The sequence below is a fragment of the Sphingomonas sp. SFZ2018-12 genome, from assembly GCF_022496715.1.
Classification (GTDB): Bacteria; Pseudomonadota; Alphaproteobacteria; order Sphingomonadales; family Sphingomonadaceae; genus Sphingomonas.
In genome coordinates this window covers 562,825-619,636 of sequence record NZ_WTFM01000002.1, presented here as the reverse complement: position 1 = coordinate 619,636, position 56,812 = coordinate 562,825, and the positions used below count along the sequence as shown (strand labels likewise).

53 protein-coding genes and 1 riboswitch are annotated in these 56,812 nt (G+C 67.5%); of the genes, 17 read left to right on the top strand and 36 right to left on the bottom strand.

Going from position 1 to position 56,812, the window contains the following annotated elements:
• Positions 1–46 precede the first annotated feature (46 nt).
• Positions 47–1,012, top strand: a complete 966-nt coding sequence (locus GO308_RS11965) for a P-loop NTPase (protein WP_066480658.1) — start codon at positions 47–49, stop codon at positions 1,010–1,012.
• Between the two features lie 4 nt (positions 1,013–1,016).
• Here the strand turns inward: GO308_RS11965 and GO308_RS11960 are convergent, their stop codons facing one another.
• The 6 genes from GO308_RS11960 to GO308_RS11935 all read right to left on the bottom strand — a co-directional run bounded on the left by GO308_RS11960 (position 1,017) and on the right by GO308_RS11935 (position 11,971).
• Positions 1,017–1,946, bottom strand: coding sequence for an alpha/beta hydrolase-fold protein (locus GO308_RS11960; protein ID WP_240885590.1), 930 nt, complete (start codon positions 1,944–1,946; stop codon positions 1,017–1,019).
• A complete protein-coding gene (locus tag GO308_RS11955; protein ID WP_240885589.1) occupies positions 1,943–3,985 on the bottom strand; it encodes a glycoside hydrolase family 97 protein in 2,043 nt (680 codons plus the stop codon). Before GO308_RS11955 ends, GO308_RS11960 begins: the two co-directional genes overlap by 4 nt.
• Positions 3,986–4,026: 41 nt before the next feature.
• A complete protein-coding gene (locus GO308_RS11950; protein ID WP_240885820.1) occupies positions 4,027–5,649 on the bottom strand; it encodes an alpha-amylase family glycosyl hydrolase in 1,623 nt (540 codons plus the stop codon).
• Between the two features lie 5 nt (positions 5,650–5,654).
• The gene (locus GO308_RS11945; RefSeq protein WP_240885588.1) at positions 5,655–7,457 is read right to left on the bottom strand and encodes an alpha-amylase family glycosyl hydrolase; all 1,803 of its coding nucleotides are present in this window, start codon (positions 7,455–7,457) and stop codon (positions 5,655–5,657) included.
• Positions 7,454–8,995, bottom strand: a complete 1,542-nt coding sequence (locus GO308_RS11940) for a tryptophan halogenase family protein (RefSeq protein WP_240885587.1) — start codon at positions 8,993–8,995, stop codon at positions 7,454–7,456. The genes GO308_RS11945 and GO308_RS11940 overlap by 4 nt, the downstream gene beginning before the upstream one ends.
• Positions 8,996–9,061: 66 nt before the next feature.
• A complete protein-coding gene (locus GO308_RS11935) occupies positions 9,062–11,971 on the bottom strand; it encodes a TonB-dependent receptor (RefSeq protein WP_240885586.1) in 2,910 nt (969 codons plus the stop codon).
• Between the two features lie 300 nt (positions 11,972–12,271).
• Between GO308_RS11935 and GO308_RS11930 the strand changes: the two genes are divergently transcribed.
• From GO308_RS11930 to GO308_RS18635, 3 genes are all read left to right on the top strand, one after another.
• Positions 12,272–13,336, top strand: coding sequence for a LacI family DNA-binding transcriptional regulator (locus GO308_RS11930; RefSeq protein WP_231726093.1), 1,065 nt, complete (start codon positions 12,272–12,274; stop codon positions 13,334–13,336).
• Positions 13,337–13,443: 107 nt separating this feature from the next.
• Positions 13,444–14,979, top strand: a complete 1,536-nt coding sequence (locus GO308_RS11925; protein WP_066480646.1) for an MFS transporter — start codon at positions 13,444–13,446, stop codon at positions 14,977–14,979.
• A gap of 99 nt (positions 14,980–15,078) precedes the next feature.
• Positions 15,079–15,207, top strand: coding sequence for a hypothetical protein (locus GO308_RS18635; protein ID WP_276616525.1), 129 nt, complete (start codon positions 15,079–15,081; stop codon positions 15,205–15,207).
• 68 nt (positions 15,208–15,275) lie between these two features.
• Here GO308_RS18635 and GO308_RS11920 read toward each other — a convergent pair whose 3' ends face one another.
• The gene (locus GO308_RS11920; protein WP_240885585.1) at positions 15,276–16,187 is read right to left on the bottom strand and encodes a hypothetical protein; all 912 of its coding nucleotides are present in this window, start codon (positions 16,185–16,187) and stop codon (positions 15,276–15,278) included.
• A 137-nt stretch (positions 16,188–16,324) separates the two neighbouring features.
• Between GO308_RS11920 and GO308_RS11915 the strand changes: the two genes are divergently transcribed.
• The gene (locus GO308_RS11915; protein WP_240885584.1) at positions 16,325–16,588 is read left to right on the top strand and encodes a type II toxin-antitoxin system ParD family antitoxin; all 264 of its coding nucleotides are present in this window, start codon (positions 16,325–16,327) and stop codon (positions 16,586–16,588) included.
• A 143-nt stretch (positions 16,589–16,731) separates the two neighbouring features.
• Positions 16,732–16,971, top strand: coding sequence for a hypothetical protein (locus GO308_RS11910; RefSeq protein WP_240885583.1), 240 nt, complete (start codon positions 16,732–16,734; stop codon positions 16,969–16,971).
• A 41-nt stretch (positions 16,972–17,012) separates the two neighbouring features.
• On the opposite strand, the gene GO308_RS11905 is transcribed toward GO308_RS11910, so the two are convergent.
• From GO308_RS11905 to GO308_RS11860, 10 genes are all read right to left on the bottom strand, one after another.
• Entirely contained in the window at positions 17,013–18,176 is a 1,164-nt protein-coding gene (locus GO308_RS11905; RefSeq protein ID WP_240885582.1) for a hypothetical protein, read from the bottom strand.
• Positions 18,177–18,324: 148 nt separating this feature from the next.
• Complete coding sequence (locus tag GO308_RS11900; protein WP_240885581.1) at positions 18,325–18,975, bottom strand: hypothetical protein; 651 nt, start codon at positions 18,973–18,975, stop codon at positions 18,325–18,327.
• Positions 18,976–19,065: 90 nt separating this feature from the next.
• Positions 19,066–21,075 (bottom strand): phosphomethylpyrimidine synthase ThiC, encoded by a 2,010-nt coding sequence (thiC, locus tag GO308_RS11895; protein ID WP_240885580.1) that lies wholly within the window; start codon positions 21,073–21,075, stop codon positions 19,066–19,068.
• A 35-nt stretch (positions 21,076–21,110) separates the two neighbouring features.
• A riboswitch (TPP riboswitch) is annotated at positions 21,111–21,220 on the bottom strand.
• Between the two features lie 36 nt (positions 21,221–21,256).
• Complete coding sequence (locus tag GO308_RS11890; protein WP_066481020.1) at positions 21,257–21,757, bottom strand: hypothetical protein; 501 nt, start codon at positions 21,755–21,757, stop codon at positions 21,257–21,259.
• 26 nt (positions 21,758–21,783) lie between these two features.
• The gene (locus tag GO308_RS11885; RefSeq protein ID WP_240885579.1) at positions 21,784–22,629 is read right to left on the bottom strand and encodes a MipA/OmpV family protein; all 846 of its coding nucleotides are present in this window, start codon (positions 22,627–22,629) and stop codon (positions 21,784–21,786) included.
• 123 nt (positions 22,630–22,752) lie between these two features.
• Positions 22,753–23,157: a DUF2141 domain-containing protein gene (locus GO308_RS11880; RefSeq protein ID WP_066481017.1), complete on the bottom strand. Its 405-nt coding sequence runs from the start codon at positions 23,155–23,157 to the stop codon at positions 22,753–22,755.
• Complete coding sequence (locus GO308_RS11875; protein WP_240885578.1) at positions 23,114–23,920, bottom strand: sterol desaturase family protein; 807 nt, start codon at positions 23,918–23,920, stop codon at positions 23,114–23,116. The genes GO308_RS11880 and GO308_RS11875 overlap by 44 nt, the downstream gene beginning before the upstream one ends.
• A gap of 308 nt (positions 23,921–24,228) precedes the next feature.
• A complete protein-coding gene (locus tag GO308_RS11870) occupies positions 24,229–26,712 on the bottom strand; it encodes a S8 family peptidase (RefSeq protein WP_240885577.1) in 2,484 nt (827 codons plus the stop codon).
• A gap of 33 nt (positions 26,713–26,745) precedes the next feature.
• Positions 26,746–27,762: an ATP-binding protein gene (locus GO308_RS11865; protein WP_240885576.1), complete on the bottom strand. Its 1,017-nt coding sequence runs from the start codon at positions 27,760–27,762 to the stop codon at positions 26,746–26,748.
• A gap of 245 nt (positions 27,763–28,007) precedes the next feature.
• Positions 28,008–30,404, bottom strand: a complete 2,397-nt coding sequence (locus tag GO308_RS11860) for a TonB-dependent receptor (protein ID WP_240885575.1) — start codon at positions 30,402–30,404, stop codon at positions 28,008–28,010.
• A 228-nt stretch (positions 30,405–30,632) separates the two neighbouring features.
• Between GO308_RS11860 and crtY the strand changes: the two genes are divergently transcribed.
• From crtY to GO308_RS11835, 5 genes are all read left to right on the top strand, one after another.
• The gene (gene crtY, locus GO308_RS11855; RefSeq protein ID WP_240885574.1) at positions 30,633–31,817 is read left to right on the top strand and encodes a lycopene beta-cyclase CrtY; all 1,185 of its coding nucleotides are present in this window, start codon (positions 30,633–30,635) and stop codon (positions 31,815–31,817) included.
• Positions 31,814–33,292 carry a phytoene desaturase gene (locus tag GO308_RS11850; RefSeq protein ID WP_240885573.1) on the top strand — a complete coding sequence of 493 codons (1,479 nt, stop codon included), beginning with the start codon at positions 31,814–31,816 and terminating at the stop codon, positions 33,290–33,292. The genes crtY and GO308_RS11850 overlap by 4 nt, the downstream gene beginning before the upstream one ends.
• Before the next feature lie 193 nt (positions 33,293–33,485).
• A complete protein-coding gene (locus tag GO308_RS11845; protein WP_240885572.1) occupies positions 33,486–33,971 on the top strand; it encodes a hypothetical protein in 486 nt (161 codons plus the stop codon).
• 434 nt (positions 33,972–34,405) lie between these two features.
• Positions 34,406–34,987 (top strand): TIGR00730 family Rossman fold protein, encoded by a 582-nt coding sequence (locus tag GO308_RS11840; protein WP_240885571.1) that lies wholly within the window; start codon positions 34,406–34,408, stop codon positions 34,985–34,987.
• Entirely contained in the window at positions 34,984–35,943 is a 960-nt protein-coding gene (locus tag GO308_RS11835) for a phytoene/squalene synthase family protein (protein ID WP_240885570.1), read from the top strand. The genes GO308_RS11840 and GO308_RS11835 overlap by 4 nt, the downstream gene beginning before the upstream one ends.
• Before the next feature lie 107 nt (positions 35,944–36,050).
• Here GO308_RS11835 and GO308_RS11830 read toward each other — a convergent pair whose 3' ends face one another.
• Together GO308_RS11830 and GO308_RS11825 are read right to left on the bottom strand one after the other, a co-directional pair.
• The gene (locus GO308_RS11830; RefSeq protein WP_240885569.1) at positions 36,051–36,443 is read right to left on the bottom strand and encodes a hypothetical protein; all 393 of its coding nucleotides are present in this window, start codon (positions 36,441–36,443) and stop codon (positions 36,051–36,053) included.
• A 76-nt stretch (positions 36,444–36,519) separates the two neighbouring features.
• Entirely contained in the window at positions 36,520–36,753 is a 234-nt protein-coding gene (locus GO308_RS11825; RefSeq protein ID WP_240885568.1) for a hypothetical protein, read from the bottom strand.
• Positions 36,754–36,883: 130 nt separating this feature from the next.
• Between GO308_RS11825 and GO308_RS11820 the strand changes: the two genes are divergently transcribed.
• From GO308_RS11820 to GO308_RS11795, 6 genes are all read left to right on the top strand, one after another.
• Positions 36,884–38,710, top strand: a complete 1,827-nt coding sequence (locus tag GO308_RS11820; RefSeq protein WP_240885567.1) for an ABC transporter ATP-binding protein/permease — start codon at positions 36,884–36,886, stop codon at positions 38,708–38,710.
• Positions 38,711–38,732: 22 nt separating this feature from the next.
• On the top strand, positions 38,733–39,710 hold the full coding sequence (locus GO308_RS11815) for an alpha/beta hydrolase (RefSeq protein ID WP_240885566.1): 978 nt from the start codon (positions 38,733–38,735) through the stop codon (positions 39,708–39,710).
• Positions 39,711–39,802: 92 nt separating this feature from the next.
• Positions 39,803–41,572, top strand: coding sequence for a DNA helicase RecQ (recQ, locus tag GO308_RS11810; RefSeq protein ID WP_066549212.1), 1,770 nt, complete (start codon positions 39,803–39,805; stop codon positions 41,570–41,572).
• Complete coding sequence (locus GO308_RS11805; RefSeq protein WP_066482305.1) at positions 41,569–41,820, top strand: hypothetical protein; 252 nt, start codon at positions 41,569–41,571, stop codon at positions 41,818–41,820. Before recQ ends, GO308_RS11805 begins: the two co-directional genes overlap by 4 nt.
• The gene (locus GO308_RS11800; RefSeq protein WP_240885565.1) at positions 41,821–42,249 is read left to right on the top strand and encodes a TIGR01244 family sulfur transferase; all 429 of its coding nucleotides are present in this window, start codon (positions 41,821–41,823) and stop codon (positions 42,247–42,249) included.
• Complete coding sequence (locus GO308_RS11795) at positions 42,249–42,620, top strand: hypothetical protein (protein WP_240885564.1); 372 nt, start codon at positions 42,249–42,251, stop codon at positions 42,618–42,620. Before GO308_RS11800 ends, GO308_RS11795 begins: the two co-directional genes overlap by 1 nt.
• 320 nt (positions 42,621–42,940) lie before the next feature.
• On the opposite strand, the gene GO308_RS11790 is transcribed toward GO308_RS11795, so the two are convergent.
• The 17 genes from GO308_RS11790 to GO308_RS11710 form a co-directional block, all read right to left on the bottom strand.
• Positions 42,941–44,044, bottom strand: a complete 1,104-nt coding sequence (locus GO308_RS11790; RefSeq protein ID WP_240885563.1) for an OmpA family protein — start codon at positions 44,042–44,044, stop codon at positions 42,941–42,943.
• 106 nt (positions 44,045–44,150) lie between these two features.
• Positions 44,151–44,669, bottom strand: a complete 519-nt coding sequence (locus GO308_RS11785; protein WP_240885562.1) for a DUF2793 domain-containing protein — start codon at positions 44,667–44,669, stop codon at positions 44,151–44,153.
• 7 nt (positions 44,670–44,676) lie between these two features.
• Positions 44,677–46,854 (bottom strand): phage tail protein, encoded by a 2,178-nt coding sequence (locus tag GO308_RS11780; RefSeq protein ID WP_240885561.1) that lies wholly within the window; start codon positions 46,852–46,854, stop codon positions 44,677–44,679.
• Positions 46,855–47,262 (bottom strand): peptidoglycan endopeptidase, encoded by a 408-nt coding sequence (locus GO308_RS11775; protein WP_240885560.1) that lies wholly within the window; start codon positions 47,260–47,262, stop codon positions 46,855–46,857.
• The gene (locus GO308_RS11770; protein ID WP_240885559.1) at positions 47,259–48,074 is read right to left on the bottom strand and encodes a DUF2163 domain-containing protein; all 816 of its coding nucleotides are present in this window, start codon (positions 48,072–48,074) and stop codon (positions 47,259–47,261) included. The genes GO308_RS11775 and GO308_RS11770 overlap by 4 nt, the downstream gene beginning before the upstream one ends.
• Positions 48,071–50,359 (bottom strand): DUF2460 domain-containing protein, encoded by a 2,289-nt coding sequence (locus GO308_RS11765; RefSeq protein ID WP_240885819.1) that lies wholly within the window; start codon positions 50,357–50,359, stop codon positions 48,071–48,073. Before GO308_RS11765 ends, GO308_RS11770 begins: the two co-directional genes overlap by 4 nt.
• Before the next feature lie 117 nt (positions 50,360–50,476).
• On the bottom strand, positions 50,477–51,055 hold the full coding sequence (locus GO308_RS11760; RefSeq protein WP_240885558.1) for a tail tape measure protein: 579 nt from the start codon (positions 51,053–51,055) through the stop codon (positions 50,477–50,479).
• On the bottom strand, positions 51,048–51,203 hold the full coding sequence (locus GO308_RS11755; protein WP_082732672.1) for a phage tail assembly chaperone: 156 nt from the start codon (positions 51,201–51,203) through the stop codon (positions 51,048–51,050). Before GO308_RS11755 ends, GO308_RS11760 begins: the two co-directional genes overlap by 8 nt.
• A 107-nt stretch (positions 51,204–51,310) precedes the next feature.
• A complete protein-coding gene (locus tag GO308_RS11750; RefSeq protein ID WP_240885818.1) occupies positions 51,311–51,604 on the bottom strand; it encodes a gene transfer agent family protein in 294 nt (97 codons plus the stop codon).
• 107 nt (positions 51,605–51,711) lie between these two features.
• Positions 51,712–52,119 (bottom strand): phage major tail protein, TP901-1 family, encoded by a 408-nt coding sequence (locus GO308_RS11745; RefSeq protein ID WP_240885557.1) that lies wholly within the window; start codon positions 52,117–52,119, stop codon positions 51,712–51,714.
• A 235-nt stretch (positions 52,120–52,354) separates the two neighbouring features.
• Positions 52,355–52,747, bottom strand: a complete 393-nt coding sequence (locus GO308_RS11740) for a DUF3168 domain-containing protein (protein WP_082731856.1) — start codon at positions 52,745–52,747, stop codon at positions 52,355–52,357.
• Entirely contained in the window at positions 52,744–52,929 is a 186-nt protein-coding gene (locus GO308_RS11735) for a hypothetical protein (protein WP_240885556.1), read from the bottom strand. Before GO308_RS11735 ends, GO308_RS11740 begins: the two co-directional genes overlap by 4 nt.
• Entirely contained in the window at positions 52,914–53,492 is a 579-nt protein-coding gene (locus GO308_RS11730) for a hypothetical protein (protein WP_240885555.1), read from the bottom strand. The genes GO308_RS11735 and GO308_RS11730 overlap by 16 nt, the downstream gene beginning before the upstream one ends.
• Before the next feature lie 67 nt (positions 53,493–53,559).
• Positions 53,560–54,606: a phage major capsid protein gene (locus GO308_RS11725; protein ID WP_240885554.1), complete on the bottom strand. Its 1,047-nt coding sequence runs from the start codon at positions 54,604–54,606 to the stop codon at positions 53,560–53,562.
• A 217-nt stretch (positions 54,607–54,823) separates the two neighbouring features.
• Positions 54,824–55,201, bottom strand: a complete 378-nt coding sequence (locus tag GO308_RS11720; protein WP_240885553.1) for an HK97 family phage prohead protease — start codon at positions 55,199–55,201, stop codon at positions 54,824–54,826.
• Complete coding sequence (locus GO308_RS11715; protein ID WP_066551358.1) at positions 55,198–55,506, bottom strand: DUF6127 family protein; 309 nt, start codon at positions 55,504–55,506, stop codon at positions 55,198–55,200. Before GO308_RS11715 ends, GO308_RS11720 begins: the two co-directional genes overlap by 4 nt.
• Before the next feature lie 81 nt (positions 55,507–55,587).
• Positions 55,588–56,691 (bottom strand): phage portal protein, encoded by a 1,104-nt coding sequence (locus GO308_RS11710; protein ID WP_240885552.1) that lies wholly within the window; start codon positions 56,689–56,691, stop codon positions 55,588–55,590.
• Positions 56,692–56,812: the final 121 nt, after the last annotated feature.

The following is a 56,812-nucleotide window of genomic DNA, read 5'->3' as shown; positions in this document are numbered from 1 at the left end:
GCGATTTACAGTGGTAACACGCGGCGCACGCCTTATCTGGCGCGTGATGACGACCCAAGCCCAACTCCAGGCGCTGCTCGACCCCGTTTGCGCCGGCCGCGCGACGGCGCGGCTCAACGACGGCCGCGCCAGCATCATCCTGGACGTGACCGGGCTCGCCGCCCCGGCGCGCGACGCGCTCGAACAGGCCGCACAGCGGACGGCGGGCGACGCGCCCGGCGTGCGCGAGGTGCGCGTCGCGCTGACGAGCACGCGGGTCGACCGGCGGCTGATCGCGGTGGCGAGCGGCAAGGGCGGGGTCGGCAAGTCGACGCTGACCGCCAACCTGGCCATCGCGCTTGCGCGGACCGGGCGACGCGTCGGCGTGGTCGACGCCGACATCTATGGCCCGTCGCAGCCCAAGCTGCTCGGCGTCGAAGGCGTCAAGCCGCAGGCGCGCGACAAGATGCTGGTGCCGGTCGAAACCCCTTATGGCGTGCCGCTGCTGTCGATGGGGCAGCTGGTCGCGCCCGGCCAGGCGATCGCGTGGCGCGGGCCGATGGCGGGCGGCGCGCTCGGCCAGCTGGTCGACGGCGACTGGGGCGCGCACGACGTGCTGCTGCTCGACCTGCCGCCGGGCACCGGCGACGTCCAGCTGACCATGATCCAGAAGCACCGCCCGGCGGGCGCGGTGATCGTGTCCACCCCCCAGGACCTGGCGCTGATCGACGCGCGCCGCGCGATCGACCTGTTCGCGACCGCAAAGGTGCCGATCATCGGCGTGGTCGAGAACATGGCGGGCTATGCCTGTCCGCATTGCGGCGAGATGTCCGACCCGTTCGGGCATGGCGGCGCACAGGCGGCGGCGCAGGCGCTGGGGGTGCCCTTCCTGGGCCGGATCCCGCTGACGCTGGCGATCCGCACCGCATCGGACGCGGGCACGCCGCCGGCCGCGGGCGAAAGTGCCGATGCCGCGATCTTCGCCGGGCTGGCCGCCGGCGTCGCGGCGTGGCTCGACCAGCCGGCGCGCTGAACGCTCAGGCGACGGCGAACAGCCAGGCGAGCGGATCGGCGACGCGCGCCGCCCACGCATTCTCCTCATGCGGGGCACCGGAATAGGTGCGGCTGGCAAAATCGCGCGCCGGCCGCCAGCCGAGCGCCGGCAGCAGCGCGTCGACCGCAGCCTGGTAGGGCGCGTAGAGCCGGTCGAGCGTCGCGGTGCCATGGTCGAACCAGATGCGCCGCCCGGCGGGCTTGCCGAGCCGGTCGCGCAGATAGCCCGTCCACGCCGCCGTCACCGCATCGGCATGCGGCGCGGCCGCCCGATCGTCGGGCGGGATAAACATCGGCCAGTGCGTCGACAGGCACCCCGCCGCCCCGAAGATGTCGGGGCGTTCGACCAGCGCATAGAGCGAGATCAGCCCGCCCATGCTCGACCCCATGACGCGCGTATCGGCAACGCCCGGCCGGGTGCGATAGGCGCGGTCGACCGCAGGCTTCAGGACATCGGCCATGAAGGCGAGATAGGCATCCGACCGGACCGGGCCGTCGCCGATGCGCACGCCCAGGTCGGCGCGGACATCGGGTGCCAGGCGATCATAGGCAGCGCGCGGCAGATAGGTGCGAAAGCGCGCGTCGCCCGGGTTCCACACGCCGACGATGATCGGCGGATCGATCGTCCCCGCCGCCGCCAGCCGCGCGGCCGCGCGATCGACATGCCACACCTTGCCATAGCCGCTGACCGCCGGATCGAACAGGTTCTGGCCGTCGTGCATGTAAAGGACGCCGCGCGGCGGGGCGTCCGCCCCCGTCGCATCGGGTCGCCAGATCGACACGCGCAGCGGGCCGATGCCGGGCGCATCAAGCGTCCATTCATCCAGCCGGGGCGCGGCGGCGGTCAGCGGGCGGACGCGCGCGCACCCTGCCGCGGCCAGCAGGGCGCCGAGCGCCGCCCGCCGCCGCATCATTTGCCGGCGGCGAAGCGCACCGCATAGCCGCCGCCCGGGGCCATGGTCAGTGCCAGCGTGTCGGCAGCGGTGACCTTGCGCGTTTCGATCACGATCGAATGCCGCTTCTCCGTGCGGTAATCTGCGTCGTCGCCGTCGCGATAGATGGTGGCGGTATAGGTCTTGCCCGGCGCGAGGAAGTCGAGCGCGACGCGCGTGTCGCGGCGCGTGCCGTCGCCGACGCCGCCGACATACCAGTCCTCGCTGTTGCGGTCCTTGCGCGCGATCACCGCATATTCGCCGATCGCGCCCGACAGCATCCGGGTTTCCGACCAGTCGGCGGGCACCTTCGAGATGAAAGCCAGCTCGCGCGGATATTTGGCCAGGTTTTCGGGCAGGTCGGCCGCCATCTGGATCGGCGAATACAGCGTCAGATAGAGCGACAGCTGCTTGGCGAGCGTGGAGTTGAGCTTGAGGTCGCCCTGCCCGCTCAGGCTCAGCACGCCGGGGGTGAAGTCCATCGGCCCCGACAGCATCCGGGTGAAGATCAGCGTCGCTTCATGCTCCACCGGGTTCACCGGGATCGCCCAGGCGTTGTATTCCATGCCGCGCGCGCCTTCGCGGCCCACCCAGTTGGGATAGGTGCGCCTGAGCCCGGTATCCTTGATCGGCTCGTGCGCGTTCACCGCGACCTTGTACTTCGCGGCGGTCTCGACGACCTTCAGATGGTGCTGCGCCATGCGCTGGCCGTCATGCCATTCAAACACGTTGCGGCCGTCGGGTCCCGGCGCCTGGATGCCGCCGGCATCGGCGACATAGCCGGTCTTGACCGAATCGACGCCGAGCTCGCCATAAAGCTTCATCGCCGCGTCGAGCTGGGCCTCGTAATCGGTGATGTTGCCGCCGGTCTCGTGATGGCCGATCAGCCGCACGCCTTTCTTGCGCGCATAGTCGGCCAGCCATTTCAGGTCGAAATCGGGCGTCGGTTCGGTGAAGCTGAAGCTCGAATTGCCGCCGAACCACGGGCCGTCCCAGCCCTTGTTCCACCCTTCGACCAGCACGCCGCGAAAGCCGTGCTTGGCGGCGAAGTCGATATGCCCCTTCACATGCTCGGTGGTGGCACCGTGGCGCGGGCCCGTGCTCCACGTCCATTTGTTGAGGTGCATTTCCCACCACACGCCGATATATTTGAACGGCTTGACCCAGCTGACATCGCCCAGCTTGTTGGGTTCGTTGAGGTTGAGCTCGAGGTCGTTGTCATAGAGTCCCGGCGCATCCTCCGCGATGCGGATCGTGCGCCACGGCGTCGTGAACGGCGCGGCGCGCACCACGCGGGGACCCTGCGACGACGGCGACAGCTGGGCGCGGAAGCGCTGACCCTCGAAACGCTTGAACCACATCGCCGAATAGTCGACCAGCGCGGCTTCGTGAAACGACAGGTGCAGTCCGTCGTCCAGCCGCATCGTGATCGGCGTATGCGCGACCGACACCGCGTCGATCGGCGTCTTTTGATAGATGTATTCGTAGCGGTTCCAGTCGCCGCCGCGGATCCACCATGCGCTGCCGGGCTGGGCGACGACGAACTCGGTCAGCTCCTCCGCGATGCGCGCGGTCTTGAGGTTAGGCTGCTCGGGAAAGTCGATGCGAAAGCCGACGCCGTCGTCGAAGACGCGGAATTCGGCGATCATCACGCGCGCGAGCGCCGATGTTTCCTGAAGGCGGACCCGCACGCCGTTGAAGCGATTGGTAACGAAGCGCCGCTCGCCCCAGGGCTGTTCCCAGCGGTCGTCGCCGCGCGTCTGCTCCGAGCCCGTGACGCGGATTGCGCGGGTCAGCGGATCGGCGTCGGTAAAGGTGAAGCCCAGCCGCGACGCGGCGATGACCGGCTTGCCGTCGCGGAACACCCGATAATCGGGCTTGCCGTCGGGATCGACGCCGACATCGACGGTGATCCGTCCGTCCGGCGACGCCACCGTCACGCGCTCTGCCGGTGTCGCCCCCTGCGCCAGCGCGGCGGGCGCGATCGTCAAAGCCATGATCGCGAGTGCCGAACGAACCATCTTCCTACTCCCTGACTGAAAGCTGCGGGTCGGCGGGCGCATCAGCCCACCGTACCGATGACGCCCGCAAAGGGCCCGAGCGTCGCGCGGTCGCGCTCCCCCGTCGCGGCGCGCGTCATCATCGTGGCGGGCGCGGTCCAGTCCACCGGTTCGGCGGACAGGTTGAACGCGCAGATGACGGTGGCAGCGCCCGGATGATGGCGCTCGAACACGAGCAGCGCATCCGAGGCGACGCGCACCGTCAGGTCACCCACGCCGAGCGCCGGCAGGTCGCGGCGCAGGCGGATGAGCGTGCGCGTCCAGTTGAGCAGCGAATCGGCGTCGCGCCGCTGGCGATCGACCGCCAGCGCGCCATGATCGACCCCGTGCGGCAGCCACGGCTTGTCCGATCCGAAGGCGAGGTCAGGCGCCTGGCTTTCCCACGGCATCGGCGTGCGCGCGCCGTCGCGCGACAAAGTGTGCGGCCAGTTGGCGATCGCTTCGGGATCCTGCAGCTGGTCGAAGGGGATGTCGACCTGAGTCAGGCCCAGTTCCTCGCCCTGATAGAGGATGACGTTGCCGCGCAGCGCCATCAGCAGCAGCATCTTCACGCGCGAAAAGGCGCGCGCATGTTCGGGCGCGGCCCAGCGCGACAGACCGCGCGGCGCGTCGTGATTCTCGAATGCCCAGCTTGGCCAGCCAATGCCCGGCGCGTCGGGCCATGCATCGACCGCACCCTGCACCACCGCCGGCGTCAGATGCGGTGCATAGAGGAAGTCGAAGCCATAGGCGCTGTTCAGGCGATGGTCGCCCGCGGTGAACAGCTTCATCTCGCTGGCGGAATTGTCGCCGCCGACCTCGGCCATGGTGAAGATGCCGTTATAGCGGTCGATCTCGCCGCGCAGCCGTTCGATGAAGCGGACGATGTCGGGATGGCTCTGGTTGAACTGCTTCAACTGGAAATCGAACGGACGGGTGCGCACGCGTCCGGTGTCGGGCGCGGGCGGATTGTCGCGCAGCTCGGGGTCGTGCATCGCGAAGTTGAGCGCATCGAGCCGGAAGCCGTCGACCCCGCGGTCGAGCCAGAAGCGCGTGACGCCCAGGATCGCGTCCTGCACTTCAGGATTATGCAGGTTGAGGTCGGGCTGTTCGGCCAGGAAATTGTGCAGATAATATTGGCCCCGCCGCGCGTCCCACGCCCAGGCGGGACCGCCGAACACCGATTGCCAGTTGCTGGGCGGGCTGCCATCGGGCTTGGCATCGGCCCAGACATACCAGTCGGCCCTGGCATTGGTGCGGCTCGACCGGCTTTCGCGGAACCAGGGATGCTGGTCCGACGAGTGCGAATAGACCTGGTCGATCAGCACCTTGAGCCCGAGCGCATGGGCGCGCGCGACCAGCGCGTCGAAATCGGCGAGCGTGCCGAACACCGGGTCGACCCCACAGAAATCGGCGACGTCATAGCCGAAGTCGCGCATCGGCGAGGTGAAGAAGGGCGAGACCCAGATCGCGTCGACGCCCAGTTCGGCGACATGGTCGAGCCGCCGGGTAATGCCCGGCAGGTCGCCGATGCCGTCGCCGTTGGTGTCGGCGAAGCTGCGCGGATAGATCTGATAGATCACCGCGCCCTTCCACCACGGATGGTCGGGAGCGGGAGACGGCTGGGGTTTGGTCAACGCGGACATCGAGTTCATTTTCCGGACGCAAGGATACAATAAGCGAAGGGCGCGAGCGCGAGCGCGACGCTGCCGGGGGCGGACAGCGTTGCGCCGGTGCAGGTGCCGCCCAGCGGGGCGAAGCCGCTGCGGCGCGGATCGACCTCGACCTGACCCGACCAGGGTGTGGCGGCGGTGTTGAAGGCGATCAGATATTCGCGGCCGTCATCGGGATCGAAGCGGCTGACCGCGAACAGGCCGGGCGTCTTGCCCGCCGCGCGGGTCAGCTGGAGCCCGCGCCGCAGCGCGGCGTGGCCAGTGCGCAGCCGCGCCAGCTCGGCGATCGCGGCGCGCAGCGGGTGATCGGCGAAATGGTCGGCGCCGGGCGATCGGTCAGTGCCGACCAGCCGGTTGTCGAGATAGGAGGCGACGCGGGTGGGGAACATGTCCTCGCGCGCGTCCTGGTCGCTGCCGTCGCTCGAAAAGCCCTGTTCATCGCCATAATAGATCGTCGGCACGCCGCGCAGCAGCAGCAGCATCGCATGACCCAGGCGGACACGCGCCGCGATCTCCGCCTCGCTGGCGCGGGGATGCCCCTGGCGCACCGCGGTCGAAAAGCGGCCCTGGTCGTGGTTGCCGATGAAGGTCGGCAGCCGGAGCGCCGCCGGCTCGCCGCCGGCATAGAGCGCGTCACCCTCGAACAAGCGCGCCAGACGTTCGGTGCCGCGATCGCCGGCAACGGTTTCGCGCACCGCGGTCGAAAAGGCGAAGTCGAGCACGCTCGGCAGCTTGTCGACGATGGTATGGCGCGCGAGCAGCCCGGGCTCCAGATCGTTGTACGCCGCCTCGCCGAAGATGTGGAAATTGGGAATGCCCCGCGCCTTCGCGCGTTCCAGCATCGCCGGCGCGAACGCCGCCCAGAATTCCGGATTGACGTGACGCGCGGTGTCGATGCGAAAGCCGTCGACGCCGAACCGGTCGATCCAGCTGGCATAGATGTCGATCATCCCCTGCACGACGCGGGGATGTTCGGTCATCAGGTCGTCGAGGCCGGAAAAATCGCCCATGGTCGAGCTTTCGCCCTCAAAGGTCGAATTGCCGCGATTGTGATAGTAGATTGGATCGTTGAGCCAGGCGGGCACCTTCACCTGTCGCTCGCCCGGCGCGACACGGGGCGTATAGGCGAAGTTGGGGTTGGTCAGCCGCGCGAAATTGTCCACGGTCATTACCCGGTCGCCGGCGAACCCCGGATTGATCGGCGCGCCGTCGACGCCGCCGACGGTCGAGTAGGGATAGTCGGCGCGGCCGCGATAGTCGCACGCGCGGTCGCCGCATTCCACATTGTGGATGACGTCGGCGGTATGGTTGGCGATGATGTCCATATAGACCTTCATGCCGCGCTCGTGCGTCGCATCGACCAGCGCCTTGAAGTCGGCCTCGCTGCCGAGATGCGGGTCGACCGTCGTGAAGTCGGTGATCCAGTAGCCGTGATAGCCCGACGTTTCCTCGCCCGGCGCGCCCTGCACCGCCTTGTTCTTGAACACCGGCGTCAGCCAGATCGCCGTGGCGCCCAGCGACTGGATATAGTCGAGCCTCGCGATCAGCCCCTTCAGGTCGCCGCCATGATAGAAGCCCTTGTGCGTCGGATCGAAGCCGTGGCGCAGCCGGTCGCCACGGATGCCGCCGGTGTCGTTGGCGGGATCGGCATTGGCGAAGCGATCGGGCAGGACGAAATAGATCACCTCGTCCTCGGGTGGCCGCTGGCGCAGATCCTGGGCGGGGGCGGGCATGACGAGCGCAAGGCCGGCGGCGAGCGCGAGGGCGCGAAACGCGATCATCGCGCGACCTTCAGTGGCGTGGCCGGTGCCGCGGCGATGCCGTCGAGGAAGCGCGTATGGCTGGGCATCGCCGACACCGCATTGGCCGCGATGTCGCGGACCGCGCCCAGGAAATCGGCGAGCTGGCCCGGGGTCAATGCGTCGGCGAGCGGGTGCCAGGCGTCGGGCAGCACGCCCTGGCCGATCAAGACCTGAAGCCAGCCGGGTTCGGCGAACAGCTCGTCCTCGCGCCGCGACACACGCGCCGAGGCACGGAACAGGTCGAGCTTGCGCACCAGTTCGCCGGGCAGCGCCATCGTGCGGACATGGTCCCATAACGGTTCGCCGTGCCGCTGATTGGCGTGATAGTGGAGCACCAGAAAGTCGCGGATATGGTCATATTCGAAATGGGTCAGCCGGTTGTATTCGGCGCGATCCGCCTCCGCCATCGCGCCGGCCGGCAGGAAGGCGAGGATGCGCGAGATCGCGGTCTGGACCAGATGGATGCTGGTCGATTCGAGCGGCTCGAGAAAGCCGCTGGCCAGCCCGACCGCGACGCAGTTGCGATGCCAGAAGGTCCGGCGCTTGCCCGGCGTGAAGCGCAGCGGGCGGGGATCGCCCAGCGCCGGGCCGTCCAGATTGGCGAGCAAGGTCGCGGCGGCCGCGTCGTCGCTCACGAACCGGCTGGCATAGACATAGCCGTTGCCCGTGCGGTGCTGGAGCGGGATGCGCCATTGCCAGCCCGCGGTGCGCGCGGTGGCGCGCGTAAACGGATCGGGCGGCGCGACATTTTCCGATGGCACCGCCAGCGCGCGGTCGCACGGCAGCCAGTCGCGCCAGTCTTCATAGCCGACACCCAGCGCCTCGCCGATCAATAGCGCGCGAAAGCCGGAGCAATCGATGAACAGGTCGCCGGTCACCTCGCGCCCGCCCTCGATCGTGACACCGGCTATGTCGCCATTGTCGGCCAGCCGCGTCCCGATGATGCGTCCTTCGACGCGGGCAACACCGGCGGCTTCCGCCTTGTCGCGCAGATAGGCGGCATAACGCGCGGCATCGAAGTGAAAGGCGTACGGCATGGCGGGCGCGGGGGCATGCCGCACCGGATCGACGCGCGCGAACCTGCCGGCATAGGCCGCGACGTTGTTGAGCCCGTAGGCGCCGAACGCGTCGGCGATGCCGAGCGCGCGGGCGCGCAGCCAGTAATGATGGAACGGGGTGAGGCCCAGGCCACGCCCGATCGTGCCGAAGCCATGCATATAGGCATGGCCGGGCCGCAGCCAGTCGCGGAACTCGATGCCGAGCTTGATGGTGCCCGACGTCTCGCGCAGGAACTCTGCCTCATCGAGCCCGAGCGCGGCATTGAACAGCTGGATCTGCGGGATGGTCGCCTCGCCCACCCCGACGGTGCCGATCGCTTCCGATTCGACCAGCGTGACCTGACAGGCCGCGCCCGCCAGCCGGCCGAACGCCGCCGCGGTCATCCACCCCGCCGTGCCGCCGCCGACGATCACCACCCGGATCTTCGCCGGGCCCGTGCCTTGATCGGACTGCATCATCGGCTCTTCCTCTCCCGCGACGCGCCGCCGCCGGTCCATGCCCGGCGGCGGTCGTGCGCCACGAGCTTAGAAGCTGTACGTCGCGCCGAACAGGAAGGTTCGGCCGTAGGACTCGTTGGTGATCACCGCACGCGAGTCGTTCTGGAAGGTGATGAACGGCTCGTCGGTCAGGTTCAGGCCCTGAATGGTGAGCGCCAGCCCCTCGAGCGCGCCCGACTTGAAGCGATAGCCGACCTGGGCGTCGATGATCGATTCCGCACGGGCGGTGCGCAGGTTGCGGGTCGCCGAAATGCCCTGGACTTCCGCGAGGAAGCTCGAGCGATACCGGTGGCTGGCGCGCGCTTCGAAGCCCCAGCGTTCGAAATAGACGGTCGAGTTGACCACCCACTTCGACAGGCCGGGCACGGTGATCGCATCCGGATTGTCGCCCAACGTCACTTCGCTGTCGGTGTAGGAGCCGCTCGACTGGATGCCGAAGCCTTCGAGCGCGGAGGTCAGCAGGCCGAGCGGCAGCGACAGCGTCGCTTCCACACCCTTCAGCGAGCCCTCGCCGCGATTGGTCGGGCCGGAGGTGATGCCGATCGGCGTCCCCAGCACCGCCGCCTGTGCCGGCGTCAGTTCGCTGGCAATCAGGTAGGAGAAGTCGGTGAGGAACGCGTCGTTCGGGTTCACGAAGTCGCGCAGATTCTTGTAGAAGCCGGCAACCGAGATGTAGCCCTGTCGCCCGAAATAATGTTCGACCGAGATGTCGACGCCGTCGGCGAGATAGGGGCGCAGCCGTGCATTGCCGCCCGACGCGCTGAACGCCGCCTGGTTGGGATCGGTCGAGGTCAGCCGCGTCAGGTTGACCGACGGCGACAGGCTGGCGTTCAGCTGATCCATGCGCGCACGGGCCAGCGTGCGGGCCGCGCCAACGCGAACCTGGGTGTTGGGCGCGACCTGGAAGTTCAGGTTGATGCTGGGCAGCCAGTTCACATAGCTCGCACCGTCAACCACCGGCAGGAACACCGCATTGATCGTTCCCGCGCTGCCGCCGGCACCGCCAACGATGCGCGCGCCGGTTGCGGTCTGGTCGGTATTGACGACCTGAAGGCCGAGATTGCCGGTCACCGGCAGCGAGCCGACATTGCCGTCGATGTCGAGGCGCACCCAGCCGGTCCAGACATTCTCGTCGACCTTCCAGTCCTGCGGGACGCTGAACGACGATGCCGCGACCGAGACCTGGTTGTAGAAACCGTTGGCGATCAGGTAGAGCGGATCATAGGTGACCTGGTCGCCAAAGCCGAGGAAGTAGAGGCCGGTGTTGCTGCCGCGCAGCGCCTCCGCGGGGATCGGCGCGGTGCGGGTGGCCCCGCCGGCGAGCGAGTTGGTCGCACCGGGCAGCGTCAGGAACGTCTGGAAGAAATCGCGCTCCTTGGTGCGACGGGCGATGTTGGTGCCGACTTCCACGCCGCTGAAGAAGCTTTCCTCGCTGAACTTCTTCTTCGCCGCGAAACGGATCTGCGCCAGCTCGTCGAGCGTGTTGGGCGAGTTGTTGAAACCGGCCTGGACCAGGTCGTTGCCCGCGCCCCAGCCCTGGGGGTCGGTCAGGCGGATCAGGCTGGTGTCGGCATAATTGCGCGTGGTCCCGAACTGGTAGATGCCACCCGACTGGCGCGAGAAGGTCAGCGTGTCTTCGGGCAGGCCGCGGCCGTAGCTCAGGCCGCTGTAGGATTCGATGCCCTCCGCCTCGCGGTCGGAACGCGAATAGCTGACGTCGAGCTCGACGCGGAACTGATCGTCCTCGTACTTGGTGTTCCAGCCGACCGCGAGCGCTTCGGTGTCCTTGCGGTTATAGTCGTTGCGGACGACGGGGTTCAGCCCAGTATAGGTGCCGCTGGTGATCAGGCCGTCCTCGACCGTGCCGCCGGGCTGGAGGATCGCGTCGCCCCAGTAGAGCGGCAGTTCGATGCCGCGCAGATACTGCTTTTCCGAATAGTCGGAATAGAAGATGTCGAGGGTGCCGTTGAGGCCGTCCAGCGGCTCGAACTCGATCGCGCCGAAGATGCCCAGGCGGTCGAGATCGGTGCTCTTCACATAGGGCTTGGCACCGCCGATCACCCCGGCGCCGACATAGGGCGCATATTCGGGACGCACGGTGAAGGTATCGTCGCTGGTGGTGGCGGTCCCACGGGTGTTGCGGATACCGAAATTGTCGTTGTTGAAGTCGAAGGTCGGGAAGCCCCACGCTTCGAAGGTCTGGATCTGGGTCGGCGACGACTGATAGGCGACACCGAATGCGACGCCCAGGCGACCGTCGAGGAACTGGTCGACGAAGGTGAAGGTACCGCGATAGCCGTCGCGCGGCGAATCCGGGTTCAGCTGCTCGCGCTCGTTGAGCTCATAGCGGCCCGCAAGCGAGATGACGCGCTTGCCCGCCGCCAGCGGGCGGATGGTGCGCAGATCGACCGAGCCGGCAAGGCCCTGGCCGATCAGGCCCGCGAACGGCGTCTTGTAGACGACGCCGCTGCTGATCAGCTCGGCAGGGAACTGGTCATATTCGACGCCGCGGTTGTCGCTGGACGACACCTGTTCGCGGCCGTTCAGCAGCGTGGTCGAGAAGTCGGGACCGAGGCCGCGGATCGACAGCACCTGGCTGCGCCCGTCGAGGCGCTGGGTGGCGAGACCCGGCAGGCGGCCCAGCGTTTCGGCGATCGACACGTCGGGCAGCTTGCCGATGTCTTCGGCCGAGAAGGCTTCGACGATGCCGCTGGATTCGCGCTTGACCGAAATCGCGCTTTCGACCGCGGCGCGATAGCCCATGACGATCATGTCCTCGCCGTCGCCGGTATCCTCCGGCGCGGCTTCCTGCGGCGCGGGCTCGGCGTCCTGGGCCAGTGCGGGCGTGGCGGAAACGAGCGCCATGGCGATCGCGGTGGCGCTGGTGCCGAGCGCGCCGCGCAGACGGCGGTCGAGCGTGTTCGAAAGACGGATCATGAATTCCTCCCCTTGAGCGACGCTGGGCGATTGTCGTCCCGCCCTGGCCCCGAAAACTGTCGATGTGACGGTTCCGCCACGCGCGGTCCGCCGAATGTCGGCTTCGATAATTCGACGACCCCGCCGACGAATAGGGGGCATACGTATGCTGTTGCGGTGCGGCGGAGCGCGCAAGTGTTGCGCCGGAGCCACAACCACGCGCGGTGCGCGACTTGTTCCGCGCCGACAACCGCATTAGCAGTGGAGCGGGGCGACAGCCGCAGAAGCACCGCGCCCGTCATGGTGGAGAGGAACAGCCGCGTGTCTCGCCCGGCGTCGCAGCGACCGACATCGTTCGACATCGCCTATCTGGCGGGGGTGTCGCAGCCGACCGTGTCGCGCGCGCTGCGGGGCAGCCCGGCGGTCAGCCCGGAGACGCGGGCGCGCATTCAGCAGATCGCGCGCGAGCTGAACTACACGGTCGACAAGAACGCATCCAACCTGCGCCTGCAAAGCGCGCAGACGCTGGCGCTGTTGTTCTTCGAGGATCCGACCGCCGACAATTCGCTGATCAATCCGTTCTTCCTGTCGATGCTGGGATCGATCACGCGCAGCGCCGCCGCGGCGGGATATGATCTGCTCATCTCGTTCCAGCAGCTGACCAGCGACTGGCACACGGCATATGAGGACAGCGGCAAGGCCGACGGCATCATCCTGCTCGGCTATGGCGACTATGCGCTCTATCGCCCGCGGCTGGAGCAGCTGGTCGCGGCGGGCACGCATTTCGTGCGCTGGGGATCGCCCGAGCCGGGGGATCGCGACACCGCCATCGGCTGCGACAACCGCGCGGGCGGCAGGCTGGCGACCGACCACCTGATCGCGCAGGGCCGGCGGCGCATCGCGTTCATTGGCACGTGCGACGATCATTATCCCGAGTTCCGCGACCGCTATCTGGGGCATGTCGATGCGCTGGCCGCGGCGGGCATCGCGCGCGACCCGGCGCTGCAGATCGACGCGATCACGCTGGAGCAGGCGGGCCATGACGCCGCGACGCGGCTGATCGAGGCGGGCGTCGCGTTCGACGGCATCGTCGCGGCGAGCGACCTGATCGCGATCGGCGCGATGCACGCCTTGCAGGCCCGCGGCATCGCGGTGCCCGCCGACGTCGCGGTCGTGGGCTTCGACGACATTCCCGCCGCCGCGCAGGCGACGCCGCCGCTGACCACCGTGCAGCAGGACGCCCGCGCGGCGGGCCAGGCGCTGGTCGACGCGCTGATCGTCCACATCCGCGACGGCACGCCGCCGGGCCGGCTGTTGCCCGTGCAGCTGCGCGTGCGCCAGAGCTGTGGCGCGCAGATCCACGCGCACCCGCATACGAATACGTGAAGCCGCCGCGCCGCGCCCGGCTTTGCCGGGGCGTCGAAGCGGCCTAGCCTGACGGGAACGGCCGCAAGAAGCCACCCGCCGACACATGATTGAGGGATGTCTGAACGATGGAAAAGCCGCGCCAGGGCTTTTGGGGGCTGTGGAACATCAGCTTCGGCTTTTTCGGCATCCAGATCGGCTTCGCGCTGCAGAACGCCAATATGAGCCGCATCTTCCAGTCGCTGGGCACCAGCCTGGACGACCTGCCCGCGCTGTGGGTCGCGGCCCCGCTGACCGGGCTGCTGGTCCAGCCGGTGATCGGGCACATGAGCGACCGCACCTGGATCGGCCGGCTGGGGCGCAGGCGCCCCTATTTCCTGGCGGGCGCGATCCTGGCGACGCTGTCGCTGCTGGTCATGCCGCTGAGCGAGGTGCTGATCTTTGCCGCGGTCATGCTGTGGGTGCTGGACGCGTCGCTCAACGTATCGATGGAGCCGTTCCGCGCATTCGTCGGCGACATGCTGCGCAAGGACCAGCACGCGGCGGGCTATGCGGTGCAGACGGCGTTCATCGGCGCGGGCGCGGTGATCGGATCGATCTTTCCCTGGGCGCTCGAGCAATGGGGCGTGTCCAACCATGCCGCCGCCGGGGGCATTCCCGACACGGTCCGCTATGCGTTCTGGTTCGGCGCGGCGGCGTTGTTCCTGGCGGTCACCTGGACCGTGGTGACGACGCGCGAATATTCGCCCGCGCAGATGACCGCGTTCGACGGCGCGGCGGACGAGGAGGGTGCGCAGCACACGGTGCGCGTGCTGGCGGCACGCAGCCTGACCTCGTGCCTGATCTGGATCGGCGCGGGGGCGGCGGTGATCGCGGCGGTCGGCCTGCTGGGTCTGGAAAAGGAAGTGTATCTGGCCGGCGGGCTGCTCGCCGGCTACGGCCTGGCCAGCATGGTCGCGATCCGCATGGCGCGCGGCGGGGGCAAGGCGAACATGCTGAGCCACATCGTCGGCGATTTTTCCGGCATGCCCGACATCATGAAGCGGCTGGCGGTCGTCCAGTTCTTCAGCTGGTCGGCGCTGTTCATCATGTGGATCAACACGACCCCGGTGGTCGCGCAGTATTTCTATGGCGCCGCCGACGCATCATCACCGGCCTATCAGCAGGGTGCCAACTGGGTCGACGTGCTGTTCGCCACCTATAACGGCGTGGCGGCGATCGCCGCGCTGACGCTGCTGCCCGTCCTGGCGCGCAGCATCGGGCGGGTGCGCACGCATGTCGTCGCATTGCTGTGCGGCGCGGCGGGCTATGCCAGCTTCTTTGCGTTCCGCGACCCGCAGATGCTGATCGCGAGCGAGGTCGGCATCGGCATCGCCTGGGCCTCCATCCTCGCCATGCCGTACGCGATCCTGGCGTCGAACCTGCCGCAGCGAAAGCTGGGCATCTTCATGGGGCTGTTCAACGTGTTCGTCGTGGTGCCGCAATTGCTGGTCGCGACCGTGATGGGATCGATCATGAAGCGGTTCTTCCCCGGCGATCCGATCTGGACGATGGCGTTTGCCGCCGGCGTGCTGACCATCGCGGCGCTCGCCATGCTGCGCGTGCGCGAGGAAGCGGCGGCGGTGCAGCCGGGCACGGGCGGCGCGGCGGTGGCGGCGGCGTGAGGCGCGCGCCCTGCCCCGCCGCTGCCGAATTGATGGGGCCGGCGGGGGCGTGACAGGCTAAAGGAGCGGCGGGGCCTGTCGCCCCGATTGGAACCCGTCATGGCCAAGAGCCAGAAGAAATCGAATCGCGAAATCCGCAAACCCAAGAAGGAAGGCCCGCCCAAGCAGAACGCGTCCAACCTGTCGACCAAGGACAAGCCGGTCGCGATGGTGAACATCAAGGGCTAGACGCCCCCCCCCCCGGGCGAGGGCGCGTGGCGCGTGGCCATGTCGCGGAAGTTGACACTGGCTTGACACTATCGCCGGCCGCGTCGCGGGCGGAGCTTTGGTGGCGGGTTGCTGGCGGGATCGAGATAATAGCAGGCGTCGGCGAATTCCTCGTCGGTCATGTCCTCCCCGCTATTGAACTTCCCGATCGCGGCGAGGCAGCGTTTCTCGATCGCCGCCGCGTCCTCCGCCGCCTGGCGCGCCGCCGACTTGGGCGGCCGCTGTTCGCGCAGGAAGTGGGGGAGCACGCCGTCGGCAACCTCGGCAATGTTGAGTTCGTGCGCGAGCGTGTCGGCATCGAGCAACTGGTCGGCCGGCGCGGGCAAGGCGGGCTCCATCGCGCGCAGGCTGTCGGCGAGCGCGGGGGCGGCGGCTTCGGCGGGGGGCGCGGCGGACGCGGCGGCGGCCGGGGCGCGCGCGGTGCCGTAGCGTTCCGGCTTCAGGTGGCTGAGCAGATATTTGAGCAGGCGGTTGTCGTGGACGACGCGCGTGCCGACCACCTCGCCGCGGTGATTATAGACGTCCTGCTCGCTCCCCTCGATCGCGCGTTCAAAGGCGATGTCCTCGATGAGGCCGGCGGCGTGGTGGCGCGCGGCGTCCCAGGCGCGGGCAAAGGCGGCCCCGTGGGCGGCACGGCGCAGCTGATAGGCGCTGGCGCGCGACATGCCGACTTCCGTGGCGGCCAGCGCAACCAGGCCGGTGTCGGCGAGCGTTTCGATGAAGCGGCGCTGCTTTTCCTCGGTCCAGCCGTCGAGGCGCGGGCGGCGGCGGACGGGCACCCAGCGATAATCGGCAGGGTCGTAGAGGAGGGGTTCGCCGGCTTCGTCGTCCGCGTCGGTGAGGGCGAGCGCGGTGCTTTCGGCGAGCGGATCGGGCGCGGGGGTGGCGGCGGCGTGTTCGCGGTCAGCGGCCGGGGCGGAGGCGTGCGGTTCGGGCGTCATCCGACAGGGTGAAGCGGATTTGGCGCGGGTAGGACAGGGGTGGGTGGCGGGTGTTGGACGGTTTGCGGGCGCGGTGTGGCGGATGGGCATCCTACAGGGGCGTTGGCAAAGATAGCGCAAAATCGTATAAGGTGCGCATGGCGCAGATGAACATCTCGATCCCCGACAAGCTCAAGAGCTGGGCGGAGCAACGCGTTGCCGAGGGGCGATACAGCAGCACCAGCGACTATGTGCGCGACCTGATCCGCCGGGATGAGGCGGAGGCGGCAAAGCTGGAGGCGCTGAGGGCGGCGATCGACGAGGGGCTGGCGTCGGGCGTGAGCGAGCGCGACTCCTTCGCCTATCTCGCCGAATTGCGCGAGCGGGCGCGGGGCGGGACCAGCCCGGCCGATGCGGCTTGAACAAAGCCCCAGCGCCGAGCGCGATCTGGCGGATATCACTGACTACACATTGTCGCAGCATGGGCCAGCGCAGACAATCGCCTATCTCGACGCAATCGAAGCAGCATATTTTGACCGAACGATTTTGGCTGTAAAGCAAAGCCATGAGCCGCAGCCGTCGCCATTCACCCTTTGTCGGCACGACCAAAGCCGCCACGGACAAACCGTGGAAGCAGCAAAACGCTCGCCGCGTCCGCCGGGGGGTACACCAGACGCTTGCCGAGACGGTTGACGGCGATGCCGTGCCGGTCAGCCCCTATGCTAAGGGGCATGGCGGGTGGTGCGGGATGAAGGACGGGAAGCAGCGGATTGTCGATCCGAGTTCAAAGGATATGCGTAAGTAGGGCCATAGATTCGCGTATTGTGTCCCCGGAACCTTATAACCCTACAGCAAGCGTGGCTCGGAATCGTCCGCTAGCGGAGGCAGCGTGCTTTGATCTAAAATCCGCTCAATCGAGCTTTGCATTTGCCATACATTGTAGGCTTGGGATTCGCTCATTTTTCTGCGGATCGCATTTGCAATAGGTTTATACTTCCACAGATGTTTGGCCAAGTAGAATAGTAATTCTCCTCTATTAAATGTAAACGAGTTAGTAAACATTAGAGGCACAAGGCTAGCGAAGAAAACTTCTTTCGCACCGCTATTTGGAATACTATTGATTTTCTCCCTGACTCTTGCCAAAACCATCTTGGCAAGCCGGCCTCGATCGTGATGTTGACTTAACAGGAACTCGCCGACCGCCGGGCGCTCGATCAGTTCGTTGAGGATGATGCCGACGCGCTCTTCCTGCCGACCCGTGCGACGAAGGCGCATGTTAGCTTCGGCCAGGGACTGTACATTTACACCAGGCTCCGAGCCGCGCACGGGATCGTTCGCATCGCTCAGCACTTCCTCGGGCAACTCTCTCAACACGCGCTCTCGCAGTTGATCGCGGTCGAGAAGCAACATCGGTTTCAATTGGATCCAAACCGCATCGGAAAAGATTGTGTCTCTGGTAGGGTCAGCGTCAAACATGATCTGGCCATGTAGGCGCGCGAGATCAACGCGCGATGTCGACGGATCCCGGTTGGCCGTGATATTAGCCCAAAGCGAGTTGAGAAACATAGAGATTAGGAATGCACGCCCACCGCTTGTTTGTGAATTCGATAAAGAGCTAGCTGCGCGTTCCCTACCCCTGCGCTTCTGGTCGGCCAGCCCGTAAAGTTCCGCCCACTCTAATTCCAGCGCAGGCGCCATCCCAGACGCCCGACATTTGTTCACGGCACCCGAGATCTCAAATAATGTACCAACGTTGAAGCGACTTCCATCGTAGAAGACAAATATTTGGTCACTTCCAACATTTGCTGTAAATTCTCCGGTAAGATCTATTAACTCTGACAGGTCGTCCTCTATCTTTAAAAACTCGCTGATCTTTAATTCGACAAGATCAGTATTCTGAATAAATACGCCAGGTAAGCTAATATTTGTGAATACAGGTAGATAAAAGCCGACTTGGCGACGCGATTGCGGAATACATCCAATGCATTTATATACCGGAATTTTATTCATATCAGATTTTTCGTTTTGCAGTAATTCCGAACTATAGCCTCAAGAAGAGCATGATAATGCTCCATTGGCCGGCCCGGGATGAACTCGTAAGTCAGAATGTCTGCCCCCTCCACCTCCATTTTCTCTAGCAGCGGGCTTCGGTCACCATTCAGCCAATGGGTGTGCGGAGCGACAATCGCGAGCACGCTGCCGGCCAAGGGACCGGATCTCCGAACTGGACCTCGATCGTGCCGATTCGATCGTCGGGTTCGTTTCGTCCTGGTGACTTTATAAGCTCCATGTAGGCTCGGGCCTCTAGATCATAGGCCTTCGTAGCGTCCTCCACCGCCCGAACTTGCCGCCTGTCGCCGACCACGTATCCTTCTCTAGAAAGATAGGTGGCAGCAATCAGCTTTTCCGCGCGACTCGGATCTGCACCGAGGCTGAAATCCTCGACAGCGAAATCTTCGTCCAAGACATGATTGTACATTCTAGCTGCAAACGCACCAGTATCGAACGGAAAGATCCTCTTGGCGCGGGCAAGTAGCTTGCCGTCGAACAAAAAACAAAATGGGCACGACGCTTCAAGTTTGATCGAAGACCCCGCTGAAAATCGATAGGCAGGCCTGCCGTAGAAAAAATAAGCGAGGGGAGATTTGAAAACCTGACAATCATTGGGTTCAATCCGGCCCGTCGCCATAATGTCGTGGGCGATTATTCCCTTGGTAACATGGGCAAGCGGTAACGCTGAGCTGCAACCGGGCGTGGCGTTATCGACCCATTCGACAAATCCGATCCGTGGGGTTTTCCGCTTCGCCACTCATTGCCCTTTCAATCAGCCACACTCGCCACTGATCCGCTCGACCTTAGCAGAAATTGCCGCTTGGCACGCTCAGCAATTGACCTTCGCTCAATCCCGCTCCCGGTCCCCTGCGCCCAGATACAGCTCGCGGCCCATCGCGTCGTAGACGCGGCTCATTTCGGCCATGCCGGCTTCGGCTTGTTCGGGGGTGAGGGTGTCGGGGGTGTTGCTCGCGGCGGGGCCCCTCTCCCCTGAAGGGGAGAGGGAGGTTACGGTATCTGCCCCTCCACCATCGGCTTCGCCGATGGTCCCCCTCCCCATCGTGGATGGGGAGGAATTGGCGGCGATGAAGGCATCTGCCTCCTGATTTTGTTTGGCCGCGAAATCCCGCACCTCCTGCGTGATCTTCATCGAGCAGAATTTGGGGCCGCACATGCTGCAGAAATGCGCAGTCTTGGCGCCTTCGGCCGGGAGGGTCTGGTCGTGATATTGTTCGGCGGTGTCGGGATCGAGCGACAGGTTGAACTGGTCGCGCCAGCGGAACTCGAAGCGGGCGCGGCTCAATGCGTCGTCGCGGAGCTTGGCGGCGGGGTGACCCTTGGCGAGATCGGCGGCGTGGGCGGCGAGCTTGTAGGTGACGACGCCGACCTTTACGTCGTTGCGGTCGGGCAGGCCCAGATGCTCCTTGGGCGTGACGTAGCAAAGCATCGCCGTGCCGTACCAGCCGATCATCGCCGCCCCGATGCCACTGGTGATATGGTCATAGCCCGGCGCGATGTCGGTGGTGAGGGGCCCCAGCGTATAGAAGGGCGCTTCGCCGCAGGCGGCGAGCTGCTTGTCCATATTCTCCTTGATCTTGTGCATCGGCACATGGCCGGGGCCCTCGATCATCACCTGGACATCCTGTGCCCAGGCGCGCCTGGTCAGCTCGCCCAGCGTGTAGAGCTCGGCGAACTGGGCTTCGTCATTGGCATCCGCGATCGATCCGGGGCGGAGGCCGTCGCCGAGCGAATAGGCGATGTCATAGGCCTTCATGATCTCGGTGATCTCGTCAAAATGTTCGTAGAGGAAGCTTTCCTTGTGATGCGCCAGGCACCATTTCGCCATGATGCTGCCGCCGCGTGAGACGATGCCGGTCACGCGCTTCGCGGTCAGCGGGATATAGGGCAGGCGGACGCCGGCATGGATGGTGAAGTAATCCACGCCCTGTTCGGCCTGTTCAATGAGCGTGTCGCGGAAAATGTCCCAGGTCAGTTCCTCGGCAATGCCGCCGACTTTCTCCAGCGCCTGATAGATGGGGACGGTGCCGATCGGGACGGGGGAGTTGCGCAGGATCCATTCGCGGGTGTCGTGGATGTTGCGGCCGGTCGACAGATCCATGACCGTGTCGGCACCCCAGCGGATCGACCAGACGAGCTTGTCGACTTCCTGCGCGACGTCGCTGGCGACGGCGGAGTTGCCGATATTGGCATTGATCTTGACCAGGAAATTGCGGCCGATCGCCATCGGCTCGGTTTCGGGGTGGTTGATGTTGCTGGGGATGATGGCGCGGCCGCGCGCGACTTCGTCACGGACGAATTCGGGGGTGACATAGTCGGGGATGGCTGCGCCGAAGCTCTCGCCGTCGCGGACATACTCCTTGAGCATCTCGCGGCCAAGATTTTCGCGGGTGGCGACATATTCCATCTCGGGCGTGATGATGCCGCGCCGCGCATAGTGCATCTGGCTGACGTTCATGCCGGGGCGGGCGCGGAGCACGCGCTTGCGGACATTGGGAAAGGGCTGGACCCCGCCGGAGCGGTCGGGGCCGAGCTGGCCGTTGTCCTCGGGGCGGACCTCGCGCTGGGTCACTTCCTCGACATCGTTGCGGGCGCGGATCCAGGCGCTACGCAGCTCGGGCAGGCCGGCCATGATGTCGATGCGCGCGTTGGGGTCGGTATAGGGGCCGGAGGTGTCGTAGACACGCAGCGGCGGCTCGCCGGAGCTGGGCTCGAGATGGATCTCGCGCATGGCGACGCGCACCGCCGGATTCTGGGGGGCCGCGACATGGACCTTGCGGCTGCCGCGGATCGGGCCGGTGGTGACCTTGAGTTCGGTGCGCGCGGGGATGTCTGCCATGTTACTCTCCTCAGGCGGGGAGAGCACGGATTTCCGGGGGAAAGCCGCCCACTCCCTACGCCGGTATCAGCCGGATCAGGTTCAGCGGGTCGATGGCTCCTGCCATCCTCTCAAGCGCGGAATGCGGCGCTCCCCCGGGGATGGCGCGAGCCTAGCAGAGCGCAGGCGCGCGCGTAAGGGGTCAGCCCAGCATCTTGTCCGCGAGGATCCACGCCCAGACGATCAGGGTCAGCGCGCCGCCCGCAATCGTCCACCTGACCGCGCGGCCGAGCAGCAGCGCCTGCGCGTCGATCGAACGGACGAAGGCGGCGAGCATCCGCTGGCGCAGCGCGTCGCCCGCCAGCCCGTCGCCGTCCGCTTCCTCGCCGATCAACAGCGCGCGCAGCACGAACACGCAGGACACGACGAGCGGCACGAGGCCGGCCAGGCTGGCGATCGTCTCCAACGGCTGGCGCGCGGCATCGAGGCTGAGCGGCGCGCCGGGCGAGGCGCTGATCGGATGCGTGCCGATGGTGATCATCAGCGCGTTGAAGGCGAGCATCGCGCCCAGCCGCACCGACAGGTCGAGGTCGCGCCCCTCGAGATAGTCGAGATCGGCGACGAAGGCGTCGGTGCAGTCGTCGCCGCGCATCGCCTGAAACGCGCGGAGCGGGGTGCGGATACTGGCGGGACGGCGGGCCATGACCCCCGCCCCATATCAGCCGCGCGTCAGAAGGAATAGGCCAGCCCGACCCCGGCGATCAGCTGGCTGGCGTCGCCGGCCTCCGCCACGATCGGCGAGCGTTTGAACTCGCCGAGCAGCTCGTAATAGCCGAGCAGGCCGATGACGCTGAGGCCGCGGGTCAGGTCGCCGGTGATCGACTGGGTGACGAGCAGGTTGACGCCCGCGCGCTTGAAGCCGCTGCCCGCGCCGGCATAGGGGCTGAGCCCGCTCGCCGCGCTGCCCGCGGCGCTGACGTCGAAATAATAGTTGCCATAGCCCTTGCCGACATATTCGGCGAGCACCGACAGCCCGACAAAGGTCCGCGTCGACAGGGGCGTGCCGTATTCGATCGTCGGAGTGACGACATAGCTGTCATGCGCGCCCGCGACATCGGCGACCGCGGAGACGCGCGCGGTGATGAAGTCGTAATCGCTGGTGATCACCCCGGTCTTGCTCACCCCGACCCAGCCGCCGGGTTCGATCGCGACGTCGAGCTTGCCCAGCGCCTCGACCTGGGTATCGTGGATCTTGAGCGCGCGGTCGAGCCGGACGCCGAGCACCGGGCCGAAGCCGATGTCGATCCCGTCGTCGCGCCCCGCATCGCGGATGACGTCGGCATAGAGCGCCGGCCCGCGCGAGAAGAAGGAAAAGCCCGCGACCTGGCCCCGGATGGCGAATTCGGGGATGATGATGTTGTTGTCCGACCCTTCGTAGCTGGGCACGGTGAGCACCCCGGTGCCGAGCGTCAGGCGATCGGCGGCGGGATCGAAGTCGGGAACCGCTTCCTGCGCGCGGGCAGGGGCGGCGGCGAGCAGCAGCGCGGCAAGCGGCGCGGCGGACAGGGCAAGCATGGCGCGCGATCGGGACAAGCGGGTGGCCTCCGGGTTCAAAAAGACGCCTCGACAGCACGGAGGCACGACGCTGAACGCCGGACGTAACAGATTGCTCCCGCGCGCGTCAGGCGGCGCCGAAGATTAAAGCAAGTAGCGGATACGCACGGTCTGGGCCGAGGCATTGCCGTCGAGGTCGAAGCCGGCGGCAGCGAAGCGCGGCGGGCCGAAGCCGATGCGCGGATTGCGCGAGAAGCCGAACCCTTCGCGCGGGATGCCGGCAAAGGTGTCGAGCCGGGCGTTGCTGTTTTCGTCGTGGATCACCGCGATCGCATAACGGCCGGGCGCGAGCCCGTCGAAGCGGACGTCGCGGACATGCGCGGGCACGGTGCGGGTGACGGCGTGGCTGTCGTCGACGCAGCCGGGAAAATTGTCGGGATCGGCGGTCAGGCAGACGCGGATCAGCCCCCGGGCCGAGCGCACGCTGGTCAGCGTCACGTCGACCTCACCCGTCGGCACCGCCCCGGGCAGCAGCCCGACGATGAGCATCGCCGCGCCCAGCCGGCGCAGAAACCGCTGAACCGGGCCGGCGTCCGAAGCCGCCGATCCCGTCATCGGTGCGGCAGACGCGGTCCCAGAAGCGGAAATATAGCCCATAATTACACCCATAGCGTTCGTGATGCCGTTGATGATGGCTTGCGGTGATCAGCCACGCCCCCAATGGCCCCCGCCACATGAACGCAGGGAAAACCTCCCACCCCATATGGTTGGTCACACCCATAACGGTCATCACCGCAAGAACAAGGCCGAGCGCGGCGACGTGGATCGGAATGACGAAGACCAGTAGCGGGATTACCACAGCACCGGTTAACGCTTCGATCGGGTGGAACGCCATCGCCGCCCAGGCGGTCGGCGGCCGGCTGGCATGATGGACGGCATGGGCGATGCGGAACAGGCGCGGCCGGTGCATCCAGCGGTGCGTCCAGTAGAACCAGGTGTCGTGCGCGAACAGATAGAGCAGCACCGACAGCGGCACGTACCAGAGCGGATAGTCGGCGACGTCGGTGTAGATCCGCGTCCAGCCCAGATTGCGCCACCCCCAGGCGACGATGCCCGCGGGCACGCCGTAGATCGCCGCGCTGGCCAGCGACCACTTCACCTCGCGCACGATCTGGCGGTCGAGCCCGGCATAAAGCCCCGGATGCCGCCACCGCGTCGCCAGCGCAAACGCCCCGCTGGCCAGCAGATAGCGCACGCCGACGATCGCCGTCATGGCGAGCGCGGAGAGGAGGATGGCAAGCGCGAGGGTCACGCGGGCGGGTGTAGGGGGTTTGGGGGTGCGGGTGAAGATGGTCGTTGGGGTGGGGGGCAGCTATGCGCCCTAATATCGGTCTTTGGCTAGCCGGTCAGCGATCCCGAAACCTGCCATTGATTAACCCGCCGGACAGATGCCCGCGTTGGTTGCGGTCATGCCGTTCCAATGCGACAAGTCTAGGCGCGCACTCAAGCGCAGCAGACTTCAGGAAGCTGTACCGCGCCAGATAGCGACAGTCGACTCAAACAATGGAAGTTGGCGACAACGATCAGCTACTTACATGACACAGTGCCATCTAAAAAATCTTAGCTATCGATTTCCACTTCGGCTGGGATTTCTACACCGGCTGAGATAGCCGCTTCGACCCAGAGATCCTGTTCGATATCACCGGCATCTATGGTGACGACGAGGGCATAGCGCATCGTGGCATTGTTGCGTTTCTTGTCGCTAGTGCTCTTCCACCAGCCGCCCACCGGGAAGATCGCTATACTCGCTCGGTCGGCCAGATCGGCGGCGTTGCACCGCCATTCATCGACGTGCAGGGACCCGGCAGACACTGACTTTTCCCCGAGAAGTCGGCCAGGATCTGTTGCTGGACCGAGATCGGCACCATCGTCGTCCGCTACAGCGGCGAGCTGATTAATCCGAGCCTCGAATTGCGCTTGGTTCTCGCCGGTTCGACGCAGGTCAAAGCGTAGACCCGCGGAACGATAGCGTGCTGGCGACAGCGGTGCGTCGGCACTGGGATTGGGCTCGATGAAATAGGAGAGGGTGACGCGCAAACGAACCTGATGCTCGCCCAGATCGAGCAGCGTCTGCAAAGGCCACGGCAGGGCGTAGAAGTGTGAGTGATTGACGCGAGTAGCTTTGCCCTTCTCGCGGATGAAAGGCTGGAGTTTCTGTTGAGCGACCAAGGCGAGCGAATTGGATGCGGATCGCAAGGTGCGCGCCAAGTCTGGTACGCCGTAGCCGAAACGCCGGAGCATTAGCAGGCGCTCGGATTTTTGGTTGGTACCGAGCAACTGTTGATCCATCTGCGGCGTCCAGCGCGCCCCGTGCACAAGAAGCGCGCGCACGGTTTCGGGCCAGAGTTCGGGATCGTCGGCGAGGACGGCCGCAGCCATGCCTGATAATTGCGCCGTTGCCGCGCTGGTTGCCCAAGACAAGGTCAGCGGCTGGCCAAGGGGATCCCAACTGGTCGTTAACAGTGAAAGCGAGTCGATCCCGCTGACCATGCTTAGGTCGGCAGAATCGACGCCCTTGTTGCCCGCTTCTAGGACTAGTTCTGGCTTAATCGGCGATACGCCGCGTGCCCAGGCGGCCGATACCCGGCTATACGGACTGAGCGATCCCAGCGTTGCCGCGCACGGCCAGTGCGTCATGCCGTGATCGGTGATCGGCCCCTTCTGGGTATAACCCCCGACCGTTAGGACATTCCAGGCATGGGCGGGATCCTCTATCTCGTAGCTATCCCAGTCCTCAAGTGCGTCATGCTTCAGGCCGTCTGGAAGGTTCCCCGCCGAAACGCAGATCAGCCGCTCGCGCAGATCCTCAAGATCATCGCCCCCAAATGCTGACATGTCGAGCGCAGCGCTCCAGCTCGTCGCCTTCGGACCAAACACGTGGCTTTGGGTGACTGCCATGCAGAAGACCCGCTCGCGCAAAGGTTTGGCGATTTCCGGGCGCAGGATCGCCTGTCGGGTTGCAAGACCATAGCTTTGCGGCTGGGTCGGGACGAAGCCCGGCGGCGGCAGCAGCTTTACGCCTTCGAGCACGTAGGAGAGATTGAGTGGTGTAGTCGATGCGAAGCTTGTGACGAGGTCCCCATACAGGGCAAGGCCCGACATCTCACTACCATGACCATGATGATCCGCGACGCCCCAGTCGGGATTGATCGTGTGAAGATCGTCGCCGGCGAGGACTGGGGCAAGCAGCGGGTGAGCGCGGTTGATGCCGGTATCCAGCAGACAGACCGCAACCGCGTCGCGGTTCTCAGCGAGCGCTATGCGATTAGCCGCATCGGCGATCCAGCCATGCTGGTCGTCCCGCGCCTTGTTGTTTGTGAAGAAATAGGCGTCGTCCCGACCCAACCGCAATTCGGCCACTGCATCGGTGCTGGCGATCATGCGCGCCATGGTCGCGCGATCAGTGTGCAAGAAAATCACCTGGCGCTCGACAAAGCGCAACCGGCCTTCACCGATCAGAATATTTTCAGCCGCTGCCTTGGTTTCAAGATGGGCGATCCGGTCAGGCCAGCACCAGCATTCCCACCAGCTAACTTGATCCGCATCGGGTATGGGGCGGCTATCGACCCAGAGCGATTCCAACCTTGCCGCGCGAAAATGCTCGATCGAGGCGAAGCGTGCAGCATGGGAAGGATCGCCATTCTTGCCGCGATTAACCTTATACTCGTCGAGCTTCTGGGTGAGATATCCTTGCGAAGCGTCGGGTACGAACAGTGTTCCCTCAACCTTTCCACTTGGCGCGCGGCTGGCGCTCGCGAGCCTGATTCCTTTACTCGACCAAGCAAGATCAGGTAGCGGCGCGTCCGGTAGGGTCTCGAAATCAAGGTAGCGCCCGGGTGTCCCGAGGATTTTGCCATCGCGCGCTTCAAGAAGATCGTTTGACTCGGCCCAGGCGCTAGCCAGCTCTTTCTTGAGCGCTTCCGCGTGCTGCTCGGTCTCGTTCCCACGGCTCGACGTCGGCACGACGCGATTGGGCCGCTTATAAGGCTTCAGTTCAGCGAGATGATCGATGCGAAGATGCTGACGCTTATAACCGCTCGGCATAGTCCCCCAGGGAGCGCAGATATGGGCACGGACCTATTCTTTGAAAATGTCCGCTACCGCTTCACGCATTGTCCGCCGCGCGGTGAGCGCGGCGAGTAGGTCTGACGTTGCAACCGTCTTTTTACCTGCCAGAATGGCTTCTTTCATCGCTTCTTCAGCGACGCGGGCGAGTTCAGATTGGCTAAGCCCCTCAGCGAGCGGCAATACCTCACTCCAGCCGATCTTGCGCCCGACCATGCTGCTTAGGCGATGCTCGAGCATCGCCCGCACGCCTAAGGCGTCAGGCAGACCATATTCAATGATCTCATCGAAGCGGCGGATCAGCGCACGATCGAGCAGTTCGGGATGATTCGTCGCGGCAACCACGACGCTGTCGGTAGCGTTCGGTTCTTCGAGGAATTGGAGGAAGGAATTCAGCACCCGGCGAATCTCGCCGACATCGTTGCTGCTGCCCCTCTTGCCGCCCAGCGCATCGAACTCGTCGAATAGATACACACCCCGCATCTGCGCGATCTGGTTGAACACCAGCCGGAGCTTTCCGGCACTTTCGCCTAGAAAGCGCGTGATGACGCTTTCAAGGCGTACGGTGAAAAGCGGCAGATGCAGCTCGCCTGCCAGCGCACTCGCGGTCAGTGTCTTGCCAGATCCTGGTGGCCCCACGAGCAATAGGCGCGAACTCGGCCGCTGATTAAACTCGCGCAGCCGTCCTCGCTGCTGCTGCTGGCCAACGAGACGATCGAGGCGGGCGCGCAGGCTATCGGTCAGGGTCATGTCGGCGAGGCGCGTGGCACTGTGCGCGGCATGAATAAGTTCTTCAATTTCGCCACGTGGCTTGCTGAGAGGCGTCGCGACCGCGAGCCGCGGAACCGCCGATCGCTCGCTCTGGTTCGAGCGCGCGGTGTCCACAAGCTTGCGCAGTGTATCGGCGGTCTTGATATGCCCCTGACGCGCCTCGGTAGCAGCGATCTGCAGCGCCACGGTGAAGACGCGCTCGGCGTCTCCATCCAGATGCCCTGAGAGAAGTGCAATCACCTGCTTTGCCGCCGGCATTGCTTCTCCTTTCGCCCTAGCATGCCCCTAAAAGACGCAATAGCATATTGGAGCTGTCGAGATAGTGAATTTGTGACGCCCCTGTTGCGCCTAGCCCTATGGGAGTGTTCTGAGGCGCGAGTAAACCGTCCGCATTCGCGACAAACCAGCAAAAAAAACTGCCATTCCGCAGCCGACCCACAACCAGACGCCACGCACCGCGAACCGGGGGCAGCACTCACGCCACCCCCCCGGGCCCTCCCCGATCAGAACTTCTGCCGCGCGGTCACGCCGAACGTGCGCGGCTGGCCGACGTTGAAGCCCAGGCGGGCGCGGCCGCCGCGTTCGCGGTCGAACGACAAGAGCGGGTTTTCGTCGAACAGGTTGTTGACATAGGCGATCAGCGACAGGCCGCGGCCGAATTCGACGCCGGCCGACAGGTTGAACAGCTGGTAATCGGGCAGTTCGAGGTCGAGCGTCGTCGCCGCCGTCGCCGGCGCGCCGCCGAAGGGCAGGCCGTGGACGAAGGTGCGCGGGTTGTTTTCCTGATCGCTGGGCTGGGTGTAGCGCGTGCCGACATGCTGGAAGCTGGCGGTGATGAAGCCGTCCGCGTCGCTGCCCAGCGGGTAGGTATAGGTCGCGTTGGCCGACAGCTGGAATTCGGGCACCGAGGGCAGGCGATTGCCCTCACGAATGCCGGTGGTGGTCGCCAGCGGTTCGGGCAGGGTCGAATCGAATTCGGATTCGAGCAACGTGCCGCTGAGCGCGAGGTCGAGGCCGGGCAATGGCGAGGCGGTCAGTTCGACCTCGATCCCCTGGGTGTGGGCTTCGTCGACGTTGAACACGATGCGCGACGAGCATGAGCCGGCGTCCAGCGTCACCTGAAGATTGGAAATGTCGGTATAGAAGGCGGCGGCGTTGAGCGTGACCCCGGCGAAGCGCGACTTCACGCCGACTTCGTAGTTCCACAGCGTTTCGTCGTCATAATCCTGGAACCCACCGAACAGCGCGGCGTCGCCCGGGGTGCACAGCGGGATGTTGAGCGGATCGTTGACGCCGCCCAGCCGGAAGCCCTTCGACGCCTGGGCATTGATGGTGACATTGTCCGCCGCCTCGAAGCTGGCGAGGAAGCGCGGGGTGAAGCCGTCGGACTTGGTCGTGTCGGTGCGGTTGTCACCATTGGCGAACAGCCCGCCCGAGACGAAGCTGCGCGTCTCCTCAAAGTCGTAATAGCGCCCGCCCGCGGTCAGCGTCAGCCGTCCGAAATCATAGCTGGCCTCGCCGAACACGGCCTTTTGCTGGATGTCGTAGGGCAGGAAGGCGTTGTAGGGCGAGTCCGGGCCGAAGCCGTTGCGCACCGACGCCGACGTGCCCGCGCCCAGCGCCGCATCGGTCGCGGCGTCATAGCCGGGCGTCGGCAGCAGCTGGCGATAGACGCGGTCGATTTCGGTGTAGAAGCCGCCGATCAGCCACTGGAACGGGCCCGAGCCGTTGGATTGCAGGCGCAGTTCCTGGGTAAAGGTCTCAAGCTCGGTCGTGTCGCGCAGGTTGGAGGGCAACAGCACTGCCGCCGCCGGATAGCCGAGATCGACCGACACCGATCCGGTCAGCGCGCTCGCATCGCGCGAGGCGAGGATGTTGCGGTCGATATAGGTGGTGATCGAGGTGAGCGCGACGCCGCCCAGATCGACCCGGCCGGTCAGGTCGGCGATGAAGGTTTCGTCGCGGAACCGCTCGCCCAGCAGCAGATATTGCTCGCGCTCGTCAAAGGCGACGCGGGGGCGGGTGGTGGTGAACTGGTTGCCGAACAGGTTGTACACCTCCTGGCGGTTGAAACCGTCGGCGGTGATTTCCTGGTACAGCACGCGCGGGGTGATCGAGATGGTGTCGGTCGGCTCGAACAACAGCGCGATGCGGCCGCCGATGCGCTCGCCCGAATTGACGTTCTCGTCACGCGCCCCGCCCTCGCCCAGCGCGTCGATGAAGCCGCCATAGCGGGTGTAATAGCCGACCGCGCGGACCGCGAGCGTCGGGCCGAGCGGCAGGTTGACCGCGCCCTTCACATGCCCGCCGACATCGTCGCCGTCGACCAGGTTGAGATTGGCCTCCACCGTACCCTCGACCCGGTCGGTGCGCGGCTGGTTGGTGATGTAGCGGATGGTGCCGCCGACCGAGCCCGAGCCGAACAGCGTGCCCTGCGGGCCGCGCAGCGTTTCCACGCGGTTGAGGTCGAACAGGTCGAGATCGGGGGTGAACAGCGACAGCGAGATGGCGCTGTCGTCGAGATAGACGCCGACCTGTTCCTTGACGCCGGGCTGGTCGCGGACGACCTGGCCGGCGGAGACGCCGCGGATCGCCACCTGGCTCTGCCCCGGCCCGAGATTCTGGATGGTGAGGCCGGCGACGTTGCGCGACAGGTCCTCGAGCGTCGTGGCACCCGAACGCTGGATGTCGGCTTCGGTCTGGGCGTTGATCGAGAAGGGCACGTCCTGAAGGCTGGTGTCGCGCAGCGTCGCGGTGACGACGATGTCGGCATCCTGCGCGGCGTCGTCCTGCGGATCGGCGGCGGCGGTCTGCGCCAGCGCGGCGGGCGCGACCAGCAATGCGGCCAGCGAGACGCCCATGGCCAGCGCGCGAAGGCGCGGCGCGTGATGACGGTTCATATCTATCCTCCCGGTTATTATCGTCACAGAACTGTAAACTGTTGCCGGGGGCCAACAAGAAGCCAAGTCAAACCCCGGCCCTTTACTTGCGGCCTGTGGCGTTTCGGGCACAATACACTAGGCGGCGGCACCGCGCACGCGCGCAGTCGGCGGCGATCGGCGGCGGCGCGCGCCTAGCCCAAAGACCGGGGCTTTCACGGGCATCGGCGATCCGCTAGGCGCAGGAGGATGCCGGACCATCCCACTTGTGATGTCGCGATCGTCGGCGGGGGCCTGGCGGGGGCGCTGTTCGCGATGGCGCTGGCGCGCAGGCGGCCCGAAGTCACCCTCCGCCTGATCGAGCGAAGCGACCGGATCGGCGGCAATCACCTGTGGTCATTCTTTGCCAGCGACATTGCCGATGGCGATCGCTGGCTGGTCGCGCCGCTGGTCAGTCACGGCTGGACGAAATATGAGGTCGCCTTCCCCGCGCACCGCCGGCACCTGACCGCGCCCTATTACAGCATCGAGTCGCACCGGCTGGACCCGATTGTCCGCGCCGCGCTGCCCGAAGGCACGATCCTGCTCGACGCCGATGTGCGCGAGGTGGGACCGACCCATGTGGCGATGGCCGACGGCACGCGGATCGACGCGGGCGGGGTGATCGATTGCCGCGGGATCGGCGATATCCGCCACCTGGACCTGGGCTATCAGAAGTTCGTCGGGCAGGAGCTGCACCTGGCCGCGCCCCACGACGCCCCCGACCCGGTGGTGATGGACGCGACCGTCGAACAGATCGACGGCTATCGCTTCGTCTATTGCCTGCCCTTCGCGGCGGACCGGATGTTCGTCGAGGACACCTATTACAGCGACACGCCCGACCTGCCCCGGCCTGCGGGTGGTGCCAACGACGATCCGGCGTCGCGGCGCATCGCCGACTATGCCGCCGCGCGCGGATGGCAGGTCGAGCGGGTCGGGCGCCAGGAAACCGGCGTGCTGCCGGTCGCGATGGGCGGCGATTTCGAGGCCTATTGGCGATCGGGCGGCGCGGGCGTGGCCAAGGGCGGGATGCGCGCCGGGCTGTTCCACCCGCTGACCGGCTATTCGCTGCCCGACGCGGTGCGCGCGGCGAGCCGCGTCGCCGGCGCGCGCGACCTGTCGGGTGCGGCGCTGCACACGCTGTTGCACGATCACGCCGCCGAGACCTGGGCGAAGCGCGGCTTCTATCGGATGCTGACGACGATGCTGTTCCGCGCGGCCGATCCGGACGACCGCTATCGGGTACTGGAGCGTTTCTATCGGCTGGATGCGGGGCTGATCGCGCGCTTCTATGCCGGACAATCGACGATGTTCGACCGCGCCAGGGTGCTGACCGGCAAGCCGCCGGTGCCGATCGGCCGGGCGATCCGCGTGTTATGGGAGAATGCAAGGTGAAGACGGTTGCCGTTATCGGCGCAGGGTTCGGCGGGCTGGCGCTCGCCATCCGGCTGCAGTCCGCGGGCATTGACACCACGGTCATCGAAGCGCGCGACAAGCCGGGCGGCCGCGCCTATCACTGGGAAAAGGACGGCTTCGTGTTCGACGCCGGCCCGACCGTCATCACCGCGCCCGACACGCTGCAGGAGCTGTGGGCGCTGTCCGGCCACGACATGGCCGAGGACGTCCACCTGGTCCCGGTATCGCCCTTTTACCGGCTCAACTGGCCCGACGGCACCAATTTCGACTATTCCAACATGGACGCCGAGCTGCGCGCCGAGATCGCCAAGCTCAATCCCGAGGACGTGGCCGGATACGCCAAGTTCCTGGAGTATTCGGCGGGCGTCTATGAGGAAGGCTATGTCAAGCTGGGGCATGTCCCCTTCCTCGACTTCAAGTCGATGCTGAAGGCGGCACCGGCGCTGGCCAAGCACCAGGCGTGGCGATCGGTCTATTCGATCGTCGCGAGCTTCGTGAAGAACGAGAAGCTCCGCCAGGCGCTGTCGTTCCACACGCTGCTGGTCGGCGGTGACCCGATGAAGACCAGTTCGGTCTATGCGCTGATCCACAAGCTGGAACGCGACGGCGGGGTGTGGTTCGCGATGGGCGGCACCAACAAGCTGATCGCGGGCATGATCACGCATTTCGAGCGGCTGGGCGGCAAGGTGCGCCTCAATGACCCGGTGATCGACATCGAGACGCTGGGCGACCGCGTGACGGGCCTGACCACCCGCGACGGGTTCCACATGGATGTCGACGCGGTCGCCAGCAACGGCGACCTGGTGCACAGCTATCGCGACCTGCTGCGCGGATCGCGCAGCGCCCAGCGCACCGCGACCAAGATGATGAACAAACGCTTTTCGCCGTCGCTGTTCGTCGTCCATTTCGGCATCAAGGGGACGTGGCCGGGCATTCCGCACCACAGCATCCTGTTCGGCCCGCGCTATCAGGGGCTGCTGGCCGACATCTATGATCATGGCGTGCTGGCGCAGGATTTCAGCCTGTACCTGCACCACCCGACGGTCACCGATCCGTCGATGGCGCCCGAGGGCTGCTCGACCTTCTATGCGCTCGCCCCGGTGCCGCACATGGGCAAGTTTCCCGCCGACTGGGACGCGATCGGGCCGGAATATGAAAAGCGCATCCTGGACGAGATCGGCCGGCGACTGATCCCCGACATCCACGAGCGGATCGTCACCAAGTTCAGCTACATGCCGACCGATTTCGCGAACGACCTGTCCGCGCATCTGGGCAGCGCGTTCAGCCTGGAGCCGGTGCTGACGCAGAGCGCGTATTTCCGCGCGCACAACCGCGACGACCATATCCCGAACCTGTATTTCGTCGGCGCGGGCACGCATCCGGGCGCGGGGATTCCGGGCGTGGTGGGGAGTGCGAAGGCGACGGCCGGGCTGATGCTGGAGGATTTGCTTTAGGGAGTGGGTGGGGTGGAAGCACGCCTGCCTAGACCTTAGGCTCATAAGGGCGGCCGGTCGGCTAGCAATCATATTCCACAATTCAACCGCTTCATTTCAAGCGACTAAGCGCGCGGTTCGACCAACGCACGTTAAGCCTGCCTTAGTAGGTCTGCCGTTACCTCGGGCACGATCTAATCAGCGGAACTACATGATGAAAATCATTCAGGGCGGATTGGCACTTGGTGTCAGTATCGCAGCCGGGGTGCCCCTTCACGCCTCTCCGCCGGTCACGGCTGAGAGCGCACTGAGTCGATACTGCGAGCCGCTGATCGCGGGATCGACATCAACGCAAATCACCAGAGCAGCAAAGGCGGACGGCTTCAAAAGTGATCAAGTTGGCGGACAACCCATATTGATCCAGGGCGAGCTGATTCTCAGCTTATCGGACGCCCCTCGGGTATGCTTCGTTCAGGCGCCGACCAACATGACGTTTGCACAGGGTATTGCCTTGGTCGACGCTTGGGCTGTCCGTCATCCTGGCGCAATGAAAGGAGTGGCAACGAAGGGACCGGACGGGGCGCTCGTTCGATTGTGGACTGCGCCAAAGCACAACAAATTCTTGCTTGTGACCGAGCAGACGAATTCGCGCGGTCAGAAAGTGCTGGCCTTCATCTTGGCACCGCTGCCCGCTAAATGACCGACGTTTCTGCTGGTGGGCGAGAATAGGCGTTTGCGATCGTCGGCCTGAGAACGGCAGCATTCCCACCTCTGGTTCCCGAAAGCGGACAGACCGCTCCTCACCCTAGTCCGATCGCCTAGCGCTTATTCCGAGACTTAACTTTCGCCGGGGGCGGACGTTGAGATGCGGGCGTCCGCGCGCTCGCAAAGGCTTCTCGACTTCGCTCTAAGCCAACGGGGTGTGGAACAGGGGCAGAATGCATGGCGGAGCGGCGGCGCTTTGCGCTGTCCCACCCCCCGGCCCCTCCCGCAGGCGGGAGGGGGAGGGAAGGGCGCGCATCTTCTTCGCCCCTGCCGCTTGCGGGAGGGGTCAGGGGTGGGCATGAGCGGGGGCATGACTGACGATCGAGACTCCCGCTCCCTGGCCTCCTCCATCGCGCAGGAGCGAGCACGATGAGGGCGCTGGCCGTTTATTGCGGGTCAGCGACGCCTGCCGATCCCGTTTATCTGGAGACCGCGCGCGCGATCGGGCGGGCCCTGGCCGAGCGCGGCATCACCGTCGTTTATGGCGGCGGGCGGCTGGGGCTGATGGGGGCGATCGCGGACGCGGCGTTGGCGGCGGGCGGCGAGGTGATCGGTATCATCCCGCAGGCGCTGGTCGATGCCGAAGTGGCGCATCGCGGGCTGACCCGGCTGGAAGTCGTGCAGACGATGCACGAGCGCAAGCAGCGTTTCACCGACCTGTCCGACGGGTTCCTGACCCTGCCGGGCGGCACGGGCACGATGGACGAATTGTGGGAAGCGATGAGCTGGTCGCAGCTGGGGTATCACAGTGATCCGGTCGGGCTGCTCAACGTCGCGGGCTATTACGACCCGCTGATCGCGTTCGTCGACCGGATGGCCGAGGTCGGATTTCTGCGCCCGCAGCATCGCGACATCCTGATCGTCGACGATGACCTGGACCGGCTGATCGATCGGATGCGCGCCTATCGCCCGCACACCCCGATCGTGCGGATGACCAGCGCGCAGCTTTGAGCGCGCCCGCCCTTCCCAGCCGCGACGCGATCGTCGCGAGCGCGGGCGAGACGATCGCACGCGGATCGCGCAGCTTTGCGGTGGCCAGCAAGTTGTTCGACCGGCCGACGCGCGAGCGCGCCTGGCTGCTCTATGCCTGGTGCCGGGCGTGCGACGACCTGGCCGACGGGCAGGACATGGGCCACGGCATGACCCGGGTGGCGGACCCGGCGGCGCGGCTGGCGCTGATTACGGAGCGCACCGAGCTGGCGCTGGCGGGCGAGGTGGTCGGCGATGCGGCGTTCGATGCGCTGCGCATCGTCGCGGCGGAGACCGGCCTGCCGCACGCGATGGCGCGCGACCTGATCGCCGGCTTCGCGCTCGACGCCGCCGACTGGCGGCCGCAAAGCGAGGACGACCTGATGCGCTATTGCTATCATGTCGCCGGCGTCGTCGGCTGCATGATGGCGGTGGTGATGGGGGTGGACCCTGAGGACGAGGCGACGCTGGACCGCGCGTGCGACCTGGGGCTGGCGTTCCAGCTGGCCAACATCGCCCGCGACATCGGCGAGGATGCGGGAGCGGGTCGCTGCTATCTGCCCGCCGAGTGGCTGGCGGAGTTCGGCATTCCCGAGCGTGACGTCATGGCCCCCGCACATCGCAACGCGCTGGTGGTGCTGGCCGGGCGACTGACGACACGTGCCCAGCAATATGAGTTGAGCGCACGCGGCGGCACGCCCCGGCTGAGGCTGCGATCCGCCTGGGCGGTGCTGGCTGCGGCGGGCATCTATGGCGATATCGCGCGCGAGGTGGCGCGGCGGGGCGCCAGCGCGTGGGACCGGCGGGTGTTCACGTCGGGCCGGGAGAAACTGGGCTGGGTGGTGCGCGCCTATGCGATGGCGCTGGGGCGGCGGCGGTTTGCCGGGACGCAGCGCCCGCCCGGGCTGTGGACCCGGCCGCGCCGGCCCGGCGGCTGACCGCTTAGAGCGGTTCCCGATCCGATTGTCTCGGATCGAGCGCTCTAAGTTGTTCTGTTAACGCATTTTCCGAGTCGTCAGATGATTCCACCTGACTTGAAAATGCTCTAGCCGGTGCGCGCCAGCCGCTGTGCCAGGAGAACCCCGATCAGCGGCGCGATGAAGGATCCGATCGCCATCCACAGGGGATGCGGGATCGCCATGAGGTTGAGCACATTGCCGGCCCATGCCAGCGCGAGCACGATCCACGCCGATGGCGACCAGCGCGACAGCCTGAGCGCGGCGAACGCGCCCGCCGCGCCCCCCACCAGATAGGCCAGCAGCACGATCAGCTTTGCCGAAACCGGAATCGATGCCGCGATCCGCGCGACTTCGGCGGCGTTGCGCATGTCGACGCCCGGCGGCGGCGGGTAAAGCATGTGGCCAAGCAACTGGACCAGCGTCGTCGCCAGTCCGAAAACCAGGATGCCGATGATCGTCCCGATGATCCTGCGTGCCATGCCGTCCCCCGCTCAGCCGACCGGGGCAGCATCCCGCAAAATCACGCGGTGGGCAAGCGCAGACCCGCCGCGCCGATCAGCCGCGCGAGGCGCGCGCGATCTCGATCTGCGCCTGGCGTTCGGAGCGCTGCTGGCACGCGCCCGAGAGCATCGGATAGGCCAGGTCGGTGTGTCGCGGCAGCACCGCGGGCATCGCCGCCTGGCACTGCGCGATGCTCCGATAGACCACGGGCTCGATCCGCGCCTGCTGGCACCGCGCGCCATCGTCGGCACAGCCCATGACGGCGAGGATGTAGACGATCGGATCCATTGCGGACACTCCCTTCACCCCGACCAATGCCTGATGGGCCGAACGGTTCCGAAGCCGTGACGGCCCGATCGGCCCGGGACTGGACAGATCGCATTGCAAGTCGCGGCCTTTCCCCCCACCTTTAGCCGCAATGCCGCCCGATACCGCCAGCTCCGCCGACGCCGCCCGCGAACGGCCGCTGATCCCGACGATGCGCCGCTTCCTGCCCTATCTGTGGCCGCGGGACGCCCCGGCGCTGAAGGCGCGGATCGTCGGCGCGCTGGTGTTCGTGGTGATTTCGAAGCTGATCCAGGTCTATGCCGCGCCGTTCGCGCTGAAGGGCGCGGTCGACCGCATGTCGACCGACGATCGCGGGGCGGCGATGCTCGTCCTGCTGCTGGTGATCGGCTATGCCGCAGCCCGGCTGTTCACCGTCATGTTCGACAATCTGCGCAACGCGGTGTTCGAGCGCGTCGGGCAGGACGCGACCCGGCGGCTGGCGTCGAACGTGTTCCGCCACCTGCACCAGTTGTCGCTGCGCTTTCACCTGGAGCGGCGCACCGGCGCAATCACCAAGGTGGTCGAGCGCGGCACCAAGAGCATCGACACGATGCTGTATTTCCTGTTGTTCAACATCGCGCCGACCATCCTCGAGCTCGGGCTGGTGCTGCAGATCTTCGGATCGCGCTTCGGCTGGTGGCTGGTCGTGCCGACGATGGGAATGGTGGTCTTCTACATCGCGTTCACCCGCTGGGTGACCGACTGGCGCGCCAAGCTGCGCGAGCGGATGAACGACCTGGACACCGGCGCGGTCGCGCATGCGGTCGATTCGCTGCTCAATTTCGAAACGGTCAAGTATTTCAACGCCGAAGCCCGCGAGGCCGCGCGCTACGAGCGCGCGATGACCGCCTATGCCAGCGCGGCGACCAAGTCGGAAAACTCGCTCGCCTGGCTGAACATCGGCCAGTCGGTGATCACCAACGCGATGCTGGGCTTCGGCATGGCGATGGTCGCCTGGGGCTGGTCGACCGGCCGGTTCAGCGCGGGTGACGTGGTGCTCGTCTCGACCCTGCTGAGCCAGCTGTTCCGCCCGCTCGACATGCTGGGCTGGGTCTATCGCACCATCCGTCAGGGGGTGATCGACATGGGCGCGATGTTCGACCTGGTCGACGCGCCGGCCGAGATCGTCGACGTGCCGGGCGCGCCCGACCTGCGCGTGTCGGACGGCGAGGTGCGGTTCGAGCAGGTGACCTTCGGCTATAATCCCGACCGCCTGATCCTGAAGGGCATCGACCTGGTCGTCCCGGCGGGCAGCACGCTGGCGGTGGTCGGGCCGTCAGGCGCGGGCAAGTCGACGCTCGCGCGCATCCTGTTCCGTTTTTACGACCTGACCGGCGGGCGGGTGACGATCGACGGACAGGATATCGCGCGGGTGACCCAGACGTCGCTGCGCCAGGCGATCGGCATCGTGCCGCAGGACACCGTGCTGTTCAACGACACGATCGGTTACAACATCGCCTATGGCCGCGAGGGCGCGGATCAGGCCGAGGTCGAGGCGGCGGCGCGCGGTGCCGCGATCGGCGACTTCATCGCCAGCCTGACCGACGGGTACGACACGCGCGTCGGCGAGCGCGGCCTGAAACTTTCAGGCGGGGAAAAGCAGCGCGTGGCGATCGCGCGCACGCTGCTCAAGAACCCGCCGATCCTGATCCTCGACGAGGCGACCAGCGCGCTCGACAGCCGGACCGAGGCCGAGATCCAGGATACGCTGGAGGCGATCGAGCGCGGGCGCACGACCATCGTCATCGCCCACCGGCTGTCGACGATCGTCAATGCCGACCAGATCGTCGTGCTCGACCAGGGCCGGATTGCCGAGCGCGGGACTCATGCCGAGCTGCTGCGGCGCGGCGGGCTCTACGCCGAAATGTGGAACCGCCAGGCATCCGAGCGCGAGGAGGCGCTGGCGGCCGCCGAATGAGATCAATTCCAGGAGAGATGAAGTGACCAACGATCGAACGTCGACGCGCGGCGCAAGCACCGCCGCCTGGACCGGACTGGCCGGAGTCGGGCTGGTCGGCGGCGGGCTGGCGCTGTGGTCGGCGCTGGCGGCGCGCACCGCGACGCAGCTGGTGCCCACGGACGGTCGGTTCATCGACGTCCCCGGCGCGCGGCTGCACTATACCGACCAGGGCAGCGGCCCGCCGATCGTGATGATCCACGGGCTGATGGGCCAGCTGCGCAATTTCACCCATTCGCTGACCGGGCGGCTGGCGCGCGACCATCGCGTCATCTGTGTCGACCGGCCCGGCTGGGGGCATTCGACGCTGACCGGCAGCACGCGACCCGGCATCGTCGCGCAGGCCGGCATGATCGCCGAGCTGATCGGTGCGCTGGGTCTGGAGCGGCCGCTGGTCGTGGGCCATTCGCTGGGCGGTGCGGTTGCGCTGGCGATGGCCGTCCATCATCCGGATCGGGTGGGCGCGCTGGCGCTGGTGGCGCCACTCGCCCGGCCACAGGACACGCCGCCATCGGTGTTTCGCGCACTTACCGCCCCGGCGGCGCTGCGTGGCCTGATCTCGTGGACGCTCGCGGTACCGGCGGGCACCTTTACCGGTCCGGCGACCGCGCAGGCGATCTTTGCCCCCGATCCGGTGCCGGCCGATTTCGCGACGCGCGGCGGCGGTGCGCTGGCGCTGCGCCCGCAAAGCTATCGTGCCGGCGCGTTCGAACTGAGCATCGCGCATGACGAGATGGCCGCGCTCGCTCCGCGCTATGCCGAGATCGGGGTGCCGGTCGCGATCCTCTATGGCCGCGACGACGCGGTGCTCGACGCGATCTATCACGGCGAGGAAGCCGCCGGGCAGCTGCCCGGGGCGACCGTCGAGCTGATCGCGGGCGGGCACATGCTGCCCGTCACCCGGCCGGATGAGACCGCCGCCTTCGTCCGAAGCGTCGCGGCGCGCATGGCCACGCGCTGAACACCCCGGCATCGCGCCGTCCACAACAAAGTGGCGCGCGCGACCGGGAAAGGGGGTTGCCGCATCCGGGCGCGCGCGGGATAGCGACGGCAATGTCCGATCCGTTGCGCGTCCTTCAATCGACCTTCGGCTTCAGCGCGTTTCGCGGCGTGCAGGCGCAGGTGATCGATCGCGTGCTGGCGGGCGTACGGACGCTGGCGGTGATGCCGACCGGGGCAGGCAAGTCGCTCACCTATCAGCTGCCGGCGGTGATGCTGCCCGGAACGTGCGTGGTAATTTCGCCGCTGATCGCGCTGATGCACGACCAGCTCCGTGCCGCGCAGGCGCTGGGTATCCGTGCGGCCGCGCTGACATCGGTGGACACCAACCGTGCGGAGACGATCGACCGCTTCCGCGCGGGCGCGCTCGACCTGCTCTATGTCGCACCCGAGCGCGCGTCGGGCGACGGCTTTCGTCAGTTGCTCAATCAATCGCCGCTCAGCCTGTTCGCGATCGACGAGGCGCATTGCGTCAGCGAATGGGGGCATGATTTCCGCCCCGACTACCGGCTGCTCCGCCCGCTGATGGATGCATTCCCCGACGTGCCGCGGCTGGCGCTGACCGCCACTGCGGACCGGCATACGCGCGCCGACATCCTCGACCAGCTCGGCATCGGTGCCGACGGGTTGATCGTGGCCGGGTTCGACCGACCCAACATCCATTATGCGATCTCGCCGCGCGATTCCGCGGCGCGCCAGATCGCCGAGATCGTCCGCGCGACCGAGGGTCCCGGCATTGTCTACGCCCCGACGCGCAACGGGGTGGAGAAGCTCGCGGGCCAGATCGCGGCGCTGACCGGGCGGCCGGTGCTGCCCTATCATGCCGGGCTCGAACCGGCGGTGCGCGCGTCCAACCAGTCGGCGTTCGTCGCATCCGAAGACATGATCATCGTCGCGACCGTCGCGTTCGGCATGGGGATCGACAAGCCCGACGTCCGCTTCGTCATCCACGCCGCGCTGCCCAAGTCGATCGAATCCTATTATCAGGAAACCGGCCGCGCCGGGCGGGACGGCGATCCCGCGATCGCGCATCTGTTATGGGGCGCGGAGGATTTCGTCCGTGCGCGCCAGCGCATTGCCGAGGTCGAACCCGCACGCCACCCGGGCGAGCGCGCGCGCCTCGATGCGCTGGTGACGCTGGTCGAAACGCCGGGATGCCGACGCGCCGTGTTGCTGAGGCATTTCGGCGAGGACCCGCCCGAACGGTGCGGCAATTGCGACCATTGCCTCAACCCGCCGGCGGTTCGCGACGCGACCGAGCTTGCGCGCAAGCTGTTATCCGCGGCCTATCGCACCGGACAGAGCTTCGGTATCGGCCATCTCGAAAAGGTGCTGGTCGGCGGCCGCGATGAACGTATCGAGCGGCTGGGCCACGACCGCCTGTCGGTGCATGGCATCGTCGACGGCGCGGAGGCGTCGCTGCTGCGGCCGGTGGCGCGCGCATTGCAGGCCCGCGGCAGCCTGGTCGCCAACGAACATGGCGGGCTGATGCTGGCGGGCGACGCGCGCGCAATCCTGAAGGGCGAGGCCGAGGTCGCGATCATCGTCCCGCCCAAGCGCCTGCGCGCCGCCCGCGGCCGCGCCGGGGCAATCGCCGCGCCCGTCGGCAACCCGCTCTATGAGGCGCTGCGCAGCAAGCGTCGCGAGCTCGCCGCGGCTGCCGCCCTGCCCCCCTATGTCATCTTCCACGATTCGGTGCTGCGCGATATGGCGTTGCAGAAGCCCGCCTCGCTGGCCGAGATGGGGCGGATCAGTGGCGTCGGCGCGCGCAAGCTCGACGCTTATGGCCAGGCATTTCTCGACGTGATACGCACCGGCGCATGATTCCGTTCTGGCTCGCGATCCCGCTGGACCCGTTGCCGCGCGACGTGACCCGGTTCGTCGAGCAACATGAAAGCTGCGCGCATTTTCGGGGCGAAGAGCCCTATGATGCCGCGCGTGCCCGCGAACTTGAGCGCAAGATCGCGCAGAGTTGCAGAGGTCTGGCGCGCAAACGGGCGCGTCTGGAACTCAAGTATCGGCGCAGCGCGACGGTTCAGGCCGTGCTCGCCGAACATGCTCTCGAGGATTGAATGCAGATCCGACCGATCGACCCTATGATAGCCGTCGCGCCTCAGGTGCAGGTCGGCGATCTGGTGCAGGTCGCCGCGCTCGGTTACCGCGCCATCGTCAACAACCGGCCTGACGATGAGGAGCCGGGTCAGCCAGATGGCGCCGCGATCCGCGCGGCCGCGGAGGCCGCGGGACTGCGCTATCATGCGATCCCGGTGACGCATGCCGGCTTTTCGCTGCCGCAGGTCGAGGCGATGATCGCCGTCCGCGCGGAGGCCGATGGACCGGTACTCGCCTTTTGCCGGTCGGGCACGCGCTCTTGCTATCTCTGGGGGCTGGCGGCCGCGCGCGAGGGCACGCCGGTCGCCGAGATCATCGATCTGGCTGCGGCGGCCGGCTACGACCTGTCGCCCATACAGCCGCTGCTCGATCAGCTTGCGCGAGGTTGATGGACGCCGCGCTGCTGCTCGGCTCGCTCGCCGCCATCCTGATGCTTGCGGCGATGGCGAGGGGTTTGGGCCTTGGCATTCCCGATCCACTCGACGAAGCGGCTGCGATGCGGGTGGCCGAGCAGACGGTGGCCGGCTTCGCCGCGCATTCGGTAGCGCTGGCGAAGGACAATCGCGCCGCCGTCGTCACGGGGATCGACGGCGACATCGTGTTGCTCAAGATGCTCGGCGCACGCATCGCGGCGAGGTATTTCCTCACGCCGCCGCATCGGCACGAGACGCCGGAGGGGATCGAGGTCGATAGCGGCGACCCGTGGTTCGGCCGCATCAAACTCGCCAGGCCTTACCCGACGGAGGTGAGCGAGTTCTGATCATTCATGTGCGGGTGAGATCACTCAGCCCGGCAAGACGCGGCGCGCGGGGTCGTCCACCTAGGGCGTGATGAAGTTAGGTCGACGCGCGCTCTAACGACTTTCTCGCCACCCCGGCCCCGTGCCGGGGTCCACCGCGCCGCGTAGCTTCGACAGTTGTGGCGTGTCACCCCGCGGACCCCGGCACAAGACCGGGGAGACGAAGGTTGATTCCGTGCAGAGTCATCATGCGCAAGGACATCACGCCGGTCGCGAGGCGGAAAGAAAAAGGGAGGCCGGTTTCCCGACCTCCCCAATTCGTTTCAACCCTTGCGGATTGATTACATGCCCGAACCCGGACCGTAGGTGATTTCCACCCGGCGGTTCTGCAGTTCACGCACGCCATCGGCGGTGTCCACGCGCGGACGGCTTTCGCCGAACGCTTCGGTCGTGATCACGCCATCCGGGATGCCACGCGAGCTCAGATAAGCGCGGGTCGCATCGGCGCGACGCTGCGACAGACCGACATTGTAGCTCGCGGCACCCGACTTGTCGGCGTGGCCGGCCAGCATGACCTGCGCATTGCCGCACGACTGATAGTTCGACACCGCGTTGTCGAGGATGCCGGCCGCCTCAGGCGTGATGTCCGACTTGTCCCATTCGAAGAACACGATGTACGGCCCCGGGGTGCAGACCACTTCCGGCGGCGGAGGCGGCGGAGGCGGAGGCGGCGGGGGAGGCGGCGGCGGCGGAGGCGGAGGCGGCGGCGGTGCCGCGGGCTCGCCGAAGTTGAAGGTCAGGCCGCCGAGGATGCTGTGCGACCGGAAGCGCGAGTCGAGGCTCGCACCGGTGGCCGCGACAACGGTCACGTCATCGGCGTTGAAGAAGCGATACTTCACGCTGACGTCGACATTGTCGGAGAGCGGCGCGCGCACACCGGCCAGAACCTGCCAGGCAAAGACCGTGTCGCTGTCGTCGAGCAGAACGCGCGGCAGAACGCCGAAATCGCTGTACTTGACGCGCGCGACACCGACGCCGCCGCCCACAAAGCCCTGAGCACCGTCGTCGGGCCCAAAGTCGATCAGGCCGTTGGCCATGAAGCTCAACGCCGACGAGTCACCCGTGGCCGGATTCTCGTAGATGCCCGCCGGAACGCCGCCGACCGGGATGGTCAGCTGGTGCGCATCGACGCTCGCTTCGCGATAGCCGACTTCGGCTTCGACGCGGAACGGCCCGAAGTCATAGCCGATCGTGGCATCGACATCCCAGCCATAGTCATTGTCGGTGGACAGGATGTTCTGGCCAGTGCTCGACAGGTCGAAATCATGATCTTCAACGATCATCGCGCCGCCTTCGACGCCCACATACCACGCGTTGTCGCGGGCGAGGGCGGGAGTAGCGAGCGCGGTAGTCGCAAGCGCCAATGTGATGGCAAGCTTCCGCATTGTAATCCCCTTTCCTGGTTGTCCTACGGACAGCGCAAACTCCCTACTCGGGTGTTAGTTTCCGTGCAAGCGCACAATATCGTCCGTTGTTGCGCGATAGACACAATCAAGCTGCAGCAATCAGACCATGTGCGCGGAGTGCGGAAAGTAGTGCGGCGATCGTGGCACGCGCCTGTTGGTCCACCACCGCACCGCCGGATGGGTCCGCGATCGCGGGCTGGCGCGCCCCGACGACCTGCATGCCCGCGACCTGGAAACGGGTACCGCGAAGCTCGCCCTGCGACCACTCCGCACCCAGCCATGTCAGCATGACTCCGTCGACGATCGACCATGCCGACATGCCGACGGTGGGCACGTGGTGCCGCCAGCCGCCGGTCGTCCAGGTCGCAATCTGGCCCTCCCGTCCGGTCCAGACGTCGGTCGCTGGCGCACCGACGATCCAGCAGTCGCCAGGCGTGGGATCTTCCGGAGGCAGCCCGGTCGTCCCGCGCACCACGAGGTGGAGCAGCGTGTCGATCGCGACCAGGGCCTCGTTGTGCGTCAGTTCCTTCTGCGCCTGACCGGCATAGAGCATCGGCAGCGAGAACCGGGGGGTCTTGTCGTCATCCATGGGTTCACCTTTCATGAACGGGTCATTGCTGTGCGGAGATGATCAGCGGGCGGGATGCGCCATGCGTGCCGAGCTGTCTGACCTCGGCGCTCGCCAGCGCCGCGGCGACGGCGGGATCGTCAACGGCCAGGGCCGGCATGGACACCTCGGCCACCACCACGTCGCCATCCGCCCGGTGCAACGTGACCCGATAGCGTTCCGCGTCTTCGCCCAGCGGCACATCGGCGCCGTCTATCCAGGTCCAGCCGCTGCGGCCGCGGCGCCGCCACGACAGCATTAGGGCGTCGCCCGGCGTGCGTTGCCACGTGCCATGGACCGGCGCGGGCGGCACCAGCGACCGACCATCGATCCGGACCGTCGCGCGCGACGGGTCGGGCCGGTCGCCGATCCCGCTCGCCTCGACCTGCATGTCGACGCCAATCAGCGCGGGCGACAGATCGATCGACCGCAACGCGTCGCGGTCGAGCAGGACGAAGCGCTCGTCCGGCTGATGCGTGCCGATCGCCCATTCGGTGCCGCGCCGTCCGCGCCACAGGCGCGACAGCCGCCATCGGTTCGCCCCCAGCGGCACGGCCGATCCGAACTGCACCAGCTCATCCCCGATCAGCGCCGCGTTGGCACCTGCCGCCAAAGCACGGTCATCCGCATCTTCCAGCATCATCGCCGCGTTCAGGAGTGCGACGACGATCTCATTCCGCCGGTCCTCGATCGTGGCGGGACCTTCGCGCAGCGGCGTCGCGACGCTGCCGATCACGCTCGGCGGGGCCGTGCGGCCTTGCGGCGTCCAGCGCGCGCCATCGGGACTCGTCGCGATCGCCGCGCCGCGCCAGCCCGACGACGTGCCGGCGGCCGCGATCAGCAACTGCGCGCGCTCGACCAGTGCATCGTCGATCAGCGGCGCCTCGGCGATCGCCAGAACGGTGGGCCCGTGGACCAGATCGGGCGCGGGCGCGACCCGGCCCGAAGAACCGGCGTCGATCACCCCCGCGCCGGTGATGCGCCGCAGCTCGAGCACGACCGTCATCGCTTCCAGGGTCCAGCCGGTCACGCGCCAGACCCCGGGCTCGCCCTCGATGGCGACCCGCGATCCGGGCGCGATGTCGATATCGCGCCAGTCCAGCGTCACCCGGCGCTGCTCGCGCTCGCGGTCGGCGCGGATCAACGCCTGTCCCGCGAGCCGGCGTGCGTCGCCAGGCGTCACCACGGCGGGAAGGTCGATGCGCAGTACGCGCCGCGCGGCCCCAGTACGCACGATGCGCTGGACACTCGACTGGTAATCGCGTGCGGCGTCATAATGCGCGACCGTGACCGTGCCGGGCGTCGTTTGCGCGGACGCGATACGGCGCTGCCGACGTGCCGCGCCTGCCCGCGCGCCTTCCACCGCAGCGCCCGCGTCGCGGATCAGCCGCGCTGCGCCGGTTCCGGCATCGGGGCGCAATCCGCCGTCCTCCGCGACGAACCACAGGCCGTAGGCGCTCGCCAGACCTTCCGCGAGCCCGCGGATCGTCGAACCATATGCCGAATAGCCCGTCACCGTTTCGCCGGTCAGCGCGGGGGTGATCTGCCCCTCGCCGACCTCTGCCAGGATCGTGCCGACGTCCAGTGGCAACGCCTCCGCCACGACTTCAAAGGTCAGCGAAGGGAGACGATTGCCGAAATCCGCCAGCTGAAGCTGCTCGAACACGACATAGGCGCAGCCGGCATAAGCGGGTGTCGCCGCGCTTCCCTCGACCGCCGCGATCAGCGGGTCGACGGCCTGCGCCTCGTCGCCGCGATGCAACCGAAAGTCCGCGACCTCGCTCTTGAAATCGCCTGCCGCGCCGCGCAACAGCCGTCCGTCGGCCCAGATCCGTCGTACCTCGCGCACCGGCCGTGCCGACAGCAGTACCGCAAAGGACGCCGAATAACTGTAGGTGGTGGTCGCCGCGACACCCTTTCCGCCGCCGCTGCGGCCGCGCGCCTCGATCAGGTCGGTCGACCAGATCACCGATCCGGCAACGCGCATCGTTCCAAAGATGTGGGGAATGGCCGTACCATAGCTCGACGTCTGGACCGCCAGTTCGGTCAGGCGTGGCCCCTCGCGCCGTCCCGGCCGGAACAGCACCGCATTGTCGACCGCCTGGCCCAGCAGCGATCCGACCGCCGCGCCGATCGGCCCGCCGATCGCGCCGCCCGCCACCGTCAGTACCAAGGTCGCCATCTAGCTGTCCTCCAACCCCGTCCGATAATGCCAGCGACGACGGATCGGCCATGGCGGCGCGCCCGGTCGCTCGACGACGCGGCGCAGCCACGCGTCGGCGTGGATCACCCCCGTGCCGCTGTCGATCGCCAGGTGCAGCTGGCCCGGCCCGGCCTGGACCAGCAGGATCGCGCCCGCACCGGCGGGGCCGGGTTCCAGCCCGGCCAGCCTGGCCCAGTCGTCGCCGATCCCGGCTTCTCCGGTGCGCAGCGCGTAGCCTGTGGGCACCGGCCCTGAATATCCCGCGCCCGCCAGCGCCAGCGCGACCAGCCCCACACAGTCGAGCCCGTGCGCGATCGTCCGGCCGTGCAGCCGAAAGGGCGCGCCGACGGCGGCGCGCGCCGCCGCGACGATCCGCGCCTCGTTCATCCGCCCGGATAGCGCGTGAGCAGGTCGATGCCCGGCAAGTGCGGTTCGCCGCGGAAATTGGCCGCGTTGGCAAAACGGTCGCGGCAGGTCTCCAGCCGCTTGTCGCACCCCTCGGTGATCTCGATCCGCGCGTCGCCGCTCGCAAAGCGCGGCGGGCGGCGCAGCGTCACCACGTTGCCGTCCGATGCCACGACCTCCTCGGCCAGCCCCGAATTAGCGCCGGTCAGCCAGCGGATGCGCCCGCCCGCCCAGCCATTGGCGACCGGCTCGGCGATGTCGAGGGTCAGCACCTCGTCCTGCGCGTCGGTCACCTGACCAACCCGTGCGCGCGCAGCCATCGCCACCCGGCAACGCCGGTCGCCCAGCTCCGCGCGGCACGTCGGCGATGTCTCCTCGCTCGCCGGCGCGTCCAGCAGCGCGGCGATGCCCGTCAGCTCGGCCGCGAACCCCGTATCGGCCAGCTCGACCGCACCGATCTCGCCCTCGCCCAGCGGCACCGCCTGATGGCCGGGCTGCGTCCAGTCGACCGCCGTGATCGTCACGCGCGCGCCGTCCCAGCGTCCGGCGATCAGGTCGGTGGCGCTGATCGTCCCGTGGTCGATCGCACCGCGCACCTCCATCGTATCAGCGTCGAGCGCGTCGCTGCGCTGGATCGCCGACGGCGTCATGCCCGGCGCAGCCCGATAGATCAGCCCATCGCGAACCAGGTCGCGATCGTGCGAGGTCAGCCCGATCGCCACGCCATCGCGCCGCTCGATCCGCCAGCACAGCGCCAGCGTGGTCACCTCGCCGGCCAGCCAGTCGATGCTCATGCCTCGCGCACCTCGACCAGCGGCACGCTGGCCGCCACGCCCGCCAGGAACGTCGCGCGGCTGACGCTCAACTGGTCCTCGGCGAAACGCACCGGCACGTCGAACCGGAAGCCCGCAGTGACGATCGCACCGTCGGGCGGCGCGTTGTCGAGCGACAGCCATCCGCCCGCTTCGACCACGAACGCGCCGGTCTCGACCCCATCGATCGCGACGCGCACGCTGCCCGCTACCGGCCGGGTGATGCGCCGCTCGGTCTCGCCGTACCGCTTGATCAGCGCAAAGCGCGTCGTCACGCCGTCACCGGCCCCCAGCGCCTGGTCGGTCGGGCCGGGCGCACCATCATCGTCGCGCGACGATGCGTCGAACGGGTCGCGCAGGCGGAAGCCGCGCGCCGGCCCCATCCGCGCGCGAAAGAAGGCGAGCAGTTCGGCGATGTCGGCTTCCGATCGCACGCCCGGCCCGGCATCGTACCGCGTTCGCGCCGCCGCCCAGTTGGCGTTGCGCTTTTCCTGTCCGCCCGCGCTGCTGACGATCGCGGTCGACCATTCGGGGATCACTTCCGCCTCACGCCCCAGCGCCAACGGGAACAGCACGTCGTCGAACGGCGTCACCGCATCCTCCTCCACATCGAAATGAATGAAGCCGTCGCGCATCATCTGCGGCAGCGCCCAGATGAAGGTCGCCGCGACGCCGCGCGCCCGCGCCACTTCGGCGGCCGCGTCGATCGCTGCCCATTGCGGCGCATCCTCGGGCTTCAGCACGAAGCCCGAAAAATAATGTTGCCGCTCGACCGGATAGCCCAGCCGAACGGTCGCCGCCGCCACCGCCCGCGCGCTTGCGCCCGTATTGCCGGTCGCCGCCCAGTCATAATCCTCGAGCTGCAGCACATCGAACGCCGGGCTTGCCCAGCCGACCGGCAGCGCCGCGCGTTTCCACTCGGGCGCCGCTTCGTTGAGGATGGTGGGCAGATAGGCGAGCAGCAGCAGCTCTGCCCCCGGCGCCGCCGCCCGCACCGCGTCAGCCAGTGCCGCAGTCGATTGCGCCAGCATCGCCCCCGCCTGGTCGAGCAGCGCGATCTGCGCGGCCGACAGCGGCGCCTTGACGTTCGCAATCTCCGGCGGCGCACCCCCGAACGCCGCGCGCGCGGCATCGTCGTAGAGGCATGGCCGTCCGTCGAGCATCAGCCACCACCACGGCTCGCCGATCTGAAACCGCACCCGCGCCCCGCCGTCGGCGGCAATCGCGACAAAGGCCAGCGCCACCGCGCGCAGATAGCTCATCGCCGCCGCGCTCGCCGGCGACAACAGCGTCGATGGCGGCACCCATCCGGTCAGCGCCGGCGATCCGTCCCAGGCGCGCTGCTTCCAGTCGCCCCAGCAATGCGCGTCGAACAATTCGTAGCTCAGCGACCAGATGATCTCGTAATCCAGCTCGGCCGCCCGCCGAGCAAAGTCGCGGTGCCACGCGATGCATGGCGCATTCAGCGCCCCGCCATTCAGGCTGACCAGCAATTGGTCACCCGAGGCCTCGAGCCGGAAATAGTGGCTCATGCCGACATAATGGACGATCGCATCGCGATAGCCGAGATGAAGCGCGTTGTGCAGCACCCGCGCCGGGGTCAGGTTATAGGTGTCGTCATAGCCGTTGGCGATGCCCAGCCCATGTTCGGGCACGATTGCATCGCCGATCGCCAGCGACGATCCCGGCCCATCGCAACGGATCTCGGTCAGCTCCGCCCAACCCTCGGCGGGCACGGGCAACAACGCATCGCCGTTGGTATAGCCCGGCGGCACCAGCGAGATGAACATGCGGTCGACATCGCCCGCAAACACCGGATCGGCCTCGCCCGGCAACAGGAATCCGCCGTTCAGCGCCGCGAAGTCGAGCGTGATCGTCGCATCCTCGGGCATGCCGGTGGCATAGTTCCACAGCCGGACATACCAGGCGCGCGGCGCGCCCGCCGCATCGCGCCCCTCGATCGTCAGCGTCGGGCCGTTGATCGCATCCAGCGGCAGGATGCCCGCCGACCGCCAGCGAAAGCGCAGTCGACACCCCCGAAAATCGCGGTCGGTCGCATAACGGAGCAGGGGATGGTCCCAACGGTCCTCCGCTTCCCAGATCAGCCCGGCCAGATCGTCGGCGCGATAGAAGACCGCATCGACGCGCATCGCGTCCGGCGCGGTCGTCACGACGCTCGCCATCATCGGTCGCGGGAAATTGACCGTCCAGTACCGCGGATCGAACCGCGTCAGCACGCCCTCGTCCTGCACCGTCCGCGCCCGCATCAACCAATGCCCCACGCCTACCTCCGTTGCCCCCAAAGGGTCGCCCCGGCGAAGGCCGGGGCCGCCAGCCCGGACGCGTCGCCCCGGCGCAGGCCGGGGCCTCAGGCCAATTGCGCCCTAAGCCTCCACCAACGCCGCCCGCACCGCCCGCGCCACTTGCCGGCTCGATTGCGCCAGCGCCCGCGGCGCGTCCCCAGCGCCGGCATTGACGGTGATGGCCACCCTGACCTCGCGCGCGCCACTCGCCTGTGGCACCGCCACCTGCCCACTCGCGGTCGGCACGAACAATTCCGGCCCCCGCTCGCCCACCCAATAGGGCCGGCCGGGCGCCACCGGACCGCCCGTCGCCCGTCCCGGCGCACCGAACAGCCCGGCTGCCACCCCGGCCAGGCTGCCGAGCAGCCCACCGCCCCCGACCCCGCCGCCAATCCCGCCGCCCAGCGCCGCCAGCCCGCCCTGCACCGCCTGTGCCGCAATGCTCGCCAGCACCGCTTGCGCGGTCCGCCCCAGATCGTCGAAGCCCAGCCGTCCGGTCCGCACCGCGCGCAGCAACGTCGTTTCGATCGCCCGCCCCGCCCGGTCGACCCCCGCCGCAAACGGCCCCTCCAGGCTGTCGCGCATCGCGCTGACGTCGCGCTCGAACGCGCGCGTATCCGCGCGCACGCTGACGATCAGCCGCTCGATTTCCTCATCCATCCGGAAATGCCTCCATCAGCCGCGCGACCGTCGCCCGGTCGACGCCCTCGCTCGCCTCGCCCCCCACCGCTTGCACCAGCGCGGCCAACTCGGCCGGGGTCGCGCGCCAGAACTGGTCCGGCGACCAGCCGAACACCGCCCCCGCCATCCCCGCCAGCCGCCCGGCAGCACCCGCAAAATCCTCCCCGGCACGGGGAGGGGGACCGTTCGCGATCAGCGAATGGTGGAGGGGGCACTCCCCACGCGTCACGCCGCTCACCGCCCCGCCAGGATCTGCCCGATCAGCACGCGCAGCACCGGCGTCGCCGCCGCCAGCCCGCCCGCCGTCACCCCTTCGGCAAAGGCTTCGCGGGTCAGCCCCGCCGGTCGCTCGGCCAGGCAGTGCCAGAACAGGGCGACCATCTCGCCCAGCCCCAGCCGACCCCCGGCGGCGCGCTCGACCAGCGCGAACAACGGCCCCAGCTCGCTCTCCGCCGCCACCAGCGCCCCGAAACTCGGCCGCACCACCAGCACCACGCCCGCCACCCGCAACGAGGCCTCCCCCCGCACCGGATTGGCAACATGAAGCCCCTCCCGTTGAGCTTCGCTCGCCTTCGGCTCAGGGGAGGGGTTGGGGTGGGGGCTGTCCGTCTTGGAACTGCCCGTCAGAGCGCCCGTCACGCGCTCACCACCGGCCCGGAACTCTCAAGGCTCAAGGTGTAGTTGCGCTCGCCATTGAAATCCCCGGCATAATCGAGCCGCGTGACCAGGAACCGCCCAGTCATCGTCTCGCCGCTCTCGAAGCTCAGCCGATAATCGTCGATCGTCCCCGCCAGCGCGTTCGCCTTGACCCGCGCTTCCGCCGCCGACCCGGTGAACACGCCCGCGCCCGACACGCTCACCGACCGCACGCCCGCGCCCGACAGCAATTCGCGCCAGCCACCCGACCCCTTGCTGGTGATGACCACCGCCTCGCCGTTCACGGACAATTGCGTCGTCCGCAGCCCCGCGACCGTCGCGAACGCGACCGGCGATCCGCCATCGCCCACCTTCAGCAAAAACGCGCTTCCCCGCTCCACCGCCATGCCCATTCTCCTCTAACAAAAAGCCCCTCCCCTTTAGGGGAGGGGTTGGGGTGGGGCCTGTCCTCCCATGATCCTCCCCGAGCGCGCTCGGGGAGGGGGACCGTTCGCCAAAGGCGAATGGTGGAGGGGCCTCTCACCCCAAGACCCAACCCTACCCCGCCGTGGCAAAGCCACGCCGTCGGACGGAGCCTGCGACCCGCCGTCCGGGCGGGCGCTTGTTCGCGCAATAGCGCCGCTATTGCGCAGCGCCCGCCCGCAGCCCCCGCACCCGGAACTCGCTGATCAGCGCCCATCGCCCCGCGCCCTCGCGCACAACTCGCGACCGCACGAGCACCAGGCTCGCGACCCGCCACCCACCGCCCAGCTCGGCCGCGATGTCCAGCACCGCCGCCTCCACGGCGTCGCCCAGCGCGCGCAGCCGCTCGGGTCGCTCGCCCGCATCGCGGATCGTCACGGTCGCCCGCGCCTCGCGGCCGTCCTGATCCTTGGTGCCCCAGTCGGCGATCAGCGGCTCCTCGACCACGGCGTGCGGCAGCGCCGCGCGCACCGGCGGGGCATCGAACGCGCCCGCCAGACCGGCGACCTCGCCGATCGCGGCCAGCATCGCTGCCTGCAACTCGACCCTCATCGCACCAGCCCCCCGATCCAGCGCGCTTGGCGGTCCGCCGAGTAGATGACGATCTCGTCGCCCTCGACCCGCACCGCCGCCTCGCCCAGCGCTGCACGGGCGGCATCCGTCACCCGCGCGACCGCCCGCCGCTCCGCCACCGCGCCAATCGTCCGCGCCCGCGCGCTCAGCCGTTCGAGCACGGCGCGCCCCCCATCCGCATGCGGCGATAGGGTCGCCACAGCGCGGTCACCGCCATCGGTGCCGGCTCGGCCGCATCGCGCGCATTGAACCAGTGCGCCGCCAGCCGCGCCGCACCTTGTGCGACCGGCGCAGGCAGCCCGTCCCAACCGTCTGCCAGTCCCGCGACCAGCGTCACCTGCACGCGCCCTGCAATGCCGGGATCGCGCACCAGCACCCAGCCGCCGCCATCGGCATCCAGGTCGATCGCATAGGCATCGTTGGCCAGCGCGAACGCCGCGCCCTCGGCGGGCAAGCCCGTGACGCCCGTGATCGCCCGCACCGGCGTGGCCCCGATCCGCTGCCATCCGCGCATCGCGGGCAGCGTCGCCACCATCTCGCGCGCGACCGTGACCTGCCCGATGAACTGCTCGCACAGCCCCAGCGCGCTTTCCGCGAGCGTCGCGATCAATGCATCCTCGCGCCCGTCGCCCGATCGCAGCCATTCGCGCACCGCCGCCACCGCTGCGGCGCGATCCGCCGCGCCCAGCGACACTTCGCCGGGTCCATTCGCTCCAAAGCTCATCGCCACCCCCGCGAACCGCCCAAAACCGAAAGGGGGGAGCGCCACGCCGGCCCTCCCCCCGGCCCGCTCACGCCACCGCGAACTTCATCAGCTTGATCGCCTCCGAATTGCTGACGATCCCGCCGATCCGCTTGACCGCATAGAAATGGACGTACGGCTTGTTCGAATAGGGATCGCGCAGGATCTGCGTCTCGCTGCGCTCGGCGATCAGGTATCCGGCGCGGAAATTGCCGAACGCGATCGACAGGCTGTCTGCGGCGATGTCGGGCATGTCCTCGGCCTCGACCACCGGATAGCCGAGCAATGTCGCCGGCTGCCCGGCCGACAGCGACGGCTGCCACAGGAACGCGCCGTCGACGGTCTTCAGCTTGCGGATGCGCGCCAGCGTCGCCGAATTCATCACGAACGACGCGCCCTGGCGATAGGGCGGGCGCAGCGACGTCACCAGGTCGATCAGCCGCTCGTCCGGCGCGGTGCCGAAATTGCCCGCCGCGCCGCTCGGTACATATTGCAGCGTGCCGAACGCGCGCGTCGCATCGCCCGTCGTCGCGGTCGGCTGGGTCAGGAAGCCCTTGGGCCGGTTGGTGCCGTTGCCGCTCACGAACGCCTGCCCCTCGGCGCGCGCGAATTCGGTTGCGATCTCGTCGGCCAGCCACGCTTCGACATCGAACGCGGCATCGTCCAGCATCGCTTGGCTCGCCGCCGGATTGGCATAAAGCTCGCCCATCGGCGGCGACAGTTCGTTGAAGCTCGGCGTCGCGGTCTCCGCGCGCGCGCCGGTTTCCGCCGCCCAGCCCGACGGCGTGCCCCCGCTCGCGACCAGCTTGCGGTATCCGGCGCTGCCCACCCGCACGACATTGGCGATCGCGCGGATGGGCGAGATCGCCTTCAGCGTCCGGTCGACGACCGCGTCGATCTCCTCGGGCACCGCATAGCCGCCCGCCGCGCCCGTCGCCGAACTCAGCGCCTTCATCTCGATCGCGCTGCCGGTGCGCAGGAAGGTCGAAAAGCCCTCGCTCTTCCCGCCATTACCGGCCAGCATCGGCCGCGCCACCGCGCGCACCGGCTCCACCGCCTCGAAGCTCGCTTCCAGGCCGTCCATCACCTCGTCCATGTCATTCTCCCACAAAGAAAAGATCCTCCCCGAGCTTGCTCGGGGAGGGGGATCACCGGCACCGCCGGTGGTGGAGGGGCCAGGGCCCGCTCGATCTTCAGATTTCGTCGGAAACCATTCCAACCGCTCATCCTCAGGAGCGACTGAGCGAAGCCGAAGCCTGTCCTGAGCGCCTGCCCTGGCAGGCAGTCGAAGGGGCGCGTATCGAACGACGGGCTCAGTCCCCCGTCACCGCATGCACCCGCGCCAGCGGCTGCATCGGCTGCGCGACCAGGCTCACCTCCACCAGCTCCACCCGCTTGAGCGCCCGCGGCCGCGCCCCTTCCGCCGCCACCACCCGGTATCCGAACGACAGCCCGGTCAGCCCGCCGCCCGCGACCAGCCGCGCCAGCCGCGCGTCGCTGATCCGCCCGATCACGCGCAGCCCGCGCGCATCCTCGGCCACCGTCTCGACCTCACCCACCGGCGCGCCCTGATGCTGCCACAGCAGCGGCACCCGCGCCGGCAGCGGCTGGAATGCGCCCGCGCGCACCACGTCGCCGCCGCGATCGACCGCGTCGAACACCGCCGCATAGCCGGCGAAACGCACGCTCACTTGATCCAGCCCGAATGGCCGACCCGCACCGCCAGCGCCGCCAGCATCAGCGCCAGCGCCACCCGGATCACCCATCCGGTGAATGCCTTCAGCGCCGATCGCTTCGCATCGCGCCACGCGCCCAACAGCTCGCGCAGTTCCGCCATGTCCTTGCCCGCGCCCGCATCCTCCAGCCCCAGCCGCGCCAGCGCCCGCCCCGCGCCCAGCTCGCCCGCCTCCTCGACGATCGCGCGCAGCGTCGGCAGGTCCACGCCCGCCCCCTCAGCCTGGCGCAGCAACTGCGCCAGCATCGCACTTTCGCTCATGCCGCTACTCCAAACCCCTAAAGAACAAGGCGTCGCCCCGGCGAAGGCCGGGGCCTCTATGCGATTACGAGCACCAGCCCCTCAAACCCCCAGCATCGCCCGCTTCTCGTCATCGCTCAGGAACCCGGCCGCGTTCACCCGCGCCCACATCCGCTCGCGGTCCTCGGCCAGCGCCGGCACCTGATTGAGGTCCAGCGCGATCGCCCCGCCCGGAAACCACGCCGCCACCCCTTCGCTGATCCCGCCCAGGATGCGCTCGGCCACCGGCAGGATCGCCTGCCGCCACAGCGCCTTGTTCGCCTCGCGATAATTGGCATAGGCATTGTCGCCGGGCAGGCCGATCAGCATCGGCGGCACCCCGAACGCCAGCGCGATCTCGCGCGCCGCCGCCGCCTTCAGCCCCACGAAATCCATGTCCGCCGGCGTCAGGCTCATCGCCTGCCATCTCAGCCCGCCCTCCAGCAGCATCGGCCGCCCGGCATTGGCCGCGCCCTGGAACGCCGCTTCCATTTCGGCGCGCAGCCGGTCGAACTGCTCGGGCGACATCGCCGCCCCATCGCCGGGATCGAACACCAGCGCCCCCGACGGCCTCGCCGCATTATCGAGCAGCGCCTTGTTCCACCGCGTCGCCGCATTGTGGATCGCCACCGCCCCCGCCGCCGCGCCCAGGCAGCCCAGCCCATAATGATCGTCGGCCGGATGAAAGCTCTTCAGGTGGATGACCTGCGGCCGCCCGTCCGGGCCGTCGACCGCCAGCCGCAACGGCTGCCCGCCCCCCACCGCATAGCGATGGGCGACCGGCCACCCCTGCGCGTCCGCCTCCACCGTCACGCGCTCGGGCCTGAGCGCGAACAGCTCGACCAGCGCCCCGGCAGGATCGGTCAGCAACTGAACATAGGCATTGCCGTGCAGCAACAGCTGCGCCGCCACCGTCTCGATCAGCATCTGCCCGCCCGACCGCGCCCGCACCAGCGCCAGCAGCGCCGGATCGGACGCGGTCAGCGGCGCGCTGCCCACCCCTTCGACCACCAGCCGCACCGCGCGCTGCGCCACCGGATTGTTCAGATAGGCGTCGCGCACTTGCGCGTCATAGGACCGCGGCCACTCGCCCGTGCCCCATCCGCCCCGCATCAACCCGGCACGCGACACCTCGCGCCCGGCCGCCTTGCGCCCGAACCACTTCATGGCAACTCCTTCGAATAAACCTCCCCGGCACGGGGAGGGGGACCGCGCCCAAAGGGCGTGGTGGAGGGGTTTCTCCTTCGCCCGCCGCGGCAAAGCCGCGCCGTCGGACGGAAGCCTGCGG

What these genes read in the sequence shown, in the direction of transcription:
- GO308_RS11925 (WP_066480646.1), top strand. Translation starts at nt 13,444, where the DNA reads ATGGAAAAGCCGCGCCAGGGCTTTTGGGGGCTGTGGAACATCAGCTTC.
- GO308_RS11790 (WP_240885563.1), bottom strand. Translation starts at nt 44,044, where the DNA reads ATGCGGAAGCTTGCCATCACATTGGCGCTTGCGACTACCGCGCTCGCT.
- GO308_RS11880 (WP_066481017.1), bottom strand. Translation starts at nt 23,157, where the DNA reads ATGCTCATCGTCGGGCTGCTGCCCGGGGCGGTGCCGACGGGTGAGGTC.
- GO308_RS18635 (WP_276616525.1), top strand. Translation starts at nt 15,079, where the DNA reads ATGGCCAAGAGCCAGAAGAAATCGAATCGCGAAATCCGCAAACCCAAG.
- GO308_RS11730 (WP_240885555.1), bottom strand. Translation starts at nt 53,492, where the DNA reads ATGAGCTTTGGAGCGAATGGACCCGGCGAAGTGTCGCTGGGCGCGGCG.
- GO308_RS11830 (WP_240885569.1), bottom strand. Translation starts at nt 36,443, where the DNA reads ATGGCACGCAGGATCATCGGGACGATCATCGGCATCCTGGTTTTCGGA.
- crtY (WP_240885574.1), top strand. Translation starts at nt 30,633, where the DNA reads ATGCCGGACCATCCCACTTGTGATGTCGCGATCGTCGGCGGGGGCCTG.
- GO308_RS11740 (WP_082731856.1), bottom strand. Translation starts at nt 52,747, where the DNA reads ATGAGGGTCGAGTTGCAGGCAGCGATGCTGGCCGCGATCGGCGAGGTC.
- GO308_RS11955 (WP_240885589.1), bottom strand. Translation starts at nt 3,985, where the DNA reads ATGGTTCGTTCGGCACTCGCGATCATGGCTTTGACGATCGCGCCCGCC.
- GO308_RS11775 (WP_240885560.1), bottom strand. Translation starts at nt 47,262, where the DNA reads ATGAACGAGGCGCGGATCGTCGCGGCGGCGCGCGCCGCCGTCGGCGCG.
- GO308_RS11780 (WP_240885561.1), bottom strand. Translation starts at nt 46,854, where the DNA reads ATGGCGACCTTGGTACTGACGGTGGCGGGCGGCGCGATCGGCGGGCCG.
- GO308_RS11795 (WP_240885564.1), top strand. Translation starts at nt 42,249, where the DNA reads ATGGACGCCGCGCTGCTGCTCGGCTCGCTCGCCGCCATCCTGATGCTT.
- GO308_RS11920 (WP_240885585.1), bottom strand. Translation starts at nt 16,187, where the DNA reads ATGACGCCCGAACCGCACGCCTCCGCCCCGGCCGCTGACCGCGAACAC.
- GO308_RS11950 (WP_240885820.1), bottom strand. Translation starts at nt 5,649, where the DNA reads ATGTCCGCGTTGACCAAACCCCAGCCGTCTCCCGCTCCCGACCATCCG.
- GO308_RS11860 (WP_240885575.1), bottom strand. Translation starts at nt 30,404, where the DNA reads ATGAACCGTCATCACGCGCCGCGCCTTCGCGCGCTGGCCATGGGCGTC.
- GO308_RS11960 (WP_240885590.1), bottom strand. Translation starts at nt 1,946, where the DNA reads ATGATGCGGCGGCGGGCGGCGCTCGGCGCCCTGCTGGCCGCGGCAGGG.
- GO308_RS11885 (WP_240885579.1), bottom strand. Translation starts at nt 22,629, where the DNA reads ATGCTTGCCCTGTCCGCCGCGCCGCTTGCCGCGCTGCTGCTCGCCGCC.
- recQ (WP_066549212.1), top strand. Translation starts at nt 39,803, where the DNA reads ATGTCCGATCCGTTGCGCGTCCTTCAATCGACCTTCGGCTTCAGCGCG.
- GO308_RS11840 (WP_240885571.1), top strand. Translation starts at nt 34,406, where the DNA reads ATGAGGGCGCTGGCCGTTTATTGCGGGTCAGCGACGCCTGCCGATCCC.
- GO308_RS11725 (WP_240885554.1), bottom strand. Translation starts at nt 54,606, where the DNA reads ATGGACGAGGTGATGGACGGCCTGGAAGCGAGCTTCGAGGCGGTGGAG.
- GO308_RS11820 (WP_240885567.1), top strand. Translation starts at nt 36,884, where the DNA reads ATGCCGCCCGATACCGCCAGCTCCGCCGACGCCGCCCGCGAACGGCCG.
- GO308_RS11945 (WP_240885588.1), bottom strand. Translation starts at nt 7,457, where the DNA reads ATGATCGCGTTTCGCGCCCTCGCGCTCGCCGCCGGCCTTGCGCTCGTC.
- GO308_RS11785 (WP_240885562.1), bottom strand. Translation starts at nt 44,669, where the DNA reads ATGAAAGGTGAACCCATGGATGACGACAAGACCCCCCGGTTCTCGCTG.
- GO308_RS11715 (WP_066551358.1), bottom strand. Translation starts at nt 55,506, where the DNA reads ATGAGCGAAAGTGCGATGCTGGCGCAGTTGCTGCGCCAGGCTGAGGGG.
- GO308_RS11940 (WP_240885587.1), bottom strand. Translation starts at nt 8,995, where the DNA reads ATGATGCAGTCCGATCAAGGCACGGGCCCGGCGAAGATCCGGGTGGTG.
- GO308_RS11965 (WP_066480658.1), top strand. Translation starts at nt 47, where the DNA reads ATGACGACCCAAGCCCAACTCCAGGCGCTGCTCGACCCCGTTTGCGCC.
- GO308_RS11760 (WP_240885558.1), bottom strand. Translation starts at nt 51,055, where the DNA reads ATGGATGAGGAAATCGAGCGGCTGATCGTCAGCGTGCGCGCGGATACG.
- GO308_RS11825 (WP_240885568.1), bottom strand. Translation starts at nt 36,753, where the DNA reads ATGGATCCGATCGTCTACATCCTCGCCGTCATGGGCTGTGCCGACGAT.
- GO308_RS11910 (WP_240885583.1), top strand. Translation starts at nt 16,732, where the DNA reads ATGAGCCGCAGCCGTCGCCATTCACCCTTTGTCGGCACGACCAAAGCC.
- GO308_RS11805 (WP_066482305.1), top strand. Translation starts at nt 41,569, where the DNA reads ATGATTCCGTTCTGGCTCGCGATCCCGCTGGACCCGTTGCCGCGCGAC.
- GO308_RS11915 (WP_240885584.1), top strand. Translation starts at nt 16,325, where the DNA reads ATGGCGCAGATGAACATCTCGATCCCCGACAAGCTCAAGAGCTGGGCG.
- GO308_RS11870 (WP_240885577.1), bottom strand. Translation starts at nt 26,712, where the DNA reads ATGCCGAGCGGTTATAAGCGTCAGCATCTTCGCATCGATCATCTCGCT.
- GO308_RS11745 (WP_240885557.1), bottom strand. Translation starts at nt 52,119, where the DNA reads ATGGCGGTGGAGCGGGGAAGCGCGTTTTTGCTGAAGGTGGGCGATGGC.
- GO308_RS11865 (WP_240885576.1), bottom strand. Translation starts at nt 27,762, where the DNA reads ATGCCGGCGGCAAAGCAGGTGATTGCACTTCTCTCAGGGCATCTGGAT.
- thiC (WP_240885580.1), bottom strand. Translation starts at nt 21,075, where the DNA reads ATGGCAGACATCCCCGCGCGCACCGAACTCAAGGTCACCACCGGCCCG.
- GO308_RS11710 (WP_240885552.1), bottom strand. Translation starts at nt 56,691, where the DNA reads ATGAAGTGGTTCGGGCGCAAGGCGGCCGGGCGCGAGGTGTCGCGTGCC.
- GO308_RS11800 (WP_240885565.1), top strand. Translation starts at nt 41,821, where the DNA reads ATGCAGATCCGACCGATCGACCCTATGATAGCCGTCGCGCCTCAGGTG.
- GO308_RS11845 (WP_240885572.1), top strand. Translation starts at nt 33,486, where the DNA reads ATGAAAATCATTCAGGGCGGATTGGCACTTGGTGTCAGTATCGCAGCC.
- GO308_RS11770 (WP_240885559.1), bottom strand. Translation starts at nt 48,074, where the DNA reads ATGAGCATCGACTGGCTGGCCGGCGAGGTGACCACGCTGGCGCTGTGC.
- GO308_RS11935 (WP_240885586.1), bottom strand. Translation starts at nt 11,971, where the DNA reads ATGATCCGTCTTTCGAACACGCTCGACCGCCGTCTGCGCGGCGCGCTC.
- GO308_RS11765 (WP_240885819.1), bottom strand. Translation starts at nt 50,359, where the DNA reads ATGCGGGCGCGGACGGTGCAGGACGAGGGCGTGCTGACGCGGTTCGAT.
- GO308_RS11905 (WP_240885582.1), bottom strand. Translation starts at nt 18,176, where the DNA reads ATGAATAAAATTCCGGTATATAAATGCATTGGATGTATTCCGCAATCG.
- GO308_RS11755 (WP_082732672.1), bottom strand. Translation starts at nt 51,203, where the DNA reads ATGGCGGGGGCGGTGTTCGGCTGGTCGCCGGACCAGTTCTGGCGCGCG.
- GO308_RS11890 (WP_066481020.1), bottom strand. Translation starts at nt 21,757, where the DNA reads ATGGCCCGCCGTCCCGCCAGTATCCGCACCCCGCTCCGCGCGTTTCAG.